This is a genomic window from Mesorhizobium sp. C416B, assembly GCF_030323165.1.
Taxonomy (GTDB): domain Bacteria; phylum Pseudomonadota; class Alphaproteobacteria; order Rhizobiales; family Rhizobiaceae; genus Mesorhizobium.
In genome coordinates this window covers 6,415,540-6,473,210 of the sequence record NZ_CP100471.1, presented here as the reverse complement: position 1 = coordinate 6,473,210, position 57,671 = coordinate 6,415,540, and the positions used below count along the sequence as shown (strand labels likewise).

Here is a 57,671-nt window from a genome sequence, read left to right as displayed (position 1 = left end):
TCATTTTGCATGAGATGCGCCCGGTGCGCGGCACCGATGCGCACAAGACCGATGGGCTGGCCGAACTCGTCTGTTCCAATTCCTTCCGCTCCGACGATGCCGAGAACAATGCCGTCGGCCTGCTGCATGCCGAAATGCGACTGGCCGGCTCGCTGATCATGAGCGCCGGCGACGCCAACCAGGTGCCGGCCGGCGGCGCGCTGGCCGTCGATCGCGACGGCTTCTCCGACGCGGTGACGAAAAGGCTCGAAGCGCACCCGCTGATCACCATCGAGCGCGAGGAAGTGCCGGGCCTGCCGCCACCGGAATGGGACCAGGCGATCATCGCCACCGGCCCGCTGACCGCACCTTCGCTCGCCCAGTCGATCGCCGAGGCGACCGGCGCCGACGCACTGGCCTTCTTCGACGCGATTGCCCCGATCATCCATTTCGACACGATCGACATGGACACCTGCTGGTTCCAGTCGCGCTACGACAAGGTTGGGCCCGGCGGCACCGGCAAGGATTACATCAACTGCCCGATGGACAAGGACCAGTATCTCGCCTTCGTACAGGCGCTGGTCGACGGCCACAAGACCGAATTCAAGCAGTGGGAAGGCACGCCCTATTTCGACGGCTGCCTGCCGATCGAGATCATGGCCGAGCGCGGTGTCGAGACGCTTCGCTACGGACCGATGAAGCCGATGGGGCTGACCAATGAGCACAACCCGACGGTCAAAGCCTATGCCGTGGTGCAACTGCGTCAGGACAATGCGCTGGGCACGCTCTACAACATGGTCGGTTTCCAGACCAAGCTGAAGCATGCCGAGCAGGTGCGCGTGTTCCGCACCATTCCGGGCCTGGAAAACGCCGACTTCGCGCGCCTCGGCGGCCTGCACCGCAACACCTACATCAACTCGCCGACCTTGCTCGACGCTTCCCTGCAGCTGAAGTCGCGGCCCGGCCTGCGCTTTGCCGGCCAGATCACCGGCTGCGAGGGCTATGTCGAGAGCGCGGCGATCGGCCTGCTCGCCGGCCGCTTCGCCGCCGCCGAGCGTCTCGGCCACGCGCCGTCGCTGCCGCCGCTCACCACCGCCTTCGGCGCCCTGCTCAACCACATCACCGGCGGCCACATCGTCTCAGACGACGAGCCGGGCAAACGCTCGTTCCAGCCGATGAACGTCAATTTCGGCCTTTTCCCGCCGGTGGAAGCACCGAAGACCGAAGGCAAACGCCTGCGCGGCAAGGACAAGACGGTGGCCAAGCGCCACGCGATCACCTCACGCGCGCGGGCAGATTGTCGGGAGTGGCTAGGGCTGCCGGCGCAAACAGCGGAAGCTGCTGAATAGCCAAGTCTCAGAGTCCTAACGCGATTGACGTCTACGTTAACTCGCTGTCCATCCCCGCGTTGCGCGCCTGAGCAACAGCCAATGCCGACGCAGAGCCGAAAGCCGGGCTGCGCCGCCAAGCGGCGAGCGACGACCACTCGCCATCTTGCCGAGATAGGCGCTGGTCAGCGCCAGCGGCAGGAACGCCGGACGCAGCGTTTGCGGAAGTGCGGACGCCCCTTGCTCGAAAGCGCGGAGATGCTCCTGCGCCAATGCAATCATCGCAGCCACCGCGCGCTGAGCGCCGGGGCCGCCGTCGCCGCCGACGAACTCTTCCGGCGATGAGCCTACCGCGGCAAGGATATCCGCCGGCACGAAGCATTGCCCGCGCCGGCGATGCAGCGGCAACAGCAGCAACAGGCCGGTCATCGCCTGGGCGCAGCCGGCCCTGCCCGCCAGTTCGGCAAAGGGCGGCGCCTCATTGGGATCGAGCACCATCGCCGCCAGCTGGATCAGCGCCGCCGCCGTCTCGCCGCAATATCCCTCGAGGTCGGTGCGCGACGGCATCGGATCGTCATAGAGGTCGAAGATGCGCGCCTCGAGCATGTTGTCGAAGGCAGTTTTGGGCAGGCCATGGGCAGAAATCGTCGCCTTCAGCGCATCGGCGAGCGGGTTGCCTGTGGCTGCGGCTTCAGCAGCGATGACATCGCGCCACCATTGCAGCCTCACTTCGCCCGGCAATGCCTCGTGGATGCGGTCTCGGACAGACGCAATCTCGGCATTGAAGGCGTAAAGCGAAAACAGCGCCGCGCGCTTGTTGGCCGGTGCATAGAGTGCGCTGACATAGCGGTCATGGTCGCCGGCGCGCACCGTCTCCATGACGATGTCAGCTGTATCGGTCACGTCAGTCGACGGCGATCAGCGCCGCGGCCACGGCGCGGTCTTCGGCAAGCAGAACATTGTAGGTCCGCACCGCTGCCCCCGTCGACATCGGGTCGGAGCCAATGCCAGCCGCTTTCAGCGCCGCCCGAAGTGCTGTCGGCAAGGGCCGCAAATCCTTGCCTGTGCCGACCAGCAGGATCTCGACCTTGCCGGCCTCGGCCAGCAGCAGGTCGAAATCCGCCGCCGTCAGGGCCAGCGGATCGGCCGGCTCCCAGCCATGGATGCCGGAGGGCAGGCAAAGAAGCGAGCCGCGATGCGACATGTCGGCGAAGCGGAAGCCGCCATTGCCGTAGGCTTCGATCGGCGCCCGTCCGGGGAAATGCGCCTCGCGGATGACGATGCCTTTTGCCACCAGCGCAGCCGTCAGGTCGCCATGGCCTTGCCGCCACCAACCGGCTTCTCCTCATCGGCGCTCGCTCCCTGCGGCCTGAGCCTGAACAGGATCAGCAAGGGCGCTGCGATGAAGATCGACGAATAGGTGCCAAAGACGACGCCGAACAGCATCGCCATGGTGAACGAGCGGATCACCTCGCCGCCGAACAACACGAGCGCCAGCAGCGCCAGGATGGTCGTCACCGAAGTCAGCGTCGTTCTCGACAGCGTCTCGTTGATGGCGTTGTTCAACAATTGTGGGAGCGGCATTCGTTTGTATTTTCGCAAATCTTCTCGAACACGGTCATAGACGACGATCGTGTCGTTGAGCGAATAGCCGATAATGGTCAGGATCGCCGCCAGCGAAGACTGGTTGAACTCGAGCCCGGTGATGACGAAGAAGCCCAGCGTCATCACCACATCGTGCACCGTCGCCACGATTGCGCCGACCGCGAACTGCCATTCGAAGCGGAACCAGACATAGACCAGGATGCCGATCAGCGCGATGATCATCGCAATCGTGCCTTGCTTGGCCAGTTCGCCCGAAACGGTGGGACCCACCACCTCGACGCGGCGGAAATCGTAATTGTCCTGCAGCTCGCCGCGCACCTTGTCGATGACGGTCTGCTCGGCGTTCTCACCGCCATCCTGGGTGCCAACGCGGATCAGCACGTCATTCGGCGCGCCGAATTGCTGGACCTGCACTTCACCGATATTGAGCTCCGACAGCCGGCTTCTGATATCGCCAATATCGGCGTCGCCTTGCTTGGACTGCACCTCGATGATCGAGCCGCCCTTGAAGTCGATGCCGTAGTTGATGTCGATGGTCAGGAATCCGATAACCGACGCGATCGACAGCAGGCTGGACAGTGCGAACGTCCAGCGGCGGATGCCCATGAACGGGATTTTCGTGCCGGCCGGAACGAAGGTCACCGGCGCACGCGGCAATTCCTTCGGACGCGCACGGCGCAGCCAGATCGACACCAGCAGACGGGTGAAGGTGAAGGCGGTGAACACCGTGGTCAAAATGCCGATGGCATAGGTGATGGCGAAGCCCTTGACCGGTCCGGTGCCGAGATAGAACAGCACGACCGTGGCAATCAGCGACGTCACGTTGGAATCCACGATGGTCGCCAACGCCTTGGTGAAGCCTGTGTCGATCGACTGGATGACCGAACGGCCGGCCCGTCGCTCCTCTCGGATACGCTCATAGATCAGCACGTTGGAATCGACCGCCATGCCGATGGTCAGCACGATACCGGCAATGCCGGGCAAGGTCAGTGTCGCGCCAAGCAGCGACAAGACCCCGACGATCATCGCCACGTGCACGGCGAGCGCAATGTTGGCGAGGAAGCCGAGAAGTCCGTAGGCGACGAACATGAAGGCGACGACGAGAATGGAGCCGATGATGCCGGCGACCTTGCCGGCATGGATCGAATCCTGGCCGAGGCCCGGGCCGACGGTGCGTTCTTCGATCACGGTCAGCTTTGCCGGCAGCGCGCCGGCGCGCAGCAGCACGGCGAGGTCGTTGGCGCTTTCGGCGGTGAAATTGCCTGAGATCTGGCCGCTGCCGCCGAGGATCGGTTCGCGGATCACCGGCGCCGAAATCACCTGATTGTCGAGGATGATGGCGAACGGCTTGCCGACATTCTGCTGCGTCGCCTGGCCGAATCGTGTCGCACCGCGCGAGTTGAAGACGAACGAAACCACCGGCTCGTTGTTTCGGGAATCATAGGTTGCCGTCGCCTTGGCAAGATCTTCACCGGACACGATGACGCGATTTTCCACCAGATACGGAACCGGCGGATCGTCCTGCGAATAAAGCACCGAGGAGCCTGCCGGCGGGCGGCCGTTCAGCGCATCCTGCACCGACATCGAGGTATCGACCATCTGGAAGGTCATCTTGGCGGTCTGGCCGATGATCTCCTTCAGCCTTTGCGGATCCTGCAGGCCCGGCACCTGGACGAGTACACGGTCGTCGCCCTGCCGCTGCACGATCGGCTCGGTGGTGCCGAGTTCGTTGACGCGACGCTCGACGACTTCGATCGACTGCGCCAATGCGGCCGAGGTGCGGTATTTGATGCCGGCGTCGGTGACGGTGAATTTGAGCAGCCCGGCTTCGGAATCATCCAGGGACATCTCCTGGATGGAGCCACCGGTGAACAGGCCGGCGGCGACCGGATCGGTCAGCGGCTTAAGCGCCGCCTTGGCGGCATCGATCTGGGTTGGATCGGTGATGCGCACTTGTACGGTCCTGCCGGTGCCGCCAAGGCCGGTATAGCCCACCTTGGCATCGCGCAGCAGCGTGCGGATCTCGTCGCGCGTCGTTTCCAGCTGCGCCTTGACCAGGTCGTTCTGGTCCATCTGCAAGAGGATGTGCGAACCGCCCTGCAGATCGAGACCAAGCGTCATCTGCCGCTTCGGCACCCAGTTGGGCAATTGCGCCAATGTGCTGGCCGGGAAGAGATTTGGCGCGGCAAGGATGAATGTGACGGCCACGGCGATCCAGATCAGGATCATCTTCAGGCGCGAAAAATACAGCATATGGCGTTGTCCGTCAGGGCGTACTGGCGGATCGTTCCGCCGACAATTCGGTTATTTCTTGGCGTTCTTATTTGCCACCGGCTCGCCCTTAACCCGCACTTCGCCGATTGTCGAGCGCGCTGAGGTCAATTTGGCGCTGCCGCCGGCAGCGGTTTCGGCGTCAATCGCCTCTGTCGGTTCCATTCTAATTCTGATCACCGCCGGGCGCTATCGTGCGCTACTCGACTATTTTCAATTGTGCAGGCATCGGTCCGGAACGCAAAAGCAAGGCCAGATCATCGGCGTTCTCCTTTGTAAGGTTGCCCGATATCTGGCCGCGGCCGTTAAGAATTGGCTCGCGGACGACTGGCACCGAAAGCACTTGGTTGTCGAGGATCATCGCAAATAGCTTGCCGACATTCTGCGAGGTCGCCTGCGCAACGCGTGCCGTTGCCCTGGAATCGAAGGTGAACGAAACCGCCGGCTCATTTGTGACGGAGTTGGGAGTCGCCTGAGCATTGACAATGTCGTCACTGGAAACGATCGTTCGGCTCTCAACCAGATAGGGAACCGGTGGATCGTCCTTCGAATAAACCACCACCGAGCCAGCGGGCGTCCGGCCATTGATCGCATCAGCGACCGGCATCGACTCATCAACCCACTGAAAAGTCAGCATTCCGGTTCGGGTGAGAATTCTCCTCAGCCTTTGCAAATCCGCAACGCCCGAGGTCCGGACCAGCATACCGTCTTCGCCCTCTGGCCGCACTACTGGGTCGGCTACACCAAGATCACGCAGGCGATTCTTAATGACCACGATCGACTGCGCAAGCGCGATCGACATCCGATACTTGATACCTGTGTCTGTTACCGTGAACTTGAGCAACGCTGCTCCGGTATCATCCAGGATCACTTCCTGGACCGGACCAGCGCTGCCAAGGACAGGATCAGTCACCGCCTCCAATGCCATCTTGGCCGCGCCGACCTGAGCGGCGTCGGTGATATGCACCTGAACGGCCCGACCCGACTTAGCAAGACCAGTATAGCCGATCCTTGCATCGCGCAGCAGCGTCCTGATTTCGTCACGCGTCGCCTCCAACCGGCGATCGATCACATCGGTCGCGTCCAATCGAAGCAGCACGTCCGCGCCGGCAGCGTGAAGACTGGGCGCGTCGACGAGCATTGTTGCCATAGCAAGCCAGATCAGGATCATTTTCAGGCGCGAAAAATGGACCATACGCCGTCTTTTGTCAGAGCTCTGCCCGCGGATCGCTCCGCTTGGGAAACTGGCTTACTTCTTGGCGTTCTGGTTGGCCACCGGCTCGCCCTTGACCCGAACATCGGCGATCGTCGAGCGCAGCGCCGTCACCTTGGTGCCGCCGCCAAGGTCGATCTCAAGCTCATTGTCGTCGATCACCTTGGTCACCTTGCCGACGAAGCCGCCGCCGGTGATGACCGTGTCGCCACGGCGCACGGCCGAGATCATCTCCTGGCGCTTCTTCAACTGGGCGCGCTGCGGCCGGATGATGAGGAAATACATGATCACGAAGATCAGAACGAACGGGAGTATCATGCCGATATCCCCGAACGGACCAAGCGGAGTTCCGGTAGCTTGGGCGTATGCCGGTGTGACGAACATCAAGAACTCCTGGTTACGAAGAAGGCCGTAGGGCGGCCTCGCCAAATTTGGCCGGAATATAGTGGGTAAAGTTACCAATGCAACTGCGCGGCCGGGCTTTCAGCTGCTTTTCCGGCCGGTTGACCCGTGTTAGAGCATGCTCCCGGAATACGGGCGTGGTTTTCGCAAAAGATCATGCCCAAACAAAAGCTTGGAACCAGTTTCTATCTCGCCCGGATCAAGACGATTTCGGCCCCTACGCACGTTCGTGCGGAAACATAAAAGACGAGACATGACCGACAGCACCATCGAGGCCCTGAACCAAAAGCTCGACCGCCTGATCGAGGCGGTCACCCGCCTCGCCCCGCCGCCGGTGCCGCAAACCGATCTTGCGGTTGCCGATTGCTTCGTCTGGCAGGCCGACCCCGGCTATCTCGAGCCGGTGCGCAAGGTCAACCGCGTCGACATCGGCCTGATCCGCGGCGTCGACCGCGTGCGCGACATTCTGGTCGAAAACACGGAACGCTTCGCCGCCGGCCATGCCGCCAACAATGTGTTGTTGTGGGGTGCGCGCGGCATGGGCAAATCCTCGCTGGTCAAGGCCGTGCATGCGCAGATCAACGCCCAGGCCAAATCCGACCTGCCGCTCAAGCTGATCGAGATCCATCGCGAGGATATCGACACGCTGCCCAGGCTGATGGGCCTGCTGAAGGCGGCGCCGTTTCGCTTCATCCTGTTTTGCGACGACCTCTCCTTCGACCATGACGACACCTCCTACAAGTCGCTGAAGGCAGCCCTTGAAGGCGGCGTCGAGGGCCGCCCGGCCAATGTCATCTTCTACGCCACGTCGAACCGCCGGCACCTGTTGCCGCGCGACATGATCGACAATGAGCGCTCGACCGCCATCAACCCGTCCGAGGCGGTCGAGGAAAAGGTTTCGCTGTCCGACCGTTTCGGCCTGTGGCTCGGCTTCCACAAATGTTCGCAGGACGAATATCTCGACATGGTCAACAGCTATGCCAGCCATCACGGGCTCACTATCGACCCGGAGCAGCTGCGCGCCGACGCCCTGGAATGGGCAACGACACGCGGCAGCCGCTCGGGCCGCGTCGCCTGGCAGTTCACCCAGGATCTGGCCGGCCGGCTCGGCAAGCCGCTGAACGACTGATTGATTTCCGTCAGGTCACTGAAAAAGCCCGCCCCTTGCGGAGCGGGCTGAGCCGGCGGGCCGGACTGGAGGTCAGACGGCCTGCAAAACGTTTATTGTTCTATTCGAGATAGCCAGAGGGGTCGACCGGGGCCGAGTTCTTGCGCACTTCGAAGTGCAGTTTCGGCGAGTCGGTGGTCCCGCTCATGCCCGACAGCGCGATTTCCTGGCCGCGCTTGACCTTCTGGCCGCGCTGCACCTCGATCGACCTGGCGTGACCATAGACGGTGACCAGCCCGTTTTCGTGGCGCACCAGAACCGTATTGCCGAATTCCTTGAGGCCGTCGCCGGCATAGATGACCACGCCGTTTTCGGCCGCCTTGACCGGCGTCCCCTCAGGCACGGCGATGTCGACACCATCCTTGCCGCCACCAAAATTGGAGATGACGCGGCCACGCACCGGCCAACGCATCTTGCCGATGCCGGTGGCATCGGGCGCAACAGCGTCGTCGTCCTCGGCCTGCTGGATAACCTTGGCGTCCTTCTTCGGCGGCGTGTAGGTGGCGAGCGTCTCCGTCGGCTTTGCCGCCGGTTGGGTGGTCGCAGTCGTCACCGGATCAACTTTGGCCGGCTTGGCGCTGGCGACCGTTGCGGTGCCACCTGCCGGAACCTTCAGCGTCTGGCCGATCTTGAGCAGGCCGTCCTGCATGCCGTTCGCCTGCTTCAGCACCACGACGCCAACGCCGGTCTTCCTGGCGATGGAGGACATGGTGTCGCCTGACTGGACCGTGTAGGTGCCCGCGCCGGCCTTTGGCGCGGCCGAGGCCGTCTGCGCCGGCTTGTCGGTCTTCGGCTTGTTCGCTGCCGAAGCGTCAACCTGCGCGGCGGACTTGCCGTCCTTGAGTTTCGGCTGCTGCGGCAGCACGGCGACCTTTTCCGGCGCCGGCGCCTTGGGGCTGTTTGCCGGCTTGCCGTCGGCAAGTTTCGGCTCTGTCCCCTTGCTTGAATAGGCATAGGCCGGGATGACCAGTTTCTGACCGGTCTTCAGCCCCTTGGTGGCGCTCAAGCCGTTGACCTTCATGATCACGTCGGCGGGCACATGATAGCGATGAGCGATGCCGGAAATGGTCTCGCCGTCGCTGACCACGATCTCGGTCGCATGCGGCGTACCAGCCGCAACTGGTTTCGGATCGGAGTCACCGGCATTCTTGAACGGCCTCGCCGGCTGGACGGTGCCGGTAGTCGTTCTGTCGACATGCGGTGCCGGTGCAAGCGCCGGCGCGGAAGCGGTACGCATCGGAGCAGCTTTGGGCGCGCTCGGCGGCGGCAGCTGCTGGACGGTGACCGGCTCCAGGCTGGAGCGGCTGACCGACTGGTTATGGCTGCCATCGACAGGTGCCGCAGCGATCGGCTCGGCCGCCACATCGCCCGGATAGGGCTGAGCGGTGCTCTGCTTGTCGATGATGGCGCGCTGATTGTTGGTCGAGGAGGTGAAGACGTCGTCGACACCATTGAACCGCGAGACTTGGGAGCTACACCCCGCCGCCACTCCGGCTAGCATGAGGACAGCGCAGCCCCGCGACAGAGTACGCCCGTTTGCCTTCAAAACACTGAATTGCATCGCACTAACCCGCACAGAACCGGTACACACTGGTCATGATTAAAGCGCGTTAATGTTACTGGCGGGTTAACCCCATAGAATCAGACGCAAATTTTCTTAAAACATTTTGTAAGGCGCCTTCACCAACGTCGTCATCCCTGGGCGAAGCAGGCGCGAAGCGCCGTCGCGGAGACCCTGGGATCCATTCCGTGACATTGGCCGAAGAATGCAGCAGAGCAGAATTCTGCGCCGTAGCAACGCCTTGATGGCGCGGCATGGGTCCTCGGGTCTGCGCTGCGTCGCTACGCTCCTTGCTTCGCCCGTGGATGACGAAACGATCGGCTTCGGCTTACCTTCGAAGCGCGTGACAGGCAGAATTCAGATAACCGCCGCGACGCTGCGCAGGATCGGCTGCAGGCGCACGGTGCCGATATCCTCGCGCTCGAAGCGGCTGCCGACCTTGGTCAGCTTGGCCAGCACCTGCTCGCCCTCCTCCGGCCCGATCGGGGCAATGACGATGCCGCCGCTCGACAATTGGTCGAGCAGGAAGCGCGGCAGGCTGTCGAAAGCCGCCCAGGCTACGATGCGGTCGAACGGCGCTTCATTGGCAAGCCCGTTGGAACCGTCGGCCTGGCGCACGATGACATTGCCGATGCCGAGCGCCTCGAAGCGTTGCCTGGCCTGCTCGGCCAGCGTTTTGTAGCGGTCGACGCTGACGATGCGCGCCGCGAGCCGCGACATCACCGCTGCCGTGTAGCCCGAGCCGGTGCCGATCTCCAGCACCCGGTTGCCGGGCTCTATTGCCAGGGCCGCAATCACCGCCGCCTGCAGATCGGCGCCCTCGATCGCCTCGCCGCATTCGATCGGCAGCATCCCGTCCGACCAGGCGATGGAATGGAACTGGCCGTTGAGGAAGCCGCGCCGCGGCGTCGCCTCGAAGGCTGCGATCAGCGCCTTCGGCACCGCGCCTTGGCCGCGCAGGCGCAGCAGGAAAGCGGCAAAACCCTCGCGATCGTCGAGCGGCAAGTTCATGCCAGAACCTTCTTCATGCGAACACCTTATTCAGACAGCGCCTTGGTCAGTTGGTCACGGATTTCATGCGCGGTGAGGTCGAGCTGCAGCGGCGTCACAGACACGAGCCGGTTGCGCAGAGCATGGAGATCGGTGCCCTGCTTGCCCTCGACCGGCTCGCGGCCGAAGCGCAGCCAGTAATAAGGCAGGCCGCGCCCGTCGCGGCGCTCGTCGACCCAAAGGCTGTGCACCAGCTTGCCCTGCGACGTCACGACGGTGCCGGCAACCTCGTCAGGGAGGCAGTTGGGAAAGTTGACGTTGAGCAGCACGCCGTCCGGCAGCGGCATGGCGACGAGCTTTTTCAGCAACGCCGGCGCCAGCGCCTCGGTGGTCTCATAGGGAACGACGCGGTCCTCGCCGACATAGGAATAACCCTGGCTGAGTGCGATCGAGCGGATGCCGAGCAGCGCGCCTTCCATGGCGCCGGCGACGGTGCCGGAATAGGTGACGTCGTCAGCGATGTTGGCGCCGGAATTGACACCGGACAGGATCAGGTCCGGCGCGCCAGGCAGGATCTTCTTGACGCCCATGATGACGCAGTCGGTCGGCGTGCCGCGCACGGCGTAGTGTTTCTCGCCGATCTTGCGCAGCCGGAGCGGCTCCGAGATCGACAGCGAGTGCGCGTAGCCGGACTGGTCCTGCTCCGGCGCCACGACCCAGACATCGTCCGACAGCGTGCGGGCGATGCGTTCGAGCGACGCCAGGCCCTCGGCATGAATGCCGTCATCATTGGTCAGAAGGATGCGCATTACTTCGATTCGATCTTCGCCAGACCGCCCATATAAGGCCGCAGCACTTCAGGAATGGTTACGCTGCCATCCTCATTCTGGTAGTTTTCGATGACGGCAATCAGCGCACGGCCGACAGCGGTGCCCGAACCGTTCAGCGTGTGCACAAAGCGGTTGCCGTTGCCGTCCCTGTCCTTGTAGCGGGCATCCATGCGCCTGGCCTGGAAGTCGCCGCAGACCGAGCAGGACGAGATCTCGCGATAGGCGTTCTGTCCAGGCAGCCAGACCTCGATGTCGTAGGTCTTGCGCGCGCCAAACCCCATGTCGCCCGTGCACAGGACCATGGTGCGGAACGGCAGCTCCAGTCGCTTCAGCACCTCTTCGGCGCACTGCGTCATCCGCTCGTGCTCGGCGAGCGAAGACTCCTGGTCGGTGACCGAGACCAGCTCGACCTTGTAGAACTGGTGCTGGCGCAACATGCCGCGCGTGTCGCGGCCGGCGGAGCCCGCTTCCGAGCGGAAGCACGGCGTCAGCGCCGTATAGCGCAGCGGCAGCTTTTCATGGGCCGTGATTTCTTCGCGCACCAGGTTGGTGAGCGGGACCTCGGCGGTTGGAATCAACCCGAGCCGGCCATCGCCATGCTGCACGAAGAACAGGTCGTCCTCGAATTTCGGCAGCTGGTTGGTCCCGAAAAGCACTTCGTCGCGCACCATCAGTGGCGGGATGACTTCTTCATAGCCATGCTCGGTCGTGTGCAGATCGAGCATGAACTGGCCGATGGCGCGCTCCATCCGCGCCAGCCCGCTCTTCAGCACGGTGAAGCGTGATCCCGACAGCTTTGCCGCCCGCTCGAAATCCATCATGCCGAGCGCTTCGCCGATCTCGAAATGCTCCTTCACCCAGTTCGGCCGAGTCGGCACCTCGCCGACGATATGCTTGACGACATTGTCGTGCTCGTCCTTGCCGACCGGCACGTCGTCGAGCGGCACATTCGGCAGCACCGCCAGCGCATCGTTCAGCGTCTTGTCGAGCTCGCGCTCGCGCGCCTCGCCATTCTGGATGAAGGTCTTGATATCGCCGACTTCGGCCTTGAGCTTTTCGGCAAGTGCCGTGTCGCCCGAACGCATGGCGTTGCCGATCTCCTTCGAGGCGGCGTTGCGGCGTTCCTGCTTGGTCTGCAGCTCGGTGACGTGCTCGCGCCGCGCTTCGTCCTTCTTGATCAGCTCATCGACCGTGGACTGCGCCTCGTCAGCCGACCACGAGCGCTTGGCCAGCGCCTCGACAAGGGCCTTCGGGTTGTCGCGAATCCATTTGATATCAAGCATGGTTGGTTCGTCCTCAGAATAAGGCTGAGGGGGTAAACCGCATCCTTCATCGATGCAAGATGAGGGTCAGCGGCTGTCGCGTTTTTCCGCTAACGCGGATACCCGAACGCGACAGCCTATGAACGAGCCTGCTTTGAGGACGCGTCCGCCGCCTTTTCGGCCACGGCTTCGGCGGCTTCCTGCTTCTCGCGCGCCAGCTTCTGCTTGACCTGATCGCGCTCGATCAGCCGGGCCGCCCAGATCGACACCTCGTAGAGCAGGATGGTCGGGATGGCCAAACCGATCTGGCTCATCGGATCAGGCGGCGTCAGCACCGCCGCGACGACGAAGGCGATGACGATCGCCCATTTGCGCTTCTCGGCCAGCGCCTTCGACGACAGCATGCCGACGCGCGTCATCAGGCTGGTCACCACCGGCAGCTGGAACACCAGGCCGAAGGAGAAGATCAGCGTCATGATCAGGCTGAGATATTCCGACACTTTCGGCAGCAGCGAAATCTGCACCTGGTCGTCGGTGCCGGCCTGCTGCATGGCGAGGAAGAACCACATCACCATCGGCGTGAAGAAGAAATAGACCAGCGACGCTCCCATCAGGAACAGGATCGGCGATGCGATAAGGAACGGCAGGAACGCGTTGCGTTCGTTCTTGTAGAGGCCTGGCGCGATGAATTTGTAGATCTGCGTGGCGATCAGCGGAAAGGCGATGACCATGCCGCCGAACATGGCGAGCTTGACCTGGGTGAAGAAGAATTCCTGCGGCGCCGTATAGATCAGCTCGACCTTGTGCGGATCGAGCCCGGCCCACTGCGTGGCCCACTTGAACGGAACGACCAAAAGATTGAACAGCTTCTTGGCAAAGAAGAAGCAGACGAGGAAGGCGACGAAGAAACCGCCGATCGACCAGATCAGCCGCCGGCGCAGTTCGATCAGATGCTCCATCAGCGGAGCCGACGACTTCTCGATCTCGTCCTTTTCGCTGTCCGTAATGCTCACTTGGCGGCCCCCGCCGTCTTCTTGGACGCGGGCTTCGTGGCCGGCGCAGGCTTCGGCTCAGCCTTTGCGACTGCCTTCGGTGCAGCAGCGGGCTTGGTGGCGGCTTTTCCAGGTGCAGCCTTGGCGGGCGCCGCTGACGGCTTGGCCGCAACCTTCGCCGCAGGCGCCGGCTTTGCCGGTGCTGCCTTGGCTGCCGCTGTTTTGGTTGCCGGGGCCTTTGATATCGCAGCCCCCTTGGCGCGCGCGTTTCGTGGCGCTGCTGTTGCTGCAGCCGGTGTCACCACCGCCTCGTCGGTCATCGCCGGAAGGATCAGCGCCGCCGGCGCTGTTTCCGGTCCGTTGACACCCGGCATCACCGTCGCGCCGTTCTTGAGCGGCTCGGCCGCCTGTGGTGTTTCTGCCGCGGGCGTTGCGGGATCGACGGCGGGCTTCGGCTTCATCACCGCATCGACGCCGGAGCGAACCTCTGCTGCCGCCTGTTCGAACGGATTGAGCTGCTTGCGGATCTCGGCCGCCGGATTGAGGCCGCGCAGCGTATCGACCGACTTCTTGACGTCGTCGAGCTCGGCTTCCTTCAGCGCCTCGTTGAACTGCTTCTGGAAGTCGGAGGCCATGGCACGCAGCTTCGCCGTCGTGCGGCCGAAGGTGCGCAGCATATTGGGCAAATCCTTGGGTCCGACGACCACGATCATGACGATCGCGATCACCAGCATTTCGGTCCAGCCGACTTCAAACATGGCAATCAGTTCCGACTAGTGCTTGTCGCCCAAAAGTGCGAAGCGGTTTGGGGCAACGACTTGCAAAAGCAACAAACCTTCGGCTCAGCTCTTGCTGGCCTTTTCCTTCACTGCCGAAACGGTCTCGTCCGGGCGGTGCTCGACGGTGCGCTTGTCTTCGGCGGTATCGTCGTCGGCCATGCCCTTCTTGAAGCTCTTGATGCCCTTGGCCATGTCGCCCATCAGCTCGGGTATCTTGCCGCGGCCGAACACCAGCAGCACGATCACCAGCACGATCATCCAGTGCCAAATCGAAAATGAACCCATTGTAACTCTCTCTCGAATGTTTTCCCTGGCGATGATCTATGCGTTTTCGCGTTGGGATTCAAACACAACAGCGACAAAGTTTATGAAGGCGTGGCTTATGTCACGCATTTTCGGCAAAGCTGCCCGCTACCAATCGGCGCATCTACCGCAGCAATGCAGCTTTTTGACAGCGGCTTGCGGTCAATCTTCCGTGACGCGCGGCGTCAGCAGGCCGAGTTCCTCGAGATCGATGTCGGTCAACGCATCCTCGTCCTCGGTCAGCGCGTCCGGATCGGCCGGCGGCAACGGGATGGCGAAATTCGACGGCATGCGGCCGGAGAGCAGCCCTGCCCCCTTCAGTTCGTCCATCCCGGGAAGATCGCGGATCTCCTCCAGTGCGAAATGGTCGAGGAAAGTGTCTGTCGTGCCGTAGGTGACGGGACGGCCGGGCGTGCGGCGGCGGCCGCGCATGCGCACCCATTCCGTTTCGAGCAGCGTATCCAGCGTGCCCTTCGAGGTCTCGACGCCTCTGATGTCCTCGATCTCGGCGCGCGTCACCGGCTGGTGGTAGGCGATGATCGCCAGCACTTCGAGCGCCGCGCGCGACAGCTTGCGCTGCTGCACCGTATCGCGGCTCATCAGGAAGGCGAGATCGCCGGCGGTACGGAAAGCCCAGGCATCGCCGACCCGGACCAGATTGACGCCGCGCCGCGCATAGATCTGCTGCAGCTCAGCCATGGCAGCGGCAATGCTGATGCCGTCGGGCAATCTGGCTGCGAGCTGCTTTTCGCTGACCGGCTCGGCGCTGGCGAACACGATCGCCTCGGCCATGCGTATGGCTTCGGCCATGTGCAGCCGTTCGCCAGGATTCAGAAGCAGGGTATCAGTCGGGTCCTGGGCGATAATGCCCTCCTCGGTCTCTTCTTCAACCATGAACGGAATGACCGAAGCGTTGGCGCGTTCGCTCATGATGCCACCTCGACTGCCTTGATTGGCTGCGCTCGGCCGCGCAGATAGAGCGGCGCGAACACCTGGTCCTGCCGCATCTCGATGCTGCCTTCGCGCACCAGTTCCAGCGACGCCGCAAACGAGCTGGCAATCGCGGTACGCCGTTCGTCCGGGCTGGTCAGGTAATTGATCAGATAGCTGTCCAGCGCCGTCCAGTCGCGCAGCGAGCCGATCAGCCGGGTCAGGATATCGCGCGCATCCTTGAGCGACCACACGCCACGCCGGGCAATTGTCACATTGGTGATCGCCTGTTTCTGGCGCTGCTGCGCATAGGCGGTGAGCAAATCGTAGAGCGAGGCCGAATAGGCGTTACGCTTCTCGACGATGACCATTTCAGGCATGCCGCGTGCAAACACGTCGCGGCCGAGCCGGTTGCGGTTGACCAGCCTTGCCGAGGCGTCGCGCATGGCCTCCAGACGCTTCAGCCGGAACTGCAGCACCGCGGCCAGTTCCTCGCCGCTTTCGCCTTCTTCGCCGGGCTGCTTGGGGATGAGGAGCTTCGACTTCAGGAAGGCCAGCCACGCCGCCATCACCAGGTAGTCGGCGGCAAGCTCAAGCCTTAGCGCCCTCGCCGTCTCGACGAAGGTCAGATACTGCTCGACCAGCGCCAAGATGGAAATCCGCGACAGATCGACCTTTTGGTTGCGGGCGAGATGCAGCAAGAGGTCGAGCGGACCTTCGAACCCGGCGACGTCGACGACAAGCGACGGGTCGCCGGTGACCCGTGAATCGTCGTTCTCGGCCCACAGACGGTCCATCGGTGCGGCCTTCGCAGCCTTGCTGTCCAATGTCTCCGCCACTTGTTCCTTTACCTCTGGTTAGAGCACGATGCCGAAAGTGTGAAGCGGTTTTCGGACGACATCATGCTCTCTCTATCTAATTTAGAGACGGATTCAGATTTCAGGTCGAACAGACCTGAAATCATCCGTCTCTAGGCCACCGCATCGAAATAGGTGGCAAACTCGGCGCGTATCTCGGTTTCGTCGGCCCGGTCGCGATCCCTTATATAGGTCAGCGCCCGCTTGGCGCGCTCCAGCGACGTCCCTTCAAGTCCCGTGGTTCGCGATGCGATGCCTGCCATCTCCTCGAAAACGCCATTGCAGTGAAGGACCAGATCGCAGCCCGCCGCAAGGATCGAGGCCGCCTTTGTCGGGAAATCCCCAGAAAGCGCCTTCATCGAGGTGTCGTCGCTCATCAACAGCCCGTCGAAGCCGATCTCGCGGCGGATGATCTCGTCGATGACCTTGCCTGAGGTGGTCGCTGGGTTGTTCGGATCGATGGCGCTGTAGACGACATGCGCCGTCATCGCCATCGGCAGATGGCTAAGCTCGCGGAAAGGGGCGAAATCATGCCGCTGCAGGTCGCTCAGCGAGGCGTCGACCACAGGCAGCTCGAAATGCGTGTCGGCGAAGGCGCGTCCATGGCCCGGAATATGCTTCATGACCGGCAACACGCCGCCGGACATCAGCCCTTCCGCGGCGGCGCGGCCAAGTTCGATGACCGGGCGCGGCTCCTTGCCATAGGCGCGCGCGCCGATGACGTCGCTGGCGCCCTCGATCGGCACGTCCAGCACCGGCAGGCAATCGGCCGAGATACCGAAGCGCAACAGGTCGAAGGCATGCAGCCGCGCCATCAGCCAGGCAGCGCGGGTGCCGGCATCATGGTCCTTGCGCCACAATGCACCGAGCGCGCCGCCGGCGGGATAGTTCGGCGCCAGCGGGGGCCGCAGGCGCTGCACCCGGCCACCTTCCTGGTCGATGAACACCAGCGCATCGGGGCGCCCGATACAGTCGCGCATTTCGGCGACCAGATCGCGGATCTGCTCGGTTTCGCCGATGTTGCGCGCAAACAGGATGAAGCCCCACGGGCATTCATTGCGATAGAAACGGATTTCTTCGCGGGTCAGCGATTTCCCGGCACAGCCGAGGATCATGGATTTTGATTCGGTCATTCCACCAGTTTAGGGCTTCGCGCCGGCAAAGGGAATCTCCCCGGACGGCAAGCGCCTCAACCTCTCGCCCATCCACATGAAAAAGCCGGCGCGACCGTTGGGAACGCACCGGCTCTGATAATTGGATCCGGCCTTACCGAGACACGAAGCAGTTGCCGCCGGCAGCCTTGTAGCTGGTGCACAGATTGATCGCATCGTTGCGCGATTGCGCAGGCACCCGGACACGGTAGAAGGTGCCCTTGCCGGCGATCTCCGCCTTGACGATGTTGGCGGTGCGACCGGCGAGCACATTTCCATAGCGGCGCTGCAGGTCGGCGTAGTTGGCCTGGGCGCTTTCGACCGTCGGCTGCGAAGCGATCTGCATCGACCACGAACCGCCCGATGTCGAAGCCGTCGCCGGGATGGAGGCAACCTGGTCGGGCTTGACCTCGCCGACCACGTCGACCGGCTGGTCGGACGGGCGCTGCGGCGCTACGGCAACCGTCTGCGGCGTGTTGGCGGACTGGGTCTCAGCCTTCGGCGTGGCCGCCGGCTTCACCGGCTTGACCGGCTTGGCGGTCTCGGCACTTGCCTGGTCGCTATTTGCCTGATCGGCAGGCGCCACGGTGCCGGTCTGCTCGGCATCGGCCGAAGGGGCGACGTGCTGCGGCGCCGGGTCAAGCGGCTCAGTCGCCGCAACCTGTGGCGCGGCCGGCGTCGAGTCCTCGCGGGCCACCAACGAGCCGTCGGGCTTGACCACCATGGTCCGCACCTTGCGCGGGGCAACGGCGACCGTATCGGGGTTCTTGTCGGCTTCCTGCAGCACCTGAGCGATGCGGTCCTCGGACTTTGGCGCCGGCGCGACAGCCGCGTCGGGGTTGACGGCAGCTTCGGGGTTGCCGGCAGCGTCGGGGCCTGGGGCAGCGTCGGTATCGTCGGGCGACAGATCGACGACGCGGCTTTCAGGCTCCTGCGCCTTCACATCGACCGGCTCTTCGGTGTTGGTGACCAGCTTCTCCTGAACCGGCTCGGCCGGCTTGGTGCCCTTGGCGACCGCATCATAAACCTTGTTGTCCTGGTTCGGCACCACGGCGCCGCCCGGATTTTCGGGCTTGACCTTGATCGGCCTGTTGTCGGCTTTGACAATGACCGGCGCATCGCTGCCGCCCTTTCCGCCGAACGACAAGGCGAAGGCGCCAAGGCCGCCGGCAATCGCAACCGCAGCAACGACCCCCGCGACCAGCAGGCCGCTCCTGCGCGGCCGTGCGGCTTCCTGCTCGGCGAGGCCCGGCACCGCCATTGCCTCGTCCAGATCCGGATCGTAGTCGAGTTCGTCGACCGCGAAATCGTCGGCCTGCGAAACCGGCTGGCTGCCGGGCAGATCGTCCATGTCGAAGCCGCCGGCGGCATCGGCGTGGTGAGCTTGCGTGGCTGCAAGCACTTCGGCTGGCCGCGCCGCATAGGCGCGCTGGTCGAGCTCGTGGCCCGAACTGAAGCCGGAACTGTAGGAATCGTCATCATAGCCGGCACTGCGTGCGGCAGTGGGCGGCGCCACTTCCACCGCGTTCATCTCGTTGAGCATGCCGGCGAATTCGGCGTCGATGTCGTCATAGGCGGCCGGCTCGTCTTGCTCGAAGCTGAGTTCTGGAATGTCGAGGTCGTCGGCAATCGCCACCACACGCTCCGGCACATCGACCGTCTCGACATCCGGCATCTCGTCATAGGCCTGAGGCGGCGCCTGGCGCGATGGCGTCGGCGCCGCATAGGCAGCAGCTGCAACCGGCTGGTCGCGATAGCTTGGCGCTGCCGCCGGCGGCATGGACGGCTTTTCTGCAAAAGAAGCTTGCGGCTGCGCTGCAAAGGAAGGCTGGGCCGGGGTGGGAGTCACGCGGCTCCACGAACGCGCCGGCTCCGGCGGCGTCGAGCGCCAATCGCCAGCGACCGGTGCTGCCGTATCGTCATGACCGAGATCGATGCCGTTGGCCAGCGCCGCGTCGAAGGCGTGATCATCGAACTCGATCTCGGGCACATGGCCTTCAAGTTCGCCGGCAAGCAGATCGTCGAAATCGGCATCGTCCGCCTGGGCCTCCTGAGGAGCAGGCGCGTGTTCGTCTAGGTCCCAGTCGAGATTATCGACCGGAGCGACCGGCGTCGCGACGGACCGCTGCACCGGGGCAACCGGCTCATAAGTCCTGGTGGGCTCGATGGCGGCAGCCCTGGTGGGCTCGGTGACCACCGGAATCGGGGCGACTGGCGCCGGGCGTGGTGTGGTCATGGCGCCAAGCAGCGCGTTGAGTTCATCTTCCAACGTCCGTTCGTCAGCTACCGGAGCGGCCGGGGTCGCCATATTGGTAGGCGCCACATAGGCTGGTGCGACCGGAGTTGGCTGAACCGGAGCGGGTGCGGTCTCGGCCACCGGCTCGTGATCGGCAAGCGCATCATCGATGCTCAGATCGAAATCGTCGAATGCTTCGTGCGCAGTCTCATGAGAGGGGCTGGCCTCCACGGTCCAGGCCGGCGTCTCGTCCACTTCCGGCGCATCCATCTCAACCGGCGCGCTGACCTGCAGATCGCTGACATCCAGATCGCGCTCTTCCGGATCCTCGGCCTCAACAGGCTGAGCCTCGAAAGCCTGAGGCTCGAAATGCTCGGCTGCAAAGTCCATGTCGACATCGGCCATCGCGTCATCGAAATGAACCGCAAAATCCTCGTCGGCAACAGCCTGGTCGGCGGCGCCGACGGCGTCGAAGGTATGGATCGGCGCCTCGGCTACTGGCGCGGCATACTGGTCCTGCGCCGGCGCAGGACCGTCCAGCGTCAGCTCGTCTTCCAGCGACATCGAGACGGCATTGTCGAAATCATCGTCGAACGCGACATCGTCGGCAGGCGCAGCAGCAACCTGGGCGACATCTGCGGCATGGGCGACGGTCGCATCGTCATCGAGCAGCAACCCCTGCTCGAGCGAAGCGGCAAGGTCGTGATCCATCGGCAGGTCGTCTTCGAGCGGCGATACGTTTTCCAGTGAACTGGCCACGGCATTGTCGAAATCATCGTCGAATGCAGCTTCGTCAAATGCGGGCTCGGCAAACCAAGGTCCGGCAAACGAGGGTTCAACGGGAGCAGCCGCAGCCCGCGGGGCAGCGCCGAAATCCAGATCGGCGGCATCGTCGAAGACGAAATCATATTCCAGCGAAGCAGCCAGCGCATCGTCCATCGCGGCATCGGTGGTTTCCGGCTCGCGAATCTCGGCAGCAGGTTCGTAGGGCTCAGCGGCAGGCTGGTGAACCTCGGGAGCTGGCTGGCTGGCCTCCATGGAACCGACTTCATCGCCGAATTCGCCCATCAACTCCTTCTCGAGGTCGATGTCGAAATCGCCCTCGTCTGCAGCCGTCTCGACGGCTGGCGCCTGCGGCTTGACCGGCTGGCGCGGATCGAAACCCATGATCCTGGTCAGTTCAGCGAACGGATCATCTTCGGCGATGTCGTTGTTGTCGGCTACTCTCAGCTGGGTTCTGTCTGCCATTATTGTTCCCGAACTCGCACTCATTCGGACGCCATGGACGTCGCGTAGGGTTGGCCCTTACCAGCGCAATGTGGGCAAATGGTGACAGGTGTTTTAGTTAAACCTAACGCATCTCAGTGGGCGCATCAGCCCCAATCAGCGTCAGGCCGGAGGTCAAAACATCCGAAACAGCCTGCACCAGCCCTAGTCTGGCATGAGTCAATTGTCGGTCGTTAACCTTAACAAAACGTAAGTCGCGATTCTCGGTGCCCCGATTCCAGTGTCCATGGAAGGCGTGAGCCAGATCGTAGAGGTAGAATGCCAGCCGGTGCGGCTCCAGCGCAAGGGCCGCGGATTCGATCAGCCTTGGATATTCAGCCAGCTTCCGGATCAGGCCGATCTCGCCCTCGTCGGTGAGCGACGCCGAGGCCGCGGCCAGGCTGTTGCGGTCGAAATTGGCCTCGCCCAGTTGCTCGCTCGCCTGCCGGAACACCGAATGACAGCGCGCCGAAGCGTACTGCACGTAGAACACGGGATTGTCCTTGGACTGTTCGGTGACCTTGGCGAAATCGAAGTCGAGCGGCGCGTCGCTCTTGCGGTAGAGCATCATGAAGCGGATCGCATCGCGGCCCACCTCCTCCACCGCTTCGCGCAAGGTCACGAAGTCGCCCGACCGCTTCGACATCCGAACCGGTTCGCCATCGCGAAACAGCTTCACCAGATTGCACAGCAGCACCGTGAGTTGCAGCTTCAGATCATCGCCTGCAATCGCCCGCGCCAGCGCTTCCAGCCGCTTGACGTAGCCGCCATGGTCGGCGCCCAGCACATAGATCAGGCCGACGAAACCGCGGTCGACCTTGTCCTTGAGATAGGCGACGTCGGCGGCGAAATAGGTGAACGAGCCGTCGGACTTGACCAGCGCCCGGTCCATGTCGTCGCCGACCGCCGTCGAGCGAAACAGCGTCTGCTCGCGGTCTTCCCAGTCGTCCGGCTTCTCGCCCTTGGGCGGCGGTAGCTTGCCCTTGTAGATATGGCCTTTCAGCGTCAGATCGTTGATCGCCGAGCGAATTTTTTTGGCATTGTCGGCATGCAGCGTGCGCTCGGAGAAGAAAACGTCGTGATGCACATTGAGCAACGCCAGATCCTCGCGGATCATCACCATCATGGCGTCGATCGTGCGGTCCTTGACGATTGCCAGCGACTCATCGTCGGGCATCTGCAAGAGCTTGCGGCCATATTCGGCAGCCAGCGCCTGACCGACCGGCACAAGGTAATCGCCGGGATAGAGGCCGGCCGGTATCTCGCCAATGTCGTCGCCCAGCGCTTCGCGGTAGCGCAGGAAGGCCGAACGCCCGAGCACGTCGATCTGCGCGCCGGCGTCGTTGATGATGTATTCCTTGGTGACGTCATAGCCGGCGAAGGCCATCAGATTGGCGAGCGTGTCGCCGACAACCGCGCCCCGGCAATGGCCGACATGCATCGGCCCGGTCGGATTGGCCGAGACATATTCGACATTACTCTTCTTGCCGCCACCAATGGTCGAGCGGCCGTAGTTTTGCCCCTCGCCGAGCACCGCGGTCAGATGTGCCTGCCAGAAAGCGTCCTTGAGCCGGAGATTGACGAAGCCGGGACCGGCGACGTCGGCTTCGGCAACATCGGCGTCGCTGCGCAGCACTTCCACCAGCCGCTCGGCCAGCGCCCGCGGGTTGTGCCCTGTCGGCTTGGCCAGTACCATCGCCGCATTGGTGGCGAGATCGCCATGGCTGGCGTCGCGCGGCGGCTCGACGGCGATGCGCGACAGGTCGGGCGAAACGCCATCACTGTCTTTCAAATCAAGCGCTTCGACGGCTTTTGTGATTCGCGCGCTGAAATCGGCGAAGATGTTCATGGGTCTTGCTCTGGCGGACTGTGCAGGGGAACCGGCTCATTGGCCGGCAAATCGCGCCCGCCCTAGCTTAAATCGGGCGTATGGTCAAACAGACGGCGGTGTTCCTTCAAGGCGTAGGTATCCGTCATCCCCGCCAGGAAATCGGCGACGCTGCGCGCCTTGATGCGGTCCTCCGCCCGGTCGAGCCCCTCCCGCCAGCCGTCCGGCATGGCGCGCGGATCGGCGAAATAGACATCGAACAGGTCGCGCACGATCTGCTCGGCCTCAATGCGAACGCGCATCACCTCGTCATGCCGGTAGAGATGCTTGTAAAGAAAGGTCTTCAAATCCTTCTCGGTCGCCGCCATGTCTGCGGAAAAGGTCACCATCGTCTCGCCCGCCGCCCGCACCGCTTCGGCGCTGTCAGGCTTGATGCGCTCCAGATTGGCGGTGGTGGAAACAATGACGTCCTCGACCATCATCGTGATCTGCCGGCGCATCAGCTCATGGCCGGTGCGCACATCGTCCAGGCCCGGATAGCGCGCGCGCACGCTTGCCAGGATCGATCCCGGCAGCGCCACCGTTTCCAGCATGTCCAAGGTCAGGAAGCCGGAGCGCAGGCCGTCGTCGATGTCATGGGTGTTGTAGGCGATATCGTCGGCGATCGCAGCACATTGCGCCTCGATGCCGGCGAAATGGTCGAGTTCGAGGTCGTGCAACTCGGAATAGTCGCGGATCGCCTGCGGCACCGGGCCTTTGAGCCCTTTTCCCTTGGCGTCGGTCAGCGGGCCATTGTGCTTCACCAGGCCTTCCAGCGTTTCCCAGGTCAGGTTCAGCCCGTCGAACTCGGCATAGCGCCGCTCCAGCCGCGTCACCACGCGCAGCGACTGCGCATTGTGGTCGAAGCCGCCCCATTGGGCCATCCGCTCGTTCAGCGCGTCCTCGCCGGTATGGCCGAACGGCGTGTGACCGAAATCGTGCACCAAGGCGACCGCCTCGGCCAGATCCTCGTCGCCGCGCAGCGCTCGCGCCAGAGCCCGCGCAATCTGCGCCACCTCGATCGAATGCGTCAGCCGGGTGCGGTAGTGATCTCCTTCATGGGCGACGAACACCTGCGTCTTGTGCTTCAGGCGGCGGAAGGCAGTCGAATGAATGATACGGTCACGGTCGCGCTGGAATGGCGTGCGAGTCGGGCTCTCGACCTCGTCATAGAGCCGCCCGCGCGACTTGGCTGGGTCGCTGGCATAGGCCGCGCGCGGCCGATAGCCGAACCCAATGTCGCCAAGCTCATTTGTCATGGCTGATGCCGCCGCAGTTGACTTGCCCCTTCCCGCTTCATACCTATCATGTGAAACTGAAAGCAAGGTGACGCCCATGGGCGCTGATGCCAAGACTGCCATGAAAGTCGAGATGACCGAGTCCGCCGCCAGGCGGATCGCGAAAATCGTCTCTGGCGAGGCCGGCAAGACGGCGCTGCGCGTCTCCGTAGAGGGCGGCGGCTGCTCCGGCTTTTCCTACAAGTTCGACCTGGTCAATACGCGCAACGACGACGACGTCGCCATCGAAAAGGACGGCGCCACCGTGCTGATCGACGATTTGTCGCTGGTCTATATGGGCGGCTCGGTGATCGACTTCGTCGACGATCTGATGGGCCAATCGTTCCAGATCCGCAACCCCAATGCAGTCGCCTCCTGCGGCTGCGGCACCAGTTTCTCCATCTAGGCAGATGTCCGGCGTCGGCGCGGTCCGTCAGGTCGCACTGTCGGCCGGGCGCGATCTCGACGTGACGCTGGCCTTCTGGCGCGATGTGCTCGGCCTCAACGTTCACGCCCGCTACGATCCGCCGGGCATCGCCTTCATCATGGCCGGTGATATCAGGTTGCTGTTCACCGATGGCGTTCCGGCCGGCACCGTCTATCTCGACATAGCCGGGCTCGAAGCCTTCCACGCCGAGGCGAAAGCGTCCGGCGTTCCCTTCACCGCACCGCCGGCGCTCGTCCACAACGACACCGAAGGCACGTTCGGAACGGCGGGGGAAAGCGAGTGGATGGCCTTTCTAAAGGACCCGGCAGGCAATACGATCGGGCTTGTCGAACGTCTTTCGCCCGAACATCCCTGAGGCCGCCCATGAAAATCGTTACCTGGAACATAAACGGCATTCGCGCCCGCATCGGCAACCTCACCCACTGGCTGAGCGAAAGCCAGCCCGACATCGTCTGCCTGCAGGAGATCAAGTCGGTCGACGAGCAGTTCCCGCGCGCCGAGATCGAGGCGCTTGGCTACAACGTGGAAACCCATGGCCAGAAGGGCTTTAACGGCGTCGCCCTGTTGTCGAAGCTTCCGTTCGACGAGGTTATCAGGGGCCTGCCCGGTGACGACACCGACGAGCAGGCGCGCTTCATCGAGGGCGTGTTCTCGACCGACCAGGGCGCGCTTCGCGTCGCCTCGCTCTATCTGCCCAACGGCAACCCGGTCGATGACGAGAAGAAGTTTCCCTACAAGCTGGCCTGGATGGAACGGCTGCATCGCTGGGCCGAGCAACGGCTGCTTCTGGAGGAGGCGCTGGTGCTGGCCGGCGACTACAATGTCATCCCCGAGCCGGTCGATGCGCGCTTCCCCGAGAACTGGCTTGGCGATGCGCTGTTCCAGCCGCAGACCCGGCAGGCCTTCCGACGGCTGAAGAATCTCGGCTTCACCGAGGCAGTCCGCGCCGTCACCGATGCGGCCGATGTCTATACCTTCTGGGATTACCAGGCCGGTGCCTGGCAGAAGAACAACGGCATCCGCATCGACCATCTGCTGTTGTCGCCCGAAGCCGCCAACCGCTTTTCCTCGGCCTCGATCGAAAAGCACGTGCGCGCCTGGGAAAAGCCTTCCGACCATGTGCCGGTGGCGATCGATCTGGCGCTGCTGCCGGCCTGATATCAGCCGAAACCCTGATGTCGCCACAATCGCGCCATTCAGTCAGAGATCAGCATGGCGGCTGGGGTTCCATGGCACTACGATTCCTCCTTTGCCCGATCGGTCTGGCATTTGCCATGGCCTCTCCTGCAGCGGCACTTGCCGATCAGCAGTGCCTGGCCAATGGCAAGTCCTACCAGGTCGGCCAGGTCACCTGCCTGACGGTTTCAGACAAGAGCCATATGGCCCGCTGCGACCTGGTGCTCAACAACACCTCATGGACCAAGATCGGCGACAGCTGCCCCGACAGCACGATGAAGCCGCATCTGCACGTCACGCCGATCTCGATGCCGGTACACAGAGCGGTGCCGGCGGAACTCACCGAGAACTGATGGATGTGAGCTAATCTCCCCCCTCAAGGGGGGAGATTGGCAATTTCACTGGTCGCCGCCGCCCTTGGTGAGAATATCGTCGGCAAGCGAAATCGCAGTGCGGCGGTCGGCTTCGCCGGCGGCGGCAAATGCCTCTTCCTGCATGCCGCGGATCCACGGCTGGTCGCTCGGCGAGGCGCGTTCGAGCGCGGCGGTCATCATGGCCAGCCCGCGCACGATCTTGCCGCTCTGGAACAGAAGATTGCCAAGCGTCGCCTGGGCGCCGGCATGGCCTTTTTCGGCGGCGAGCTGGAACCAGCGGCCGGCCTGCTTGACGCTGGCCTTGACGCCGCCCTCGCCCTTCAGGAACATCTGGCCCATCTCGAACTGGGCGTTCGGGTTGCGGTAATTGGCGGCCGCACGCATGTAATATTCCTGCGCCGCGACCTCGTTTTCCTCGACCGGGCTGCCGGGGATGCCTGTCCGGAGATAGTCGCCCAGCGCCACCAGCGCGTCGGAGACATAGCTTTCCTCCGGCGAACCCGGCTCGACATCCTGATCGACGATCTCGGAGAAGAATTTGAACGCCGCGTAGTCGTCGCGCGTCACGCCGTCGCCTTCGGCATACATGCGGGCGAGCTTCCAGGTGGCGCCGATCTGGCCGTTTTCGGCGGCGTATTTATAGGCCTCGACCGCCTGTTCCTTGTGGCCGCTCTTGTAAGCGGAGAAGCCGAACTGGAACACGGCCCACGGGCTCGATTGCGGCTTCACGCCGGTCTTGTCGTCGAACACCTTGTCGTCGAAGGCCATGGCCTGGCCCACGGCGCCAAAGATCGCAACAGCGACCAGTGCCGGAAGGACAGACGACCTCAACAACTCAGATATCCGCATAGCAATGTGTTTCTTTGGCACCGCCCGGATGGGTGACCGCGCCGTCGCGGGCAGGCCCTACCGTCTGTGCGTATTTCCAGATCGCGCCCGACTGATAGTCGGTCGTGCGCGCCTTCCAAGCCTTTGCCCTCGTTGCCAGTTCGGCCTCGGACAGATCGACCGCGATCGTGCCTTTGGTTGCATCGATCGAAATCACATCGCCGTCTTTCAAGAGTCCGATCGGTCCACCAACGGCAGCTTCCGGCCCGACATGGCCGATGCAGAACCCGCGCGTAGCGCCCGAAAAACGGCCGTCGGTGATGAGAGCGACCTTGCCGCCCATGCCCTGGCCGTAGAGAGCCGCCGTCGTCGACAGCATCTCGCGCATGCCCGGACCGCCGCGCGGACCTTCGTAACGGATGACGAGAACCTCGCCTTCCCGGTAGTTGCGGTGCGTGACCGCCTCGAAACATTCCTCTTCCGAATCGAAACAGCGTGCCGGACCTGAAAATTTCAGCTCCGTCATGCCCGCGACCTTCACGATCGCGCCTTCCGGGGCAAGGTTGCCCTTCAAGCCCACGACACCGCCGGTTTGGGTGATTGGTCGGTTGGCGGGACGGACCACATCCTGGCTATCATTCCAGGCAACATGCTCCATGTTTTCGGCCAAAGTACGGCCAGTCACCGTCAGGCAGTCGCCATGCAGATAGCCGTGGTCGAGCAACGTCTTCATCAACAGCGGAATGCCGCCGGCCTCGAACATGTCCTTGGCGACATATTTGCCGCCCGGCTTGAGGTCGGCGATATAGGGCGTCTTCTCGAAAATCGCGGCGACGTCGAACAGGTCGAACTTGATGCCTGCCTCATGCGCGACCGCCGGCAGGTGCAGCGCTGCGTTGGTCGAGCCGCCGGTGGCCGAGACCACGGTCGCCGCATTCTCCAGCGCCTTCAGCGTGACGATGTCGCGCGGCCGGATGTTCTTGGCGATCAACTCCATGATCTTTTCGCCGGAGGCGAAATTGAAGCGGTCGCGCATCTCGTAGGGCGCCGGCGCGCCGCAAGAATAGGGCAGCGCCAGGCCGATCGCTTCGGCGACGGTGGCCATGGTGTTGGCGGTGAACTGGGCGCCGCAGGAGCCGGCCGACGGACAGGCGACTTGCTCGATTTCAAGCAGTTCAGCGTCGCTGATCGCGCCGACCGAGTGCTGTCCCACAGCCTCGAACACATCCTGCACGGTGATCTGGCGGCCGCGATAGCTGCCGGGCAGAATCGAGCCGCCATAGATGAAGATCGAAGGCACGTTGAGCCGCACCATGGCCATCATCATGCCGGGCAGCGACTTGTCGCAGCCGGCAAGGCCGACCAGCGCATCGTAGCAATGTCCGCGCATGGTGAGTTCGACCGAATCGGCGATGACATCGCGCGACACCAGCGACGACTTCATGCCCTGGTGGCCCATGGCGATGCCGTCGGTGACGGTGATGGTGCAGAATTCGCGCGGCGTGCCGTTGGCGGCCGCGACGCCTTTCTTGACCACTTGCGCCTGGCGCATCAGCGAGATGTTGCAAGGTGCCGCTTCATTCCAGCAGGAAGCAACGCCGACCAGCGGCTGCCCGATCTCGGCGGCAGACAGGCCCATGGCATAGAGATACGAACGGTGCGGCGCACGCGCCGGACCGACGGTCACATGGCGGCTAGGGAGCTTAGCCTTGGAAATGACTTTGGCGTCCATTCTCTTCCTTGCCGCGGGCGGTGCGGCCTGCCTCATCGCCGAGCCTTGTGGCGCGTGTCCCGAGACGAATTCGAGGTGCGCCGGGTTTATGGCGGGAAATGGGCAATTTGGTCGAGCGGGACCGTAGCGCGGGGGTTGGCCGGGAACTGTTGCCAAAACGCCACAATCGCGAGAGGCGACGCCGGTGCGGCGTATCTGCAACGCCAACTCTCGCCGGCAAGGCTCGACGCGGTGCCCGCATAAGAAAAAGGCCGGGGAATGCCCGGCCTTTTTCTTTTCAACTTGAAAGGCTTACCACTTCACCTTCAACGAAGTCGAAATGGCCGACACAAGATCGTTGCCGAAGTCAGCGGTGTAGTCCGTACCATAGGTGACGCCATCGTCGCCTACGACTGGATGGATCGACCCGCTGGTAAGCACGCCCAGCGCCCCACCAAGACGAACCTCGATGTTCTGGGTCGGCGTGTAAGCCACGCCACCGCTAACCGTCCAGGTGTCCGTCTGGGCGCTCAGTCCGGTGGAGGTTCCGCGATCCCAGGTCAGAACGGCGGCGCCGCTCCACTGATCATTGAATTTGTGGCCGATACCGCCGGAGACCGTCCAGCCGTCCCGGTAGAGCAGATCAAGTGAAGTAGCGCGGGTCGGGCCGGTCGTGGTGCAAGCACCCGGGGCGGCGGTCGGGCAGAATGGAATGCTTTGCAATACGCTCCAATTGACCCACTTAATGGATCCAAACGCGAGCCAACCCGGAGCAATACCTGACTGGAGCTTGAGTTCCAGAGACTCAGGCACCTCCGAAGAACCGCTTACGTCGGTTATGCGACCCAAAATTGGATTGCTGGGGTCGAGGAATCCGGGAACCTGTGTCAGATCGAGCGTCCCCGAGAGGTTGTCGAGCTTGACGGCTGAATTGTAGACCAGGCTGGCGCGCAGCGCGATGTCAGGAATTTCATAGGCGGCACCGACGCGCCATCCCCAGCCGTCTCCTTCGAGGTCAAGGCGCCCAACGCCTGTACCCAAAAATGCGGGAAGCGGAGCGACCAGCTGCTCCTTGAATCCCGAGACGTCCTCATGGAACACGCCGCCGATGAAACGAAACTGACCTTTGCCGAGGTTCACCTTGTACGAGCAGGTTCCGCCAACGGCCTCGCTCTCGACCTTGGTTACGATATTGCCGTTCGCGCCGGCCCAGTTGACGCCGGGATTGCTGTACGCACCGATCGGTTGGCCATAGTCGACAAGACAATCGACCGGGCCTATACCAGCCTTGATACCCACGCTCGGCACCCAATAGCTTTCGGTATCGCGGGCGCTGTTGGAAAGGCCCAGCGCGTTAAGGGGGCCGTCAGCCGGATTCGTGTCCACCACATTCTTGAGGTCGCGTTGCGGCATCACATAGGTGCCGGTAACCTCGCCGGCGACCTGCGCAGGATCGAACAGCAGATCGATGTCATAGCCGCCGCGCTCCAGGCCGCCGGCATGCACGGAACCGATCAGGCCCAGCGAAAAACACCCCGCCCCCAGCAGTGTTTTCAAACGCAAATTGTTCATGGATGTCCTCCCCGAAATACTAGTGCGTCAAGCTAGAACCAATTCGGGTTAACGGCGCAACAATGAATTCACATAGCGTACATGTACACTCTTGCGGACCGCATTTCGAACACAGTGGCGGCTTGGCCGGCAGGTTCGAAAATGACCATTTGGGCGGCAGACTGGGGGACAAATCAGAAAAAACCGCTCAAAACGGCACCAAAACCCTCTATTTTGCCGGCATTCGGCCCCATTGTTACATTATGGCAACAATAGGGGTCGAAACTTTCCGTTTACGTCAATATTAACGCAACGGAACGCCTGTTTTTCGAGCAAAAGAACCTTCGCGAAGCGCTGCAAGCGTCTCGCGAATCCGGCGCTCAGCCGGCGTCGCGCACCCGGGTCAACGCCACCGAAAGCTTCTCCTGCTGATCACGGTATTCTGCGAGTTTTTCGCGCTCGGCCGCGACGATCTCTTCCGGCGCGCTGGCGACGAACCGTTCGTTCGACAGCTTCTTGTGCAGCCGCGCGATTTCCTCGGTCACCTTGGCCAGTTCCTTCTGCAGCCGCGCCGCCTCGGCTGAGAGATCGATCAGGCTGCCGAGCGGCAGGCAGATCGTCGCCTCGTTGAGCACGATCTGGGCCGAGCCCTTGGGTGCGGCGTCCTGCTGCGAGATGTCGCCGACCCGCGCCAGCCGCTTGATGGCGGACGCATGGCGTTCCAGCCTCTGGTGAGTCTCGGCGCTGGCGCCGACCACCACCAGCGGCGCGATCGCCGCCGGGGGCACGTTCATTTCAGAGCGCACGGAGCGAATACCGGAGACCAGATCGACCAGCCAGTTGATGTCGGCGGCTGCATCGGTGTCCTCGAAGTCGGGCGACGGCCAGGCGGCGTGGCACAGCAGCGTTGCGCGCGTCCTGCCCTCACCTGCCGTCTGCGCCCACAGCTCCTCCGTCATGAACGGCATCATGGGGTGAAGCAGCTTGTAAATCTCGTCGAGCACGAAGGCGACGCAGGCGCGGCTTTCGGCTTTGGCCGCCTCGTCAGTGCCCATGAACACCGGCTTGAGCAGTTCGAGATACCAGTCGCAAAACAGGTTCCAGACGAAGCGGTAGGCAGCCCCTGCCGCCTCGTTGAAGCGGTATGAGGTGATGCCCTCGGTGATCGCGTGCGACGCCCGGGTCAATTCGGTCAGGATCCAGCGGTTGACCGGCAACTTGGCGTCGTTCAGCCAAAAATCGTCATTGCGCGCGACCTCGTTCATCTCGGCAAAGCGTGTCGCGTTCCACAGCTTGGTGCCGAAATTGCGGTAGCCGGCGATGCGCGCCGGATCGAGTTTCACGTCGCGCCCCTGCGCCGCCATCACCGTCAGCGTGAAGCGCAGTGCATCGGCGCCAAACTCGTCGATGAGGTCGAGCGGATCGATGACGTTGCCTTTCGACTTCGACATCTTCTGCCCGTTCTTGTCGCGCACCAGCGCATGCACATAAACGGTGTGGAACGGCTCCTCGTGCATGAAATGCAGGCCCATCATCATCATCCGGGCGACCCAGAAGAAGATGATGTCGAAACCGGTCACCAGCACGTCGGTCTGGTAATAGGTCTTCAGCTCCGGCGTATGATCCGGCCAGCCCAGTGTCGAGAACGGCCACAGTGCGGACGAGAACCAGGTGTCGAGCACATCCTCGTCGCGGCTCAGGATTTCGCCCGGCTTGAAGGTCTCGAGCTTGTCCTCGACCCAGGCCTTCCATGGACCTTCCAGCGCCAGATAATATTCGATCGCGGCGCCCAGCGCCTCTTCCTCGGTCTTCTCGACGAAGACCCGGCCGTCCGGCCCGTACCAGGCCGGGATCTGGTGACCCCACCATAGCTGGCGTGAAATACACCAGGGCTGGATGTTCTCCATCCAGTCGAAATAGGTCTTTTCCCAGTTCTTCGGCACGAAGTTGGTACGGCCTTCACGCACCGATGCGATCGCCGGCTTGGCCAGCTCGGCGGCGTTTGCATACCACTGCTCGGTCAGAAACGGCTCGATCGGCACGCCGCCGCGGTCGCCATGCGGCACGGCGTGGCGGTGCGGCTCGATCTTGTCGAGGAAGCCGCCGGTCTCCATCAGCTCGACGATTTTCTTGCGCGCGACGAAACGGTCGAGACCGTCGAGCTCGTCCCAGACGGCCTGACGCTCCGGCGTCACGTCGAGCCCGGCGAGAAAATCCTCATTATCCCTGAGCGTTATTGCCGCCTCGATGGTCAGGATGTTGATCGCCGGCAGCTTGTGGCGCTTGCCGACCTCGAAATCGTTGAAGTCGTGCGCCGGCGTGATCTTGACCGCGCCGGAACCCTTTTCCGGGTCGGAATACTCGTCAGCCACAACCGGGATTTTCCGGCCGACGATCGGCAGCACGACATTTTTCCCGACCAGATGCCGGTAGCGCTCGTCGTCCGGGTGCACGGCGACCGCCGTATCGCCAAGCATCGTCTCGGGCCGTGTCGTCGCCACGGTAATGAAGGTCGCCGAATTTTCCGGATCGAAAGTCTCGCCTTCGATCGGATAGCGGAAGTGCCAGAGATTGCCGTTGATCTCCTGGGGCTCGACCTCCAGGTCGGAGATCGCCGTCAACAGCTTCGGGTCCCAGTTCACAAGGCGCTTGTCCTTGTAGATCAGCCCTTCCTTGTAGAGGCTGACGAATACTTCGAGCACGGCCTTGGACAGGCCTTCATCCATGGTAAAACGTTCGCGCGACCAGTCCGCCGAGGCGCCGAGCCGCTTCAGCTGGTTGAAGATGGCGCCGCCGGACTCGGCCTTCCACTCCCAGACCTTCTCGATGAACTCCTCGCGGGTGAGATCGCGGCGATGGATCTGTTTCTCCATCAGCTGGCGCTCGACCACCATCTGCGTGGCGATGCCGGCATGGTCCATGCCCGGCTGCCACAGCACGTTCTTGCCGCGCATGCGCTCAAAGCGCACGAGTATATCCTGCAGCGTGTTGTTGAGTGCGTGGCCCATATGCAGCGAGCCGGTGACGTTGGGCGGCGGGATGACGATGGTAAAGGCCTCGGCCCCCTCTTCCGCACCTGCGCCGGCGCGAAATGCGTCCGCCTCTTCCCAGATTTTGGCGATCTTGGGTTCGACGGTCTTGGCGTCGTAGGTCTTTTCAAGCATGGGAAAGTGGTCCGCGCGGTCGGGAGTTTTGCTGACCCGGTGTAAATCGGAAGGTTTTGGCCAAGTCAACCGCGAGGGCTGCCTCAGTCCTTCAACGCAGATAGGCGGGGCCCTGGTCATTTCAACGGGAAGGCCATGCCCGCACCTTCATCGTCAGCGATCCCGACGGGAAGCTGATCGCATTCGCGACATCAGCCGGACGCTGGCCTGCAGCGAGAAAGCGCCGCCCGAAGGCGGCGCTTTAATCCGGAACGGGCTGTGGTGATGCCTATTGCGCGCCGCGCGCGACGCGCTCGATTTCTTCGCGTACCAGGCGCTCGACCAGCGTCGGCAGGTTGTTGTCCAGCCAATCCTGCAGCATCGGCCGCAGCATCTCCTCGGCCATCTCGTCGAAGGTCTTCTTGCTGCGGCTGGCGAAGGCGTCGGAGAGCTCGCCGAAGGCGGCTGCGACCTGCCGTCCCGTATGTTCCGAAACGATCGCCGGACGGGCCGGGGTTGTATCGGCCGGGCGCGCGTGCTCGCTGCGCGAAGGACGAGGCTCGAAAGCCGGCTCGGCAGCGAGATCGTCTTCGAAAGCCTCGACCTCCGCGATTGCTGCCTGCCGATTTTCAGTCTCCGGCTGCCTGATCTCGGGCCGCCGTACTGTGTCAGCCGGTTTTGCCTGATTGCCAACGGCCGCGATTTCGCGGCGCCAATCCGTGACGATCGAGTCGGTGGTTTCCGTCTTTGCCCGCACTGCAGCTTCTGCCCCGACGGCGGGGGCAGGTTCACTGGCTATCCTGGCGCTCACTTCCGCCAGGGTCATCGGAGCATGCGCGGGTGGCGCGGCGGTCGTGGCATTTGCCGCAATGGCCGGCTTCACTGGCGACGGCTCGGAGCGCGGCTCCAGCCGCGCAACCACCGGCTCGGCCAGTTGGGCCTGCACCTCGGCCAGCGTCACCGGCTTCTTGCTTTCGGTCGAGCTGTGCAATTCGCTGCGGAAGGCCTCGACATCCGAAACAGGCCCGGCGGCCGGCACAAGGTCCTGCCGCAACTCATCGGCGTCGCCCTTGCGGCCGGTGTCGCTGTCTTCGATGATCCTCCTGATGGAAGCCAGTATTTCTTCCATGGAAGGTTCGCGCTGTGCGCTGCTTGCCGTCGCCATCGTCACATCCGCCGCCCCCGCGCATGATCCCGAAAATCGATCTTCGATTTTCGAAGAGGATCAGGCGCAAAATCAAAGTTCTACAGCCTCCTTTGCGCATCCATCGGACGCGTGGCGCTGTAGTGACCCGTTCCTGGATTCCTGTCCGGCAAAGCCGGATACGAATCATGGCGACAGCGTAGCCGACGGATCGCCATCCGAGAATCCCCAATCTCGGAAGACGCCGGATTTCAACAATTTAGGCTACAAAAGACAAACGCCGCGCATCCTTGGGAAGCGCGGCGCTACGATACTTTCAATCTTGGCGGGATTTGAACCGCTCAGTCGCGATCAACGACCGTCCGGCGTACGCAGCCCGATCCATTTGTCCTTGACGGCTCTGTAGTGCTCTTCAGGCTTGTACTTCACCACATTCAACGCCAGGCGATCGGCCGACAGGCGGCCCATGGCCGACAGGATGGCGTAGCTCGCTACAACCACATCGCGCTCGGAGCTGGCGAGGTCGATCTTTGCCGAGATGACGGCGTTCTGGGCATTCAACACGTCGAGCGTGGTGCGCTGTCCGACATTGCGCTCCTCGATGACGCCGTTGAGCGCCAACTGTGCGGCCGCGATCACCTGCCGATTAGCGTCGACGCTTTCACGCGCTGCGATGTATTGCGTCCATGCCGAGGTCACGGCCTGGCGCACCGAGTCACGGCTGACATCCACCTCGATGCGAGCTTGGCTGAGCGATTCCTTCGACTGACGAACGAGTGCGGAGGTACGGCCGCCCGAATAGATCGGAACGGTCAGCGTCGCGCCGACGGTGGCGGCATTGGAATCGCCGTCCGAATCCCCCGCGCTAGGTACGGTATTTTGATAGGCATGGGAAAGGCCGGCACTGGCAGTCAACTGCGGCAGCAACGCACCCTCCTGCGTCTTTACATCAAATCCGGCTGCATCGACGGAATGTAGGGCGGCCAGGATGGCCGGATGCTCGTTCGATGCAATGCCGATCGCCGCCTCGAGACTCCTCGGCAACAGCTTCGCCAACGGCGACGCGGCCTTGAGCTTGCCCGGCTCGTCACCGACGATCTGATGATAGGTTGCCGCACTGGCCAGAGCCTGCGCACGGGCAGCACTCAATTGCGCCACCGCGGCCGAACGCGACGCGTCGGCCTGCGCCACATCGGTGCGCGTGCCCTCGCCGACCTCGAAGCGCGAGCGTGCCGCGCGCGCCTGCTCGGTCAGGAACTGCAGATTCTGTTCGGTCAGCACCGCCACCTGGCGGTCGCGAATCACGTCCATATAGGCGCTCGCCGCGTTGAACAGCGTGTTCTCTTCGGTGTTGCGCAGGCCCTCGACCGAGGCCCTCACCTGTGCAGCGGCCGACGCGACCCTGTTCTTGGTCTGGAAGCCGTCGAACAGCGTCTGATCAATCCGAACGCCGAAGCTGCCGGTGGTCAATGCCAGGCTCGCGTTCCTGCCGTTTAGGTGCCTGGAGGTGTAATCGATATCAGCCGAACCAGTGATCACCGGGCGATAGCCCGACTTGGCGATCGCCACGCCCTCATCGGTGACGCGCACGCCGGCACGGGCCGAATTCAGCGAGGAATTGTTCTGGTAGGCCTTGGAAAGCGCGCCGAGAATGGTTTCCGCCGAGGCGGCTATCGGCGAAAGCGCTGTCGCGGAAATGAGGACAGTAACAAACAAACTCTTGGCTAAGGACGGCACTTTATATCCCTCATTCGTTTTGCACGGGAACCACGCCACGCCAGCCCATCCCTAGGGATCGGCCAGCGCCGCGTCGATGTATCGTTCCCCCGCTGACAGCCTCCCGAAACCCCGGTTAACCAATCAGCAACGATTGTTCAATCGCAAGCCAACATGACAGAGTCTTTGCTGCAAGGCAAAATCACTTAGAACTCGAAGGCATGAATGCGTTCAAATCCGGGTAGTGGCTTAATTGCCGCATTAAATGCCCGTCTTCCGGTTACAACCCCCCCTGCATTGAAAAAGAGCCGGGCTACGCCCGCATTGCCCTGCCCTTCCACAGCCACCAGCCGGCCGCCTTCGGCAAGCTGGTCAAGCAGCGCCGCAGGCACTTTCTCGACGCTGCCGCCGATGAGAATCACATTGTAGGGCGCCTTGGCGGCATGACCTAGCGGCAGTGGGCCGGTGACCACGGTGACGTTATCGCAGCCCTGCGCCGAAAGCGCCGCTTTGGCTGCTTCCGCCAGTGTGGTATCGCTTTCCAGCGCCACGACGGATTTGGCCAGCCTGGACAGCAGCGCCGCGGAATAACCGGTGCCGCAGCCGACATCGAGCACCGAATCGCCGGCGTCGATCTCGGCCAACTGCAAAAGCTTGGCCAGTGGCGACGGCTCCATGAGGTAGCGCGCACCGCTGCCATCGGCGCCGTCGGAGATGCGGATATCCTCGTCGATATAGGCGAGAGCCTGTTGGCCGGCCCCGACAAAGGCCTCGCGCGGCACGGCAAGCATGGCATCGAGCAATGCTGCGTCGGTCACATCGGTGGTGCGGACCTGGCCGTCGACCATCTTGACGCGAAGTTCGGAGAAATCAGTGCTCATGTCCCAACCAATCCGTCAAAGCCAATGCGCTGAAATGCGCTTGTCGCGCCGACACTGCGGCGCATTCGACCGGAACTCAAGCCCCCGGCATGCGGGAGTTGAAGCGATTGGAGGCCTCGCCCGGAATCGAACCGGGGTGCAAGGATTTGCAGTCCTCTGCGTAACCACTCCGCCACGAGGCCTCATCGCTCCCGGCGAGCGAACTCAATATGGTGGCAGCGAAAGGTCGTCAAGCGTCCGCGCGGCATTCCGGCGCGCTTTCCTCATCAGCCGCCGCAACGTGGTTCCCGAGCGGTTTCAGCGCTTGGCGCACCGGCATATTGGCCGCTCCTCAAGCATGGCTGCGCGACCGGCGAAAATCGAACCCGCAGCTTTACGCAGCGGGAGCAAACCGGCTTCCACCGTAAACGCGCGGCTGACACCAGGGCTGCCGTTCTCAAGGAGATATTCGAGGGGAAGGTCTGCGAGGGGCTGGAAGCGAAGCGTCCGCTGAACCGGGACAGCGCGCCATCGCTTTCAATTTGGCCGGCGACGCCGTTCCCACCAGACGACGAACCGGCGCCGCAGGCGGCGCACCGCGGCAAATTCGTAGGAAAGCACCAAAAGGCCGAGCGGAATCATCCAGAAGCCGAGAATCGGCAGGAAACCGAGAAGGCCGAAAAACACCAGCACGATACCGATGGCGATCCTCAGCCCGCGCGAGCGCGGCATGGTGAACTCGCGCCCGAACACCGAGATTTTCCGCGCCGGTGCCTGGTTTTCGTCTGCTGCAGTCATGTCGAAAGTCGATCCGGTTGCCTTCGATAAAGCCATATGCGCTAAAGGCTGCAATCGCCTTTCAGGTTCCGCCGACCAAGGTCCGACGGCGCCCAAGACGGCTCATATGTGGTGTCATCCGGCGATTGCCAGAAACCATTGGGTGAAAATGCGCTAAAAAATGCGAAATGCTTCTTTGCAAAGCCGAAAAGGGTTTGCTATAGGCTGCGCCACTCACATGAGAGCCTCTATTCCCCGGTAGCTCAGTGGTAGAGCAACCGGCTGTTAACCGGTTGGTCGCTGGTTCGAATCCGGCCCGGGGAGCCACTATCACCAGAAATGTCTTGGAACCCAAGGATTGCAAGGGTTTCCGCTTCCCCAGAGATACACCGTGCGATACACTGCGGGGTACCCTGAGCATGAAGATTGACGTGCAGCATATACAGAAACGCGGCAAAGCCGGATGGCGCTACAGGCGCAAAATCCCTGAAGAACTTTGGACCGTTTTGGGCAAGCGAGAACACCTCGTGCCGCTTGGGGCCACCGAGCAGGAGGCGCTTAGGAAATATCCGAGAGTTCACGCTGAGGCTGAGAAGCTCTTGGCCGATGCGATCAAGCGCGCCAATGGGCCTGCCCCAACGGAATGGGGTCACTTCCGCGAGGGTATAGCCGCTGCCCGCAAGATGGGCTTCCGCCAAGACCGTGACCTCCCGTCTCTCCACGAGATCGAACATGACACGGACTGGCAGGCCAGAATGAAGGCCGTCGAGGCGCTTGTCCGCAAGTACGTTCCAGATTTCGACAAGGTCGAGGACGACGATGACGATAACGACGACCTCCCCGATTTCCGCCCAACCGAAGCGGACACCGCATTGGCGCGCGCGTTGCTGCTGAACTCATCGGGTACGCCAGCCCCGACCCTGGAGGACGCCAAGAGGCTCTATCTTAAGGAGAGAGTTGGGGACGACGAGACGAAGCAGATGGAGCTTGAGCGGGTCTTCAAGCTTGTCGTGGAGGCACTCGGCAAGGACCGCAAGCTGGCAAGCCTCAAGCGCGAGGACGCCAAGGACGTTCGCGATCACATGCTCGATGGGCGCAAGGCGTCTTCCGTTGACCGCTACCTGAACGTGGTCCGCGCCGTCATCAACCACGCCATAAGGGAATTTGACTTAGCTGGCGCCACCAACCCCTTTATGAACTTGGAGGCTGCACCGAAAGACAGGGCAGAGCCCGACAAGGACAAGCGTCGGCCATTCACCCTGGATGAGGTTGCAGCCATAACGGCGCGCATTGCCTACCATGCCAAGACGGACCTTAGGCACATTTGGACAATTCTAAATGGAACCGGGTGCCGCCTCGCTGAGGTCTCGGGCCTTCGTGTCGCGGACGTTTACCTTGATGATGCCATTCCGCACATCACGGTCGAGTGGCATGACGACAGACGTATCAAGAATAAGGTGTCGCGGCGCAACGTCCCTCTGATCGGCGACGCTCTTGAGGCCGCAAAGGAAGCTGTCAAAGCCGCCGGCAAAGCCGCAATGCTGTTCCCTGCTTATGGCCGGCCGCGTGGTCCCGCGTCCGCCTCCGCAGCCCTCGGCAAGCATGTCCGCGGCTGCGTGTCTGACCCAAAGGCCACTACCCATTCCCTTCGCCACCTGATGAAGGACCGTTTACGACTGGCCGGCGTCCCCAAGTCAGACCAAGACATAGTCCTTGGGCACTCCTCGGGCAGCGTTGGCGAGGATTATGGGGGCGACCAGGTTCGGCTTGAGGTGGCCAGACGGGCACTTGAGAAGGGAATGGCCTGACGTATTCAACGCCGGACGTGCCCAACTTGTTGCTCGAAGCAAAGAAGCGCTCCTGCCTGGCTTCCCACGATCACCTATTCATCGAGCACGAATTTCTGGAAGAACTCGGCGTAAGGCCCGCGTGAGTTCGGGAACGAGGTTGTTGCGCAGAGCGCGTGTCAGCCACATTTCGAACTCACCCAATGGGGTGTTCTTGAGATGTCTGGCTACAAGGGCCATCAGTCCCTTGTTGTCATAGTGCTTGGCCAGCTCGGCTAAATCCTGACCTGCGATAGCGGCGTTGATGCGGGCAGTCGCCGCCGCTCCGATTGCCGCCACATCCAATGCAGATGTCTTCGCAGCATATTCGGCGGCAATGTCCGCAACCGTGCTTGCGCCGCTGAGATCAATCTTCTTCAACGTTCGGTCTATTCGCCTGCGGCAGTACCGCGCGACAGCGCTTGCCGCCGATGCGGGGGTGACGTCGGCGATGACAGCTTGCCGAAATGTATCGAGCCGATCGTTGAGGTCGGCGCCCCGGTAGCCTTCGTGCAGCGCGATCGTGCGTCCAATGTCTGGCAGTAGGAAGAGGTTCTCAATCTCCGAGACAGGCAATACCGCGACGCCAAGGTCGCCTAACCTCGTAATCTCTTCCGCAGAATAGTCGTCGGCATCGACGATCCCCGAACAGGTCACCCGGGTAAGATGCGCATTGGCCCTCATTGTGACGACGGAATGAACTACTTCTTCGCAAGAACCGCGTGGAATGACAGTCCATTCCGGATAGCAACAGCGAAAAACAGCGGTGTCGAGACTGGTTTTGCTGCCTTCGACAAACAGAATTGCACGTCGGCTCCCGAGGATAAGCGTCGCAATTTCCTCATCAAAACCAGTATCCTCTGGCACTGGTTCGATTGTCCAACCGGCCGTGGGGTCATAGTCGCGGATTAGGAATTTTCCGGCGATGCGAGACGCGGCAAACTCGAGATCATGCGTGATGAAAATGAATGCGCAATCCGGCCGCGCAGCCTCAAGCTCGTCCCATAGTTTGGCCATGATGGATCTATGAACATGAAGCTCCGGCTCGTCAAAGATCAGAAGTAGGTCCGGGTCGGCGGCCAGAACTTGGCCAATCATGTAGAACACCGAGCGCTCGCCATCGCTCATGTCCTTAGCGCTGTATCCGGTACCCGATCCCGCGACCTGAACTCGAATGTCATCACCGGAGATCACGAGCCTGCGGTTAGGAAGAAGTCGCTGCCAAATGTCAGCAAGAAGCTCGAACTTCGTCATCTCGGCCGGAGATGTATCACCGGCTCTGACCTTTTGGTGGGTACGCAGCGTCTTATTCATCTGATCGGCAAAAAGGGCCTGAAGCAGAACGTCGAAGTCATTGAGGAGCCCAGTTGCCATGTCCCCATGCCAGCGACTTCCTACACGGTTATCAAAGCTCGCACCTGTACCAGAATGGCCTGTCCGAAGCCCCAACAATGCTACCTCTTCGGGTATTTTGGCGACCGTGGGGTTCAGCGAGAGTGCCCTATGTGCGGAAATACGATGCGCGCGCAGCCGAAGTTGGTTCTCTATTTCGACGGCGAGGCGCGTCTTCCCTCCCCCGTTTGAGCCAACAAAGATTAGGGAGGTGGCTGGCTGCATGACGAAAGGGGTTGGGCCGTTAGGGCTCCGGATTGTGAACTCAAAAGGCATTGGTGATCAAACTCTCGATTGTTTCGCTTACCATACGAGACGAACGGGCGCGCTGCCAACGTCGCTTGCAGAAGATCAATGCGCTTCCGTCAATTCGTCCCTTGACAGTTTTGTTCCTATTTTGTTCACTGTGAGCATTGCGAGTTTTGGAGTAGCCGCAGTGGACCTCATCGTGCGTGACGAAATCAGCCTTCCAAGGCCAGAACACATCACGGCACCCGGCATCCAACATCATTGGTGCGTGCGCCCTGGCTGCGGCAAGGATGCCGGCTGGGGTTTCCGAAGCCAAAGCAGGCGTCGCATTGGTTCTGCTTTGAGCATCGCGGTGAGACATACCTATGAGGCAGAGCAATGCCAGCCGAGCAACGGCCAGTCGATCCTCCCGCGATGGACTGGGAGCTTGCCGCCGATGAGGTCATTGCGACTTGCGGCGGGGATGCGCGAGAAGCAGTGAAGGCGCTCCTCGTAATCAACGCCTCATTGGAGCGTGAGGTGGCTCTCTGGGCTCCTGCGGTGAGCTATGGCTTCAGACGGGGGTGGCATAGACGGAAGCGCGGGACCGACTAACGGCCAACGGAAGGCATCAAGATGTCAGACCATATTCTTCCCCAGCAGAAGGCCCCTAAGCTAATTGTAGTGACCGCGTTTGATCGCGATGAGACCGGCGACCTCCAGCCTGTCTATGGGCCAGCCGAGCAGCAGACGGAGGACCGGGCAATAAGGACCGCGAAGGGCTTGGCGGGGAAACATGCCGGGGTCATTGCGTGGTCGCGTGATGCGAACCCGGCGCTGGGGGAATATGGGGAGCCGACAACGCTGTTTGTGGGTGGCGAAGTACCCGACATGGAGTGATGGAGCATTGGCTGAGAGCATCCCTCAGCGCCCGAGCAGTTCTCCCGGGAGGTGCAGCCGAGGGGTGCCTTGGATGGCCAGGGTAGTCAGGAGGAAGTTGGACCACCCTCATTCAGTAGGTTCGAGAGCCCAGTAATGATCTGGGGCATGACGAACGGCTTGGTGATCATGATGCTGTTGGGCACCCCGAGCGAGGGCCAATCGTCCGCACCATCTCCGCTCACGTAGATGACAGGTAGATTGGGATTGACACTCCGAGTGTGCCGGGCGACGTCCCAACCAGTAGGTCCCGCGCCCAGTCTTATGTCTGTGACTATGGCTTCAATGCGCTCAGGGTCGTCGTTGAAAGCCCGTATTGCATCTGCCCCCTTCGTCGCAGAGACCACCTCGAAACCAGCGTCGACTAGTGAGTGCTCAACATCCAAGAGGATCATACTCTCATCCTCAACAAGCAGGACGACGATGGATGACATGGGCCGACCTGTTTGTCGAACACTGGAGCCGCCCAACGCACGAGGCGGCGAATTGTTCCCGCCAAATTAACATTTGTTAATCGGAGAGCAGGACCCCCTCCTCCTTGGCAGCCAGCCAGAAGAGCCTTTGGACCTCTTGAGCTGACGCCCTATGCTTCCTGAAGGCCACGCAAACCTGGACCGCACGTCGCCAATGAGCGCCCCTCTTGGTGAACCTTAGGAGCTGCGCGCCGGCTGCCTCGACCGAAGAGACGTTGTAGCGGAGACCTAGGGGTTCCCTAATGGGGACTGCTGGGGTGAACCAATTGAGTGCCATATCCGTCATGCGGCGGACCGTCTTCTGACACAAGCGGCCACTGCATTAGTCACATCACCGTCCGCAGCTGGCTTTGATACCCAAGTTCCCTTTTGAAAGATCGCGGCGTAGTAGCGAGGATCGAACACGCTTCCCGAATGGACAACAAACGGGATATCCCGCTCATAAAGGAGCCTGGCTATGTCCTCGCAACTTCCATCATTCAGCTCGATATCAAGGACGGCTACATCGGGGGAATTTGATTGCAGCCACTTAAGAGCCTGAGAGCAAGATGGCAGGACTGCCAAGACATTGAAGCCGGCATCACACAATGTGTCTTCGACGTCGAGCGCAATTAGCGGCTCGTCTTCCAAAACGACAACCGACAACACCGATTGGCTGCCCATCGTCTAACCCTCGTGAGGGGCAGGAGGTTGAAGACCCTTCCCACTCGCCAGCGCCTATATCCTCAGCCGGCGACGAATAGGTTACCAACGTCCACTTAGATGCATTGTCAAGAGCTTTTTTCGCTGCGAGCCAGCGATGATTTGAGGCCCAGCGCGGCACCTGAGTGCTATCAGGCGAACCCTCCGGGGAACCTTCCGTGGGACAGCCTCTGCTTCAGGTCGTTGGCATTCAGGATGTCCGCCAGCTCCTTGGCGTACTCCGTGTCGGGAAGATCGACAGATGGGTGCCCAGCTACAATAGCCGGCTGCCCGGTGAACACGTCGAACACCGTCAACGTTCCATCCTGTTCCCGCCTGACGTCGTACCGCAGAGTTGCCATGAGGGGATCATAGGGCGAACATTAGGGGTTGGGAATATTTGGTGCAAAAATGCGAGCGGGTGATCGGATAACAGGCACGCGCGCCGACCCCCCTTGCCACCTCTCTGGTCTCGCTTTAGGGGACGCCGCCTATGATAGGCAAAAGGGGGTCCCGTCTTGATGCGAAATGCACTTATTCTCATCGCCGTGCTTCTAAGCGGGTGCGGACAGAGCGATCCATCCTACTGGAAGCAAACGATGGCTCAAGTGTACGCCTGCCAAATTAAAGCTGCACAGGCAGTCGGTGTCGACTTCGAACAGCCGATATTGCTTCCCGACCTCAAAAGGGTGGCCGAACTACGCGCCCGGTGCATCGTGGAAGTCGGACTTGTGCAGGAGAAGGCGGCGGCTCTCTGCCTTGCGCTCCACGACAACTACAACGATTACGCAGCTTGTCTCGACGATAGCAGCCCGACGAGCAGGACCGCCACCTGTCGACATGAACACGAGTACGATGACGACGAGTACCGTGAATGCATGGCACAGCCTGTAGTTAAGCTGCGGTCCAGCTACGCGCCGCGTCCAAAAGGGGGAACCATCTAACGATCAGGGACCATATACTTCGTTGGCCGGTATCATCGGGTGTGCTGCTGCCGAACCGGGTTGAGGCTGGTCCGATAAATGCCACTTGACGACCCTAAGCGAACCATCTATTAGCGAACCATTCAAACCGAACTGGAGCGCGCGCTATGTCATTCATCCGAGCCTACCTCAGGGCCTCGACCAAGGAACAGGACGCAGGGCGCGCGCGAGGGGACCTTGAAGCGTTCTGCAGGGAACGAGGGCTGACCATCGCCGCCACCTACGAGGAGAACGAGAGCGGGGCTTCACTGCACAGGCCGGAGCTGTTCCGGCTGCTCAGGGACAGCAAGCCCGGCGACATCCTGCTGACTGAACAGGTCGACCGCCTCAGCCGACTGTCGGACAAGGACTGGGACCAGCTCAAGCGCGAGATCAAGGACCGAGAGGTCAAGGTCGTGGCGCTGGACTTGCCGACCTCGCACATGATGCTGAAGACCGAGGACGCCTTCACCGGGCGGATGTTCGACGCGATCAACGGGATGCTGCTCGACATGCTCGCCGCCATCGCCCGCAAGGACTACGACGACCGACGCCGCAGGCAGGCTCAGGGGATCGCCAAGGCGAAGGCTGAAGGGCGCATGAAGGGCCGGCCCGAGGACGCGGACCGCAACGAGGCGATCATGGACATGCTGCGGAAGGGCCAGAGCTGGAACACCATTGTGCGAGCCACCAACTGTTCGCGCTCGACGCTCGCAAAGCTGGCGAAGCGCCTCGAAGGGGCCGACACCGCCGGAGGGTGAGGTGAAGGCGTCTTATCCGCACCAAGGGCGGGGCGTTGGCGGACAGCTTGTAGAGCCGCAGGCGAACGGGACGGCCAGCCCCTCCGACACCAATACGTCGCCCACATCTTGGCCATCGGCAAAGAGTGAGCCGCAACTTCGCCCGTAATTGCACTTGCCGGTGCCCTCAGTGCCTGCCGGGCAAGAACAGGGTACCATCTTCAGCTCCAGCTTCGCGTTGGCAACCAACTCTTTGAGGCGTGCCTTCGCTCGACGCCCAAGGTCTGCCTCAGCGTCGCACCTTGGCTCGATGCTCTCGGGAGCGTTGAAGCCGACCAGCCGGGTCCCTTTCGCGGCACCAATAAGCCGAATGGTATCACCGTCCGTGATCGTGAACTGGCTCCTCGTCAACGGCGTGGCTGTGGTGATTTCGGTGTCGGGTGACCCGGAGGCCCAACCGCTTGAAGAAGGCATGTGGCGGGCTCCGGTAACGTAAGAGTAGATCAGCCCCCCACGACTAATGCCAGTGCGAAGCCAAAGGCTCTGGCAAATCGACCGGCCAGATAGCGGGCCTCACGCGCAAGTGGGCTTCGACGGCGGCGCGGCCTCCACTGGGTCGACCGAGGGCCGGTAGAGCGTGGCGGCGGCGGTGCCTGGCTGACTGGTGGTGCGTAGCCGATGGCCTCAAAGAGCTTGGCGCTCTGCTTGTCGGTCAGCCGCGTGTCGGAGCCGTACTTCTCCAGACGGGCGTGAATGTCGATGAGGAAATGTCGTTGCCATTGGCTCAGGCGACCGCCGGCCAGCGCAATCTCGATGCGGGACTTCAGGTCCTCGGGTTCCACAGTGAATGCCCCCGGCCTCACAGACCCCGATGCGCTGCGTCCGACAAATAGGGTCGAAGCCCAGCCTATCACTACACCGGGGTGAGGCACAGCCCGTGCGCTTTTGCCTCTGTCCCTCGGATAGCCAAGCCGCCTGACTTGCGGTATCCCGCTGGCCAACGGCAACCGGTGACAGGCCGCCATAGGCGCGCGCTCAGACCCGCGAGGCGCTGCCGAGCCCCCTTTCCCCTGCCCGACCTCATGACCGCCCGTGGCCCTCTGTGTGGCTGTGGGAGCGGGGTGGTCATTTTGAAGAATTGGAAGATTGCAGTTGGATCAGATCGCCTCGCTTATCGCGACATCAGATGACGAAGATGACGAACGCGATCGTCCTCTCAATGCCTATCGGTTCGCTTCATCGGACAACGCTAAGGGCATCGTAGCGGAAGCCATCAGGTTGCTCCTGAACTACGAACATCGTTCAGGGCTGACGAGGAACAAGCGCCGGGCGGCAGACCAAGAAACCTTCGACCTGACTGTAGACGCGATCCTTTCCGACCTCATGCATCATCACCTCGTGGACTATCCCGAGGGAATTTACGTCACCCGCTCCAACAGGCACTTAGGGACGAAGAGCCGGTATAGGCCACGAGCTTATAGCAAGGTATTTCCGCGCATCTTGGATCTCCTCGCCAAGCCCGAGCTGGGTTATGTCCGTCAGGACACGGCCCCTGCGATACCTGGCGCTTCCAAATCGACGGTTATCCGACCGGGTCCGACGCTACTGTCGCGAATGGATGACGGCGACATCGAGACTGGCGACCTCGACGAACATCCTCACGGCGAAACCATCATTCTCAAGCGGGTGAAGGATGCTGATGATTATTGGGATGAAGGGGGACTGGAGCAGTATGCGGACACCCCCACCACAGAGCGTTATCGCCACGAGCTTGAGAAGATCAATCAGTGGCTGGCGGCGGCCGACCTGAGGTATGATCCTCTGGGCATTCTCGGGCCACACACCGCTTTCGATATCCGAGACAGGCGCTTACGTCGCATCTTCACCCAGGCGCGGTTCGACAGTGGCGGCAGAATGTTCGGAGGCTTCTGGCAGCAGCTACGGAAGCACGAGCGACGGCAAGGTCTCAAGATCGCGGGCGAGAAGGCCGTGGAGCTGGATTACGGTCAAGTGGGCGCACGCATCCTCTACGGTATGGCAGGCCACCTCCCAGCCACCGGCGACCTCTATTCGATGGCTGGTTACAACCAACGGCGAGATGGGATCAAGAAGGTGATGAGCGCCATGATATTCGCTGAGGCCCGGCCAGACCGCTTCCCCAAGGGCACCAAGACGCTGTTTCGCAAGACCGACAAGATCGGCGAGGTGGTCGACGCCATCGAAGCCAAGCACCCATTGATCAAGGATCATTTCCACAGGGGTCTTGGCCACGACGCGCAGTTCATTGAGAGCAGCATTCTTGTGGACGTTCTCCTTAGCCTTCGCGCCGAGGGGATTGTCGCACTTCCGATCCATGACGCGGTGATGGTTCCATCCTCTAAGGTGCTGGTGACTAAGGAAGTTATGCTCACTGTGTTCAGGGTCCATGCCCATGTTGAGGGCACTGTTACGGTTGAAGGCTGAGGGATGGGACTTCTTTCCTGCACAGGTCCTATCAACCTTCATCTGCATGTCAGGTTACCCTTGATCTCACTCAGGTAGCCGTTCACCCCACTGCTCGGTACCCTTAAGGGAAACCCAGGGCACACCTAAGAGGGACCCGAGATTGACGAATTGGACCAAGAAGCGAGAGCGCAAGAACGAGGTCAAAGCCAGAGCTGCTGAGCCAAGCCATATGTTCACACGCTGCCGCGTTGTGGGCTGCGGTAAGCCTGCCCGTGCGGCCACAGAAGACGGTCTGGACACCCGGTTCTGTCGCTCGCACTCGGACCACCTTGCCCGTCACGGCAGCGCTTACAAACGATCCTACACCGCCAAGGAGATCACACCTTATCGCAAGGCTGCCCTCGCTTGGCTTGAGGCGAACGCGGACAACTTATGGGTCACGAATGCCATCGAGCGCGTGGAGACGTTGTACAGGGCCGCTGGGCCTCATGTGGAGGCGTTCAGGCTTCGCGGGCTGTCACCTGACGATCGTGCGCGAGCAGCCTGGGCGAGGCTACGCAAGGCGAAGATAGACCCCTGTCGCGTCGTCGCGGCCGCGCTCGCTGTCGAGATGATTATCCGCGACGATCCCCAGGCTGAGCGCAAGACCGAGTTCAAGCGCGTCCAAGCTGCGAAGCTGGTTCATAAGATGTCGTCAGGAACGCATAAAAAATGGGGAAGCGACAACGGCGCGACGGAGTTGCACGCTTATCCGAGATCGAGGGGCCGTGTCCTGCACTACATCGGTCGCGACGTCGAACAAGCTTGCGAACTTCTAATCCAGCACTCTCGCTTGCCAGTCATTCCCTTGTTGCCGCCCCACCCCACGTGAACACCTTCACTGTTTGGTTTGGGCTTTGTCGACCTGAGCGGAAGCCCGCTCCTGATTGAGCGCGAACAGACGGGCCAGAACATCGTCATCGGACAGGTTGGCGGGCCATCCATAAGCCGCTGCCACGGCATCATCCAGCGCCTTGTGAGCGTGCTGGAGCCATGCCGGTCGTTCGTTGTAGAGGTTCGTTAGGGTGCGCGTGCTTAGCTTCTCGGCGGCCTTCTCGTCTACCGGCAAGATGCGATCGGGATACCCCGGGACCACCTCGGGTTCCCTTCGCACAAGATCGGGAGGATTGAGCCAGTTCTCACGAAGTTCGTCGAGGCGCCGGGCTGCTTCGGCAATGGTAATGGCATGAGCAGCCGTCGCATACGCATCCGCCGAGAGGTTCGGGCTTAGCCCTGCGGGAAATGGGAATGTCTCGAAGGTTGTCGTGGGTGTGTAGCGAGGACGATCTTCGAGAGAAGACCCCATCCGAAGCGCCCACAGTTCATGATGTCTGGAATGGAGGACCCCGAAACTGGTATAGTCATCGCGGGAGATGGCGATCAAAGCTGCATCCGGAACTACTAAGGCGCTGACGAAGCGGAAAAGCCGATATTTAGCATGCCGCACTGTGACGATGTATCGTTTCATACCAGAAATGGCTGCAAACAGCTCGCCACGACTTCTCCAAAGTGTCCACCATCCGTTATTTATATTTCTTTCCTCTCGATATGGCCGAACTACTTTCTCTAAGTATTCAAATGGCGCAGCGTACAATGACGCTTGCTCGGCTCCAATGGCCGAAGGAAAGAAGATAATCCAGTTGTCGGTGTCCCGGGCCGCTATATCCTTCCCGTTTATCCAAGGCCGGACCACATCGGCATTTCTCGAACCATCTGGATTTGTCGGCTCGAGGAGAAAGCTTCGCGCCATACTCCCGGTCACCTGAAAAGGCCCGTAGCTGATTATTCCTTGAAAGGCCCTGCCCTCATTCTCACTCAGGCGCAGCGACTTCGTTAGGTCAGCGCCCCCATCATCGCCCGTGAGATCGGAGTAGATCGAATTTACGAACCTGCCATCGAGACACACAGGATGAACAGCCTGTGATTGAAAGCAAACAATAGAGACACGGACCGCCGCGCCCTCGACCGTCCACTCTTCGTCGGAGTAGGCATTAAATATCTGCCCACCATCGAGTATCCTTTTTAGAACTTCTCGGTTCGCACCACCCCGAATAGAGTTGGTGGCAACCAAGCCAACCTTAACTGACTGAACCTGCGCGGCGTTCCAAGCCTTGGCGAACCAGTAGCAAACAAGGTCGGCTCCGCCTCTCACAGTTCCACTGAAAATCGACCTCAACTGACCAACATACGGCGCCCCCAATTCAGGCTTCATACGACGGTCGCCAAGAAAGGGTGGGTTTCCAATGATGGCGTCTGCAACGGGCCACTCCGCCTCTTCCCAGTGCCCTCCCTCCGCGCCCCCGTCCGAAACCCACGTCATCAGCGCATCCCGGCATTCGATGGTTTCGAGAGGTTTCAAGACCGGGTTCTGGCTGGCAGCAAATCCGTTCTTGAGCATCCACTGTATCTCGCCAATCCAGACCGACACGCGGGCGAGTTCAGCCGCATACGGATTTAGTTCGATACCTCTAACGACCTCAGGGCCGATCTGTGGAAATGCCCGTGGCAGGCCCATTGCTTCGGCTTCAACCTGCGCCTTGTGTTCAAGATCCTTCAATGCCCTCAGGGCGAGGTACAAGAAGTTTCCAGATCCACAAGCGGGGTCCAGGACACGATACCCAGCGAGCCGCTTCAAGTGCCTGTCAAGGAAGCCTTGTGCTATGTTTCTATAGCGCGTGGCGGGCGCGCCCTTGGATTGCCCGGCCCGGGTCATTAAACCAAAGATCGCACTCTTGGCCCTTTCCCACTCGGCGGACAGCGGCTCGACGATCACCGGGTTGATGATCATCATGATCTTCTCGCGGTCAGTATAGTGTGCGCCGAGTTGGCCGCGTTTGTCGGGGTCAAGGCCCCGCTCAAAGAGCGTGCCAAGGATGGAGGGGTCGATGTCGCCCCAGTACTGTGATGCCGCACGGTGGACCAGTTTGATCTCGTCCTTGGTCAGCGGGAATACAAGATCATCATCGAACAACCCACCATTGAACCACGCGACTTTCTCAAAACCGATGTGACCACCGGATTTCATCGCGACGAACAGGACACGGGCAAACCCTTCAAATTCGGTCGGGTCCTCCAGCGCACGGTCCAACATCCGGGTAAAAATCATATCCGGGAGGAGCTTCACGTCCTCCGCGAACATGCAGAAGACCAGTCGGTTGATGAAATGGGCTATCCGCTCAGGGATGTAGCCGCGATCACTCAATGAGCGAGCAAGTTGCGCGAACTCGCCAGCCACCTCTTCAGTCAACTCTTGGCGGGTCTTTGTTGGGCGCAGAGCCTCGGGATCAGATAAGGCCGATTTCAGCCAACCGCGTTTTTCGGCGTCGCCCAGATCGGAGATGGCGATTTCGTATGTCTTGGAAACGGAGTTGGTCCAGTTGGTGTGGATACGGATGGAGGTGCCAATGTCAGACACGATAAGCAGGGGCGGGTTGTCGAGAGCAACCGCGTACCGTTGAAGTTGCGCAAACGCGGTGTCGAGGTTGGCTTTGGTGCCTTTGTATTCCCATCCGAAGTGGTTGCGCTTGAAGACGTCAGCGAACCCATTGCCGCCCGTTGTCTTGGAAGCGCCGACCTCAAAGCCATAGTCTTGGCCTGTCGGGTCCGCGTCGGCGGGCGTGGGCTCCCCGAGCATATGGCAAAGATCCAGGAAGTGTTCCTGGGCGGCTGCCCGCTCCTTCAACTGAGAGTTCTGCCACTTGGCGATGAAGGTTTGCGGCGTCATGCTGTGGTGGCCTCCCCTACGCTGGAGGGACCAGCGAGCGCCATCATAGGGGCTGTTTAGGTACCATCAAGAGATCAAACGCTGGCTGTGCAACAGTGCCCACCGACTGGCAAACCGGGCTTGACCGAGAGATACACCGCTGCTACCACTTGAGATACACCAAGGCGGCAGATGCTTTGTGGAAGCGGTCGTACCAAGCGATTAAAAATAAAGACTTTTATGGTTTTTTTCTACCCGGTTCGATTTATCTAACTTGTCCGGCCCGGGGAGCCACCGCCTTTTCTAAGCCGTGGTGCGATCTTGTACACTACAGCGCCATTGTCCGCGCACTTCGGTCCGCTTAGCTTCTGCCAGAACGGCTGGTAACAGCTACGAAGCCGATCGAGGCAGTTTGGTGGGCATCGCGCCCCTGCCCTCGCCCGAAGGCAGCCTGATAACGCCCGGTATCATCTATGAAAATACCAAATCGGGAGGACGTTGGTGCAAACCAAGAAGATCATCAATGACGGCAATCGCGCCGTCGACGAGATGCTGGAAGGCATCCTGGCTGCGCATCCCCGCCATCTCAAAGCCGTTGACGGAAGCCCGCGCTCTATCATCGCCCGCGATGGACCGCGCCAAGGCAAGGTAGGCCTTGTCATTGGTGGCGGCTCGGGCCACGAGCCGAGTTTTCTCGGCTTCGTCGGCAAGGGGCTGGCCGACGCGGCGGCGATCGGCAATGTCTTCGCCTCTCCGCCGCCCGACCCGATCCTCGAATGCGCCAAGGCGGCGAGCGGCGGCGCCGGTGTGCTGTTCATGTACGGCAACTATGCCGGCGACGTCATGAATTTCGACATGGCGGCCGAGATGGCCGCGATGGACGACATCGAGGTGCGCACGGTTCTGAGCACCGACGACGTCGCTTCCGCGCCCGTTGGCGACAGGCACAAGAGGCGCGGTGTCGCCGGCAACTTCTTCATCTTCAAGGCGGCAGGCGCTGCCTGCGACCGGATGCTGTCCTTCGACGAATGCGAACGCATTGCCGGGAAGGCCAACGACCACACATTCACCATGGGCGTGGCATTGGCGCCCTGTTCGTTGCCGCAAACCCGCCGGCCGAATTTCGAGATCGGACCCGACGAGATGGAGATCGGCATGGGCATCCATGGCGAACCCGGCATCGCACGAGGAAAACTCAAAACGGCCGACGAGATCACTGACGAAATGCTGGAGAGGATTCTCGCCGAGATGGCGCCGGCACGCGGCGAGAAGGTCGCCGTTCTGGTCAATTCGCTGGGTTCGACGCCGCTGATGGAACTCTACATCATGAACCGGCGCGTGAAGCAGAGGCTTGACGATATCGGTGTATCCATTCACGCAAGCTGGGTCGGCAATTACTGCACCTCGCTCGAAATGGCCGGCGCTTCGATTACGCTGCACCACCTCGACGACGAGTTGCAAACGATGCTCGACCACCCTTGCGACTGCGCCATGTTTCGCGCCGGGTAAACTTGGTGAACGGCAAGGAACAAGAGATGACGACAATCGACACCACCCGCCTTGCCGCGATGTTCGCGGCCATCGCCGACGCTATGTCAGCCGACCGGGATCGGTTGTGCGCGCTTGACGGGGTGATCGGCGATGCCGACCACGGCATTGCGATGGAGCTTGGATTTGCCGCGGCACGCGATGCGGTGGCCGCATTGGATACCGGCACCACCGATCCGACCATCTTGCTGAACACGGCGGCGAAGTCGTTCCTCAACGCCGTCGGCGCCTCCTCGGGCCCGCTCTATGCCACGGCATTCATGCGCGGCGCGGCCGCCGTCAAGGGCAAGGCGACGCTCGACGACGCCGACGCGGTCGCTATGTTCCAAGCGATGGCCAGAGGCATTCAGGATCGCGGCAAGGCCGAGCCTGGCGAAAAGACGATGATCGATGCGTGGGCGCCGGCCGCGACGGCTGCGGGCGAGGCACTGGCCGCCGGCAAGGGGCTGGCCGGCAGCCTCGCGGCTGCAGCCGAGGTGGCAAAGGCCGGCGCGGAGGCGACCAAGGCGATGATCGCCACCAAGGGCCGGGCCTCCCGCCTCGGCGAACGCTCGCTTGGCCATATGGATCCAGGCGCGGCGTCCGCCGTAACCGTCATCGAGGCGATGCGGATCGCCTTGACCGGCTAGGTCGGGAGCGAATCCTCAGCGCTTCGCGTCGAGCTTGTCGACAGCCTGCACATTGGCGGCAGAGGGACCGTTCGGATCGAACTCCGAGGCCAGCCAGGCGTCGGCGATCGATTTGGCCAGTTCGGGGCCGATGACGCGCGCACCCATGGTGATGATCTGGGCATTGTTGGATTTCGCAGCGCGTTCCGCCGAATAGGTGTCGTGGGTTAGCGCGGCACGGATTCCGGGCACCTTGTTGGCCGAGATGCTGACGCCGATGCCGGTGCCGCAAAACAGGATGGCGCGGTCGTAATTGCCGTCGACAATTTCGTGGCCGACCGCAGCGGCAATATCGGCGTAGAATCCGGCCTGGCTGAGATCGACGACCTGCAGTTCTGGCTTGGTGGCGAGATGCTTGGCGATGACATCGAGCAGCGGCTTGCCGGCGCTGTCGGCTCCGAGTGCGATCTTCATGGCAATTAACTCCTTCGTTTTCGTGGTCAGCGCGCGATGGCGGCCGACGCCTTTTTGAGAATGTCGATATAGCCTTCCGCTTGCCATGCCGAGCGGCCGATGAACAGCCCATCGATATGCGGCTGGCCGATCAGTTCGGCCGCGTTGCCGGGATTGACGCTGCCGCCGTAGAGCACAAGCGGGGCGGTCGGCAACCGGGTTGCTGCGATCTGCTTGATCAGCGCCTGCTGCTTGTCGGCATAGTCGGCGCTGGCCGGAATGCCTTTCTCGCCGATCGCCCACACCGGTTCATAGGCAAAGAGTATCTCTGCCGACAACTCATTGTTTGCGAGACCCTGCAGCGCGCCCAAAACCTGCGCGGTCAGAATTTCGTCGGCGCGGCCGCCCTCGCGCTCGGCCAGCGTCTCGCCGACACAAATCAAGGGTACGAAGCCGTGCCTGACTGCCGCCGCCGTTTTCAGTCCCACAGTCTTGTCCGTCTCGCCAAAAAGCTCACGGCGCTCGCTATGGCCGAGTTCGATCAGGTCGAGCCCACAATCCCTCAGCATCACCGGCGAAATCTCGCCCGTCCAGGCGCCGGCATCGGCCCAATGCATGTTCTGGGCGCCGACCTTGACGCGGGTGTTGGCGAGCGCCGCCTTGACCTGCCGCACCGCGGTGAAGGGGGGAATGACGAAAGGCTGTATCGCCGGATCGAAGCCCGGCACGAACGCCGCCAATGCCTCGGCGAACTGCAGCGCCTCCGCCAGCGTCTTGTTCATCTTCCAGCTCGTGCCGACCCAATATGGGGCCATTCTTCTCTCCTTCGATCAGAAATTCGAATGATGCGTGTTTCCGGGTCTGCGCCGGCCTTCGGGCCGGCGGTTTGCCTCAAGCGCGAGGCTTGAGACTTTCGCGGCCGCTGTCGATGTAAGGCGCCCAGAAATCCACCGACTCACGGATCATTGCAATAACCTGATGATCGACCGGTTCCCTCTCCCGGAAGGAAAGTTCAAGGCAGATTTCATTGTCGGTTCCGCCACCCGCCCGCACGGCGTCGAGCAGCTTCTGCGGGATGATGCGGCCATCCTTGTTGTAGGCGGCGGTGAACGGCCAGTGCCCGCCCTTGTTCATCGACGATTGCTTGATGTGGATGATCGGCGATTGCAACGGGAACGCTTTCGCCCAGGCATAGGGATCAGTGTCGTCAGGATTGGGCGAGGTCACGTCGCCATGGTCGATGTCGACCATCATCTGCATCGGGATCGGCAGCTTGGCCGCATCGATGGCGCCCTGCAATTCGACGCAGCTTTCGATCGTGTGGCCGAACTCCCGCCCCACCGACATCGGTTCCCAGAACAAATAGGTCAGGCCCGCCGCCTTGGCGTGCTCGGCCACTTCGCGCCAGCACTCGAGCGCGATATCGAGAAGCGCCGCGCGCCGCTGCGGATCGTCAAAATCCTTGTAGGTGAATATGGCGAACTGCGTGCCCATGCCCGACGCGCCGAGTTCGGCGGAGATGTCGGCGAAGGTCTTGAACCAATCGACATAATAGCGGCGCACATCCGCGTCCGGATGGCCGAAATGATTGAGCCGGCCATAGGGACCGGTCATACCCGAAGTGATCCGCACGCCGGTCCGCGCCAAGGCGCTGTTGAACAGGCGAACGAACTTGGCGATCGTTGCCGCCGGCCAGCCCGGATTGACGAATTCATGCGTCAGCTGCACGTCGCGGATGCCGATGCCATAGGCAATGGCGTCGATCAGATCGTCGGGATCGGCGAAGCGATTGACCAGCGGGTTGGTGTTCAGCGAAAGCGTGAAGGCCATCAGTTCACCGCCGCCATTGTCTTTGTGCACCAGTCTTCGAATGTTTTCCGCTCGGCCGCATTGATATGCAGCCCGTGTTTGGTCCGGCGTTCGAGAACGTCGGCGGCGGTCATCGCCCATTCGGTCTCGAACAGGAAGACAGCTTCGAGCTCATAGAAATCCGGGCCGAAACGACGGCCGAGATCGGCTTCGCCTTTTACGCCTTTCAGCAAGGCGCGTGTGCGCGTGCCGTAGCTGCGGGCATAGTGCTTCACCAGCGACGGGCTAAGCCACGAAAACTCGGCGTGCAGATCGCCCAGGAACTGTTCGAAATCCGCGTTGGGCAGGTCGCCTCCCGGCAGGGGAATTTTGGCCGTCCAGGCCTTCTTTATGGTCGGAAAGAAGGGCTGGATCTTTTCCAGAGCATGTTCGGACAGTTTGCGGAAGGTGGTGATCTTGCCGCCGAACACAGAAAGCAGCGGCGCGCCACCGTTCGGGGCGTCGAGTTCGAACATGTAGTCGCGCGTCACCGCGCTCGGGTTGTCGGCATTGTCGTCATAGAGCGGCCGCACGCCCGAGAAACTGTAGACCACGTCCTGCGCGGTGAGTTGGCGCTTGAAGTAGCGGTTGACCACCTTGATCAGATAATCGATTTCGCTGGCTTCGGCCGCCACTAGCTCAGGCCTGCCTTGATAGGGTATGTCGGTGGTGCCGATCAGCGCCAGATCGTTCTCATACGGGTTGACGAAAATCACCCTCTTGTCGTTGTTCTGGATCAGATAGGCCTGCCGTCCCTCCCAGAATTTTGGCACGACGATATGGCTGCCCTTCACCAGGCGAACGTTGCGGGTGGAATTCTGTCCAGCGACGCGGCTGACGATGTCATTCACCCATGGCCCGGCCGCGTTGACCAGCCCGCGTGCGCGGACCTTCGTCACCGCACCGGTGCGGCCATCCTGCATGTCGATGGACCACATGCCGCCTTCGCGCCGGGCAGCAATACAGGCGGTGCGGGTGAAGACTTTTGCGCCGCGCTGACTGGCGTCGAGCGCATTGAGCAGCACCAGCCTGGCGTCATCGACCCAGCAGTCGGAATATTCGAAGCCGCGCTTGAATTCGTCCTTGATCGGCTCCCCTTCCGGCGCTGTTCTCAAATTCAGTGTCCTCGTTCCCGGCAACCGCTTGCGGCCGCCAAGATGGTCGTAGAGAAACAGCCCGAGCCGCACCAGCCATGCCGGCCGGTCCTCGGGGCTGTGCGGCAGCACGAAGCGCATTGGCCAGATGATGTGCGGCGCCGCCTCCAGCAGCACCTCGCGTTCGATCAGCGCTTCGCGCACCAACCGGAACTCGTAATATTCGAGATAGCGCAGGCCGCCATGCACCAGCTTGCCGGAACGCGAACTGGTGCCTTGCCCCAGATCGTCCTTCTCGCACAGGATAACCGACAGCCCGCGACCGGCCGCATCGCGCGCGATGCCGGCGCCGTTGACGCCGCCGCCGATCACGAAGAGATCGACAATATCCGTTGTATCGCTCAAGACTTAGCTCCTGTGCGGTGCGCCATCGATTTCCACACCGGATGCAGCGCCTGACGCGCCGCGACAAAAGACGGAAACAGCGCATCGTAGGTTTGCGAAAGCGCCTCGTCATAGGCGTCGCATTCGCCCAGCAGCGGCGTCACCCACTCGGCGCAGCAATCATCCATCGAGCGATAGACGCCAAGCCCGACTGCGGCCATCATCGCCGCACCCGCGGCGCCGGCTTCCTGGCGGCTGCTGGTCCTGACTTGCGCACGGGTCGCCGCGGCGATGATGCGGCGCAGCGACGGGC

52 protein-coding genes and 2 tRNA genes (2 of these 54 only partly in view) are annotated in these 57,671 nt (G+C 61.9%); 15 read left to right on the top strand and 39 right to left on the bottom strand.

Going from position 1 to position 57,671, the window contains the following annotated elements; translation table 11 throughout:
• Positions 1–1,328, top strand: partial view of a methylenetetrahydrofolate--tRNA-(uracil(54)-C(5))-methyltransferase (FADH(2)-oxidizing) TrmFO gene (gene trmFO, locus NLY43_RS31295; RefSeq protein ID WP_023710682.1) — the 3' portion only. The gene continues 85 nt to the left of window position 1, outside the view; the window shows 1,328 of its 1,413 coding nt (coding positions 86–1,413); its start codon lies beyond the left edge, outside the window; it ends in the stop codon at positions 1,326–1,328.
• 36 nt (positions 1,329–1,364) lie between these two features.
• Here trmFO and NLY43_RS31290 read toward each other — a convergent pair whose 3' ends face one another.
• From NLY43_RS31290 to yajC, 5 genes are all read right to left on the bottom strand, one after another.
• Positions 1,365–2,186 (bottom strand): phytoene/squalene synthase family protein, encoded by an 822-nt coding sequence (locus NLY43_RS31290; RefSeq protein ID WP_023691113.1) that lies wholly within the window; start codon positions 2,184–2,186, stop codon positions 1,365–1,367.
• A gap of 25 nt (positions 2,187–2,211) precedes the next feature.
• Entirely contained in the window at positions 2,212–2,601 is a 390-nt protein-coding gene (locus NLY43_RS31285) for an Mth938-like domain-containing protein (RefSeq protein WP_023688226.1), read from the bottom strand.
• A gap of 11 nt (positions 2,602–2,612) precedes the next feature.
• Entirely contained in the window at positions 2,613–5,165 is a 2,553-nt protein-coding gene (secDF, locus tag NLY43_RS31280) for a protein translocase subunit SecDF (RefSeq protein ID WP_023667677.1), read from the bottom strand.
• Positions 5,166–5,382: 217 nt separating this feature from the next.
• Positions 5,383–6,378 (bottom strand): SecDF P1 head subdomain-containing protein, encoded by a 996-nt coding sequence (locus NLY43_RS31275; protein WP_023688225.1) that lies wholly within the window; start codon positions 6,376–6,378, stop codon positions 5,383–5,385.
• A 54-nt stretch (positions 6,379–6,432) separates the two neighbouring features.
• The gene (gene yajC, locus NLY43_RS31270) at positions 6,433–6,780 is read right to left on the bottom strand and encodes a preprotein translocase subunit YajC (protein ID WP_023667680.1); all 348 of its coding nucleotides are present in this window, start codon (positions 6,778–6,780) and stop codon (positions 6,433–6,435) included.
• 271 nt (positions 6,781–7,051) lie between these two features.
• Between yajC and NLY43_RS31265 the strand changes: the two genes are divergently transcribed.
• Positions 7,052–7,927 (top strand): ATP-binding protein, encoded by an 876-nt coding sequence (locus tag NLY43_RS31265; protein WP_023706000.1) that lies wholly within the window; start codon positions 7,052–7,054, stop codon positions 7,925–7,927.
• 100 nt (positions 7,928–8,027) lie between these two features.
• On the opposite strand, the gene NLY43_RS31260 is transcribed toward NLY43_RS31265, so the two are convergent.
• The 13 genes from NLY43_RS31260 to NLY43_RS31200 form a co-directional block, all read right to left on the bottom strand.
• On the bottom strand, positions 8,028–9,527 hold the full coding sequence (locus NLY43_RS31260) for a peptidoglycan DD-metalloendopeptidase family protein (RefSeq protein WP_023688223.1): 1,500 nt from the start codon (positions 9,525–9,527) through the stop codon (positions 8,028–8,030).
• A gap of 357 nt (positions 9,528–9,884) precedes the next feature.
• Entirely contained in the window at positions 9,885–10,538 is a 654-nt protein-coding gene (locus tag NLY43_RS31255) for a protein-L-isoaspartate(D-aspartate) O-methyltransferase (protein ID WP_023667683.1), read from the bottom strand.
• A gap of 26 nt (positions 10,539–10,564) precedes the next feature.
• Positions 10,565–11,326: a 5'/3'-nucleotidase SurE gene (gene surE / locus NLY43_RS31250; RefSeq protein WP_023710683.1), complete on the bottom strand. Its 762-nt coding sequence runs from the start codon at positions 11,324–11,326 to the stop codon at positions 10,565–10,567.
• Entirely contained in the window at positions 11,326–12,630 is a 1,305-nt protein-coding gene (gene serS, locus NLY43_RS31245; protein WP_023706002.1) for a serine--tRNA ligase, read from the bottom strand. Before serS ends, surE begins: the two co-directional genes overlap by 1 nt.
• Positions 12,631–12,746: 116 nt before the next feature.
• Positions 12,747–13,622 (bottom strand): twin-arginine translocase subunit TatC, encoded by an 876-nt coding sequence (gene tatC, locus NLY43_RS31240; RefSeq protein WP_023667686.1) that lies wholly within the window; start codon positions 13,620–13,622, stop codon positions 12,747–12,749.
• Positions 13,619–14,359, bottom strand: a complete 741-nt coding sequence (gene tatB, locus NLY43_RS31235) for a Sec-independent protein translocase protein TatB (RefSeq protein WP_023710684.1) — start codon at positions 14,357–14,359, stop codon at positions 13,619–13,621. The genes tatC and tatB overlap by 4 nt, the downstream gene beginning before the upstream one ends.
• An 84-nt stretch (positions 14,360–14,443) precedes the next feature.
• Entirely contained in the window at positions 14,444–14,665 is a 222-nt protein-coding gene (locus NLY43_RS31230) for a twin-arginine translocase TatA/TatE family subunit (RefSeq protein WP_023681650.1), read from the bottom strand.
• 180 nt (positions 14,666–14,845) lie between these two features.
• Positions 14,846–15,613 carry an SMC-Scp complex subunit ScpB gene (scpB, locus tag NLY43_RS31225; RefSeq protein WP_023681651.1) on the bottom strand — a complete coding sequence of 256 codons (768 nt, stop codon included), beginning with the start codon at positions 15,611–15,613 and terminating at the stop codon, positions 14,846–14,848.
• Positions 15,610–16,410, bottom strand: coding sequence for a segregation and condensation protein A (locus NLY43_RS31220; protein ID WP_023667690.1), 801 nt, complete (start codon positions 16,408–16,410; stop codon positions 15,610–15,612). Before NLY43_RS31220 ends, scpB begins: the two co-directional genes overlap by 4 nt.
• Positions 16,411–16,583: 173 nt before the next feature.
• Entirely contained in the window at positions 16,584–17,603 is a 1,020-nt protein-coding gene (gene nagZ / locus NLY43_RS31215) for a beta-N-acetylhexosaminidase (RefSeq protein WP_023710685.1), read from the bottom strand.
• A gap of 133 nt (positions 17,604–17,736) precedes the next feature.
• On the bottom strand, positions 17,737–21,105 hold the full coding sequence (locus NLY43_RS31210) for an SPOR domain-containing protein (RefSeq protein ID WP_023710686.1): 3,369 nt from the start codon (positions 21,103–21,105) through the stop codon (positions 17,737–17,739).
• A 103-nt stretch (positions 21,106–21,208) separates the two neighbouring features.
• Positions 21,209–22,972, bottom strand: coding sequence for an arginine--tRNA ligase (argS, locus tag NLY43_RS31205; protein ID WP_023710687.1), 1,764 nt, complete (start codon positions 22,970–22,972; stop codon positions 21,209–21,211).
• Between the two features lie 62 nt (positions 22,973–23,034).
• A complete protein-coding gene (locus NLY43_RS31200) occupies positions 23,035–24,249 on the bottom strand; it encodes a deoxyguanosinetriphosphate triphosphohydrolase (protein ID WP_023710688.1) in 1,215 nt (404 codons plus the stop codon).
• A 76-nt stretch (positions 24,250–24,325) separates the two neighbouring features.
• On the opposite strand from NLY43_RS31200, the gene erpA reads away from it, so the two are divergent.
• From erpA to NLY43_RS31180, 4 genes are all read left to right on the top strand, one after another.
• Positions 24,326–24,673 (top strand): iron-sulfur cluster insertion protein ErpA, encoded by a 348-nt coding sequence (gene erpA / locus NLY43_RS31195; RefSeq protein ID WP_031199080.1) that lies wholly within the window; start codon positions 24,326–24,328, stop codon positions 24,671–24,673.
• A 4-nt stretch (positions 24,674–24,677) separates the two neighbouring features.
• The gene (locus NLY43_RS31190; protein ID WP_023691101.1) at positions 24,678–25,070 is read left to right on the top strand and encodes a VOC family protein; all 393 of its coding nucleotides are present in this window, start codon (positions 24,678–24,680) and stop codon (positions 25,068–25,070) included.
• A gap of 8 nt (positions 25,071–25,078) precedes the next feature.
• On the top strand, positions 25,079–25,873 hold the full coding sequence (gene xth, locus NLY43_RS31185; protein WP_023706008.1) for an exodeoxyribonuclease III: 795 nt from the start codon (positions 25,079–25,081) through the stop codon (positions 25,871–25,873).
• Between the two features lie 116 nt (positions 25,874–25,989).
• Complete coding sequence (locus NLY43_RS31180) at positions 25,990–26,244, top strand: hypothetical protein (RefSeq protein WP_245263961.1); 255 nt, start codon at positions 25,990–25,992, stop codon at positions 26,242–26,244.
• 45 nt (positions 26,245–26,289) lie between these two features.
• On the opposite strand, the gene NLY43_RS31175 is transcribed toward NLY43_RS31180, so the two are convergent.
• The 9 genes from NLY43_RS31175 to NLY43_RS31135 form a co-directional block, all read right to left on the bottom strand.
• Positions 26,290–27,114 carry a tetratricopeptide repeat protein gene (locus tag NLY43_RS31175; protein ID WP_023667701.1) on the bottom strand — a complete coding sequence of 275 codons (825 nt, stop codon included), beginning with the start codon at positions 27,112–27,114 and terminating at the stop codon, positions 26,290–26,292.
• Positions 27,101–28,825: a dihydroxy-acid dehydratase gene (ilvD, locus tag NLY43_RS31170; protein ID WP_023710690.1), complete on the bottom strand. Its 1,725-nt coding sequence runs from the start codon at positions 28,823–28,825 to the stop codon at positions 27,101–27,103. Before ilvD ends, NLY43_RS31175 begins: the two co-directional genes overlap by 14 nt.
• Positions 28,826–29,116: 291 nt before the next feature.
• Entirely contained in the window at positions 29,117–30,376 is a 1,260-nt protein-coding gene (locus NLY43_RS31165) for an OmpP1/FadL family transporter (RefSeq protein WP_023688210.1), read from the bottom strand.
• A 359-nt stretch (positions 30,377–30,735) separates the two neighbouring features.
• Positions 30,736–33,519, bottom strand: coding sequence for a valine--tRNA ligase (locus tag NLY43_RS31160; RefSeq protein WP_023710691.1), 2,784 nt, complete (start codon positions 33,517–33,519; stop codon positions 30,736–30,738).
• A 268-nt stretch (positions 33,520–33,787) separates the two neighbouring features.
• The gene (locus tag NLY43_RS31155; RefSeq protein ID WP_023710692.1) at positions 33,788–34,663 is read right to left on the bottom strand and encodes a PopZ family protein; all 876 of its coding nucleotides are present in this window, start codon (positions 34,661–34,663) and stop codon (positions 33,788–33,790) included.
• A 330-nt stretch (positions 34,664–34,993) separates the two neighbouring features.
• Positions 34,994–36,379, bottom strand: coding sequence for a TolC family outer membrane protein (locus tag NLY43_RS31150; protein ID WP_023710693.1), 1,386 nt, complete (start codon positions 36,377–36,379; stop codon positions 34,994–34,996).
• 185 nt (positions 36,380–36,564) lie between these two features.
• Positions 36,565–37,239 carry a protein-L-isoaspartate O-methyltransferase family protein gene (locus tag NLY43_RS31145; RefSeq protein WP_023710694.1) on the bottom strand — a complete coding sequence of 225 codons (675 nt, stop codon included), beginning with the start codon at positions 37,237–37,239 and terminating at the stop codon, positions 36,565–36,567.
• 108 nt (positions 37,240–37,347) lie between these two features.
• A tRNA-Cys gene (locus NLY43_RS31140) sits at positions 37,348–37,421 on the bottom strand.
• A gap of 334 nt (positions 37,422–37,755) precedes the next feature.
• Positions 37,756–38,016 (bottom strand): PGPGW domain-containing protein, encoded by a 261-nt coding sequence (locus tag NLY43_RS31135; protein ID WP_027050334.1) that lies wholly within the window; start codon positions 38,014–38,016, stop codon positions 37,756–37,758.
• A 231-nt stretch (positions 38,017–38,247) separates the two neighbouring features.
• Between NLY43_RS31135 and NLY43_RS31130 the strand changes: the two genes are divergently transcribed.
• Positions 38,248–38,322, top strand: a tRNA-Asn gene (locus tag NLY43_RS31130).
• Between the two features lie 92 nt (positions 38,323–38,414).
• Positions 38,415–39,803, top strand: a complete 1,389-nt coding sequence (locus tag NLY43_RS31125; protein WP_023710695.1) for a tyrosine-type recombinase/integrase — start codon at positions 38,415–38,417, stop codon at positions 39,801–39,803.
• Positions 39,804–39,881: 78 nt separating this feature from the next.
• On the opposite strand, the gene NLY43_RS31120 is transcribed toward NLY43_RS31125, so the two are convergent.
• Positions 39,882–41,195, bottom strand: coding sequence for an AAA family ATPase (locus tag NLY43_RS31120; RefSeq protein ID WP_198025440.1), 1,314 nt, complete (start codon positions 41,193–41,195; stop codon positions 39,882–39,884).
• An 882-nt stretch (positions 41,196–42,077) separates the two neighbouring features.
• On the opposite strand from NLY43_RS31120, the gene NLY43_RS31110 reads away from it, so the two are divergent.
• Entirely contained in the window at positions 42,078–42,341 is a 264-nt protein-coding gene (locus tag NLY43_RS31110) for a hypothetical protein (RefSeq protein WP_023710698.1), read from the top strand.
• 86 nt (positions 42,342–42,427) lie between these two features.
• Here the strand turns inward: NLY43_RS31110 and NLY43_RS31105 are convergent, their stop codons facing one another.
• From NLY43_RS31105 to NLY43_RS31095, 3 genes are all read right to left on the bottom strand, one after another.
• Positions 42,428–42,814: a response regulator gene (locus NLY43_RS31105; RefSeq protein WP_023710699.1), complete on the bottom strand. Its 387-nt coding sequence runs from the start codon at positions 42,812–42,814 to the stop codon at positions 42,428–42,430.
• Between the two features lie 321 nt (positions 42,815–43,135).
• A complete protein-coding gene (locus NLY43_RS31100) occupies positions 43,136–43,516 on the bottom strand; it encodes a response regulator (protein WP_084561059.1) in 381 nt (126 codons plus the stop codon).
• A 170-nt stretch (positions 43,517–43,686) separates the two neighbouring features.
• Entirely contained in the window at positions 43,687–43,851 is a 165-nt protein-coding gene (locus NLY43_RS31095; protein ID WP_245263969.1) for a hypothetical protein, read from the bottom strand.
• Positions 43,852–44,055: 204 nt separating this feature from the next.
• Between NLY43_RS31095 and NLY43_RS31090 the strand changes: the two genes are divergently transcribed.
• Both NLY43_RS31090 and NLY43_RS31085 read left to right on the top strand, forming a co-directional pair.
• Complete coding sequence (locus tag NLY43_RS31090; RefSeq protein ID WP_023710703.1) at positions 44,056–44,478, top strand: hypothetical protein; 423 nt, start codon at positions 44,056–44,058, stop codon at positions 44,476–44,478.
• Between the two features lie 146 nt (positions 44,479–44,624).
• The gene (locus NLY43_RS31085; protein ID WP_023710704.1) at positions 44,625–45,257 is read left to right on the top strand and encodes a recombinase family protein; all 633 of its coding nucleotides are present in this window, start codon (positions 44,625–44,627) and stop codon (positions 45,255–45,257) included.
• Positions 45,258–45,269: 12 nt separating this feature from the next.
• Here NLY43_RS31085 and NLY43_RS31080 read toward each other — a convergent pair whose 3' ends face one another.
• Positions 45,270–45,710, bottom strand: a complete 441-nt coding sequence (locus tag NLY43_RS31080; protein ID WP_286459306.1) for a thermonuclease family protein — start codon at positions 45,708–45,710, stop codon at positions 45,270–45,272.
• 29 nt (positions 45,711–45,739) lie between these two features.
• The gene (locus tag NLY43_RS31075) at positions 45,740–46,078 is read right to left on the bottom strand and encodes a hypothetical protein (RefSeq protein ID WP_286459304.1); all 339 of its coding nucleotides are present in this window, start codon (positions 46,076–46,078) and stop codon (positions 45,740–45,742) included.
• A gap of 310 nt (positions 46,079–46,388) precedes the next feature.
• Between NLY43_RS31075 and NLY43_RS31070 the strand changes: the two genes are divergently transcribed.
• Together NLY43_RS31070 and NLY43_RS31065 are read left to right on the top strand one after the other, a co-directional pair.
• Complete coding sequence (locus NLY43_RS31070; protein ID WP_023710706.1) at positions 46,389–47,699, top strand: hypothetical protein; 1,311 nt, start codon at positions 46,389–46,391, stop codon at positions 47,697–47,699.
• Positions 47,700–47,841: 142 nt separating this feature from the next.
• Positions 47,842–48,552: a hypothetical protein gene (locus NLY43_RS31065; protein ID WP_023710707.1), complete on the top strand. Its 711-nt coding sequence runs from the start codon at positions 47,842–47,844 to the stop codon at positions 48,550–48,552.
• 6 nt (positions 48,553–48,558) lie between these two features.
• On the opposite strand, the gene NLY43_RS31060 is transcribed toward NLY43_RS31065, so the two are convergent.
• On the bottom strand, positions 48,559–51,444 hold the full coding sequence (locus tag NLY43_RS31060) for a class I SAM-dependent DNA methyltransferase (protein WP_023710708.1): 2,886 nt from the start codon (positions 51,442–51,444) through the stop codon (positions 48,559–48,561).
• A 480-nt stretch (positions 51,445–51,924) separates the two neighbouring features.
• On the opposite strand from NLY43_RS31060, the gene NLY43_RS31055 reads away from it, so the two are divergent.
• The gene (locus NLY43_RS31055; protein ID WP_023710709.1) at positions 51,925–52,932 is read left to right on the top strand and encodes a dihydroxyacetone kinase subunit DhaK; all 1,008 of its coding nucleotides are present in this window, start codon (positions 51,925–51,927) and stop codon (positions 52,930–52,932) included.
• Between the two features lie 26 nt (positions 52,933–52,958).
• On the top strand, positions 52,959–53,600 hold the full coding sequence (gene dhaL, locus NLY43_RS31050) for a dihydroxyacetone kinase subunit DhaL (protein ID WP_023710710.1): 642 nt from the start codon (positions 52,959–52,961) through the stop codon (positions 53,598–53,600).
• Between the two features lie 15 nt (positions 53,601–53,615).
• Here dhaL and derI read toward each other — a convergent pair whose 3' ends face one another.
• The 5 genes from derI to NLY43_RS31025 form a co-directional block, all read right to left on the bottom strand.
• Positions 53,616–54,053: a D-erythrulose-4-phosphate isomerase gene (gene derI, locus NLY43_RS31045; RefSeq protein ID WP_023672592.1), complete on the bottom strand. Its 438-nt coding sequence runs from the start codon at positions 54,051–54,053 to the stop codon at positions 53,616–53,618.
• 26 nt (positions 54,054–54,079) lie between these two features.
• Positions 54,080–54,847 (bottom strand): triose-phosphate isomerase, encoded by a 768-nt coding sequence (locus NLY43_RS31040; RefSeq protein WP_023710711.1) that lies wholly within the window; start codon positions 54,845–54,847, stop codon positions 54,080–54,082.
• Between the two features lie 76 nt (positions 54,848–54,923).
• Entirely contained in the window at positions 54,924–55,862 is a 939-nt protein-coding gene (locus NLY43_RS31035; protein ID WP_023710712.1) for a sugar phosphate isomerase/epimerase family protein, read from the bottom strand.
• Positions 55,862–57,379, bottom strand: a complete 1,518-nt coding sequence (locus tag NLY43_RS31030) for a glycerol-3-phosphate dehydrogenase (protein ID WP_023710713.1) — start codon at positions 57,377–57,379, stop codon at positions 55,862–55,864. Before NLY43_RS31030 ends, NLY43_RS31035 begins: the two co-directional genes overlap by 1 nt.
• On the bottom strand, positions 57,376–57,671 hold the end of the coding sequence (locus NLY43_RS31025) for an FGGY-family carbohydrate kinase (protein WP_023710714.1). 1,264 nt of this gene lie beyond the right edge of the window; only the last 296 of its 1,560 coding nucleotides appear in the window; its start codon lies off the right edge, out of view; it ends in the stop codon at positions 57,376–57,378. The genes NLY43_RS31030 and NLY43_RS31025 overlap by 4 nt, the downstream gene beginning before the upstream one ends.

Coding starts and splice junctions, on each gene's coding strand:
- NLY43_RS31230 (WP_023681650.1), bottom strand. CDS start 14,665: ATGGGTTCATTTTCGATTTGGCACTGGATGATCGTGCTGGTGATCGTG.
- NLY43_RS31120 (WP_198025440.1), bottom strand. CDS start 41,195: ATGGCAACTGGGCTCCTCAATGACTTCGACGTTCTGCTTCAGGCCCTT.
- NLY43_RS31220 (WP_023667690.1), bottom strand. CDS start 16,410: ATGGACCGTCTGTGGGCCGAGAACGACGATTCACGGGTCACCGGCGAC.
- NLY43_RS31080 (WP_286459306.1), bottom strand. CDS start 45,710: ATGCCTTCTTCAAGCGGTTGGGCCTCCGGGTCACCCGACACCGAAATC.
- NLY43_RS31175 (WP_023667701.1), bottom strand. CDS start 27,114: ATGCGGATATCTGAGTTGTTGAGGTCGTCTGTCCTTCCGGCACTGGTC.
- ilvD (WP_023710690.1), bottom strand. CDS start 28,825: ATGGACGCCAAAGTCATTTCCAAGGCTAAGCTCCCTAGCCGCCATGTG.
- yajC (WP_023667680.1), bottom strand. CDS start 6,780: ATGTTCGTCACACCGGCATACGCCCAAGCTACCGGAACTCCGCTTGGT.
- NLY43_RS31135 (WP_027050334.1), bottom strand. CDS start 38,016: ATGACTGCAGCAGACGAAAACCAGGCACCGGCGCGGAAAATCTCGGTG.
- NLY43_RS31160 (WP_023710691.1), bottom strand. CDS start 33,519: ATGCTTGAAAAGACCTACGACGCCAAGACCGTCGAACCCAAGATCGCC.
- NLY43_RS31125 (WP_023710695.1), top strand. CDS start 38,415: ATGAAGATTGACGTGCAGCATATACAGAAACGCGGCAAAGCCGGATGG.
- NLY43_RS31260 (WP_023688223.1), bottom strand. CDS start 9,527: ATGCAATTCAGTGTTTTGAAGGCAAACGGGCGTACTCTGTCGCGGGGC.
- NLY43_RS31035 (WP_023710712.1), bottom strand. CDS start 55,862: ATGGCCTTCACGCTTTCGCTGAACACCAACCCGCTGGTCAATCGCTTC.
- dhaL (WP_023710710.1), top strand. CDS start 52,959: ATGACGACAATCGACACCACCCGCCTTGCCGCGATGTTCGCGGCCATC.
- NLY43_RS31265 (WP_023706000.1), top strand. CDS start 7,052: ATGACCGACAGCACCATCGAGGCCCTGAACCAAAAGCTCGACCGCCTG.
- NLY43_RS31085 (WP_023710704.1), top strand. CDS start 44,625: ATGTCATTCATCCGAGCCTACCTCAGGGCCTCGACCAAGGAACAGGAC.
- secDF (WP_023667677.1), bottom strand. CDS start 5,165: ATGCTGTATTTTTCGCGCCTGAAGATGATCCTGATCTGGATCGCCGTG.
- NLY43_RS31255 (WP_023667683.1), bottom strand. CDS start 10,538: ATGAACTTGCCGCTCGACGATCGCGAGGGTTTTGCCGCTTTCCTGCTG.
- NLY43_RS31110 (WP_023710698.1), top strand. CDS start 42,078: ATGTCAGACCATATTCTTCCCCAGCAGAAGGCCCCTAAGCTAATTGTA.
- NLY43_RS31290 (WP_023691113.1), bottom strand. CDS start 2,186: ATGGAGACGGTGCGCGCCGGCGACCATGACCGCTATGTCAGCGCACTC.
- NLY43_RS31090 (WP_023710703.1), top strand. CDS start 44,056: ATGCGAAATGCACTTATTCTCATCGCCGTGCTTCTAAGCGGGTGCGGA.
- NLY43_RS31165 (WP_023688210.1), bottom strand. CDS start 30,376: ATGAACAATTTGCGTTTGAAAACACTGCTGGGGGCGGGGTGTTTTTCG.
- scpB (WP_023681651.1), bottom strand. CDS start 15,613: ATGAGCGAACGCGCCAACGCTTCGGTCATTCCGTTCATGGTTGAAGAA.
- NLY43_RS31190 (WP_023691101.1), top strand. CDS start 24,678: ATGTCCGGCGTCGGCGCGGTCCGTCAGGTCGCACTGTCGGCCGGGCGC.
- NLY43_RS31105 (WP_023710699.1), bottom strand. CDS start 42,814: ATGTCATCCATCGTCGTCCTGCTTGTTGAGGATGAGAGTATGATCCTC.
- NLY43_RS31060 (WP_023710708.1), bottom strand. CDS start 51,444: ATGACGCCGCAAACCTTCATCGCCAAGTGGCAGAACTCTCAGTTGAAG.
- NLY43_RS31200 (WP_023710688.1), bottom strand. CDS start 24,249: ATGACAAATGAGCTTGGCGACATTGGGTTCGGCTATCGGCCGCGCGCG.
- erpA (WP_031199080.1), top strand. CDS start 24,326: ATGGGCGCTGATGCCAAGACTGCCATGAAAGTCGAGATGACCGAGTCC.
- NLY43_RS31100 (WP_084561059.1), bottom strand. CDS start 43,516: ATGGGCAGCCAATCGGTGTTGTCGGTTGTCGTTTTGGAAGACGAGCCG.
- surE (WP_023710683.1), bottom strand. CDS start 11,326: ATGCGCATCCTTCTGACCAATGATGACGGCATTCATGCCGAGGGCCTG.
- NLY43_RS31210 (WP_023710686.1), bottom strand. CDS start 21,105: ATGGCAGACAGAACCCAGCTGAGAGTAGCCGACAACAACGACATCGCC.
- serS (WP_023706002.1), bottom strand. CDS start 12,630: ATGCTTGATATCAAATGGATTCGCGACAACCCGAAGGCCCTTGTCGAG.
- NLY43_RS31275 (WP_023688225.1), bottom strand. CDS start 6,378: ATGGTCCATTTTTCGCGCCTGAAAATGATCCTGATCTGGCTTGCTATG.
- derI (WP_023672592.1), bottom strand. CDS start 54,053: ATGAAGATCGCACTCGGAGCCGACAGCGCCGGCAAGCCGCTGCTCGAT.
- argS (WP_023710687.1), bottom strand. CDS start 22,972: ATGAACATCTTCGCCGATTTCAGCGCGCGAATCACAAAAGCCGTCGAA.
- NLY43_RS31180 (WP_245263961.1), top strand. CDS start 25,990: ATGGCCTCTCCTGCAGCGGCACTTGCCGATCAGCAGTGCCTGGCCAAT.
- nagZ (WP_023710685.1), bottom strand. CDS start 17,603: ATGACCGAATCAAAATCCATGATCCTCGGCTGTGCCGGGAAATCGCTG.
- tatB (WP_023710684.1), bottom strand. CDS start 14,359: ATGTTTGAAGTCGGCTGGACCGAAATGCTGGTGATCGCGATCGTCATG.
- NLY43_RS31145 (WP_023710694.1), bottom strand. CDS start 37,239: ATGAGCACTGATTTCTCCGAACTTCGCGTCAAGATGGTCGACGGCCAG.
- NLY43_RS31155 (WP_023710692.1), bottom strand. CDS start 34,663: ATGGCGACGGCAAGCAGCGCACAGCGCGAACCTTCCATGGAAGAAATA.
- xth (WP_023706008.1), top strand. CDS start 25,079: ATGAAAATCGTTACCTGGAACATAAACGGCATTCGCGCCCGCATCGGC.
- NLY43_RS31040 (WP_023710711.1), bottom strand. CDS start 54,847: ATGGCCCCATATTGGGTCGGCACGAGCTGGAAGATGAACAAGACGCTG.